This is a genomic window from Cohnella ginsengisoli, from assembly GCF_029525555.1.
Taxonomy (GTDB): Bacteria; Bacillota; Bacilli; order Paenibacillales; family Paenibacillaceae; genus Cohnella; species Cohnella ginsengisoli.
In genome coordinates this window covers 1-56,892 of sequence record NZ_JAPDHZ010000004.1, presented here as the reverse complement: position 1 = coordinate 56,892, position 56,892 = coordinate 1, and the positions used below count along the sequence as shown (strand labels likewise).

General features: G+C 60.6%; 49 protein-coding genes and 11 pseudogenes (1 of these 60 only partly in view). 17 read left to right on the top strand and 43 right to left on the bottom strand.

Annotated features, from left to right (window positions below; genetic code table 11):
* Positions 1–254 carry the final stretch of a transposase gene (locus OMP38_RS21255; RefSeq protein ID WP_277566940.1) on the top strand. 676 nt of this gene lie to the left of the window's left edge, so only the last 254 of its 930 coding nucleotides appear in the window; its start codon lies off the left edge, out of view; its stop codon occupies positions 252–254.
* A 431-nt stretch (positions 255–685) separates the two neighbouring features.
* Here OMP38_RS21255 and hemG read toward each other — a convergent pair whose 3' ends face one another.
* Genes hemG through hemE form a run of 3 tightly spaced genes read right to left on the bottom strand, consistent with a single transcriptional unit; the run spans position 686 to position 4,187 of the window.
* On the bottom strand, positions 686–2,170 hold the full coding sequence (gene hemG / locus OMP38_RS21250; RefSeq protein WP_277566939.1) for a protoporphyrinogen oxidase: 1,485 nt from the start codon (positions 2,168–2,170) through the stop codon (positions 686–688).
* On the bottom strand, positions 2,167–3,141 hold the full coding sequence (hemH, locus tag OMP38_RS21245) for a ferrochelatase (protein WP_277566938.1): 975 nt from the start codon (positions 3,139–3,141) through the stop codon (positions 2,167–2,169). Before hemH ends, hemG begins: the two co-directional genes overlap by 4 nt.
* Positions 3,138–4,187, bottom strand: coding sequence for a uroporphyrinogen decarboxylase (hemE, locus tag OMP38_RS21240; RefSeq protein WP_277566937.1), 1,050 nt, complete (start codon positions 4,185–4,187; stop codon positions 3,138–3,140). The genes hemH and hemE overlap by 4 nt, the downstream gene beginning before the upstream one ends.
* 168 nt (positions 4,188–4,355) lie before the next feature.
* Here hemE and OMP38_RS21235 point away from each other — a divergent pair, with 168 nt between their 5' ends.
* Entirely contained in the window at positions 4,356–5,570 is a 1,215-nt protein-coding gene (locus OMP38_RS21235) for an MFS transporter (protein WP_277566936.1), read from the top strand.
* On the opposite strand, the pseudogene OMP38_RS21230 reads toward OMP38_RS21235, so the two are convergent.
* Positions 5,557–6,216: pseudogene (locus tag OMP38_RS21230) on the bottom strand (O-methyltransferase). The gene OMP38_RS21235 and the pseudogene OMP38_RS21230 overlap by 14 nt on opposite strands.
* 214 nt (positions 6,217–6,430) lie before the next feature.
* On the opposite strand from OMP38_RS21230, the gene OMP38_RS21225 reads away from it, so the two are divergent.
* Together OMP38_RS21225 and OMP38_RS21220 are read left to right on the top strand one after the other, a co-directional pair.
* Positions 6,431–6,742: a hypothetical protein gene (locus tag OMP38_RS21225; protein WP_277566935.1), complete on the top strand. Its 312-nt coding sequence runs from the start codon at positions 6,431–6,433 to the stop codon at positions 6,740–6,742.
* A gap of 40 nt (positions 6,743–6,782) precedes the next feature.
* Positions 6,783–8,465 (top strand): LTA synthase family protein, encoded by a 1,683-nt coding sequence (locus OMP38_RS21220; protein WP_277566934.1) that lies wholly within the window; start codon positions 6,783–6,785, stop codon positions 8,463–8,465.
* A 19-nt stretch (positions 8,466–8,484) separates the two neighbouring features.
* Here OMP38_RS21220 and OMP38_RS21215 read toward each other — a convergent pair whose 3' ends face one another.
* The 10 genes from OMP38_RS21215 to OMP38_RS21170 form a co-directional block, all read right to left on the bottom strand.
* Positions 8,485–8,745 (bottom strand): YuzB family protein, encoded by a 261-nt coding sequence (locus tag OMP38_RS21215; protein WP_277567608.1) that lies wholly within the window; start codon positions 8,743–8,745, stop codon positions 8,485–8,487.
* A 28-nt stretch (positions 8,746–8,773) separates the two neighbouring features.
* Entirely contained in the window at positions 8,774–9,076 is a 303-nt protein-coding gene (locus tag OMP38_RS21210; RefSeq protein WP_277566933.1) for an iron-sulfur cluster assembly accessory protein, read from the bottom strand.
* A gap of 79 nt (positions 9,077–9,155) precedes the next feature.
* Positions 9,156–10,379, bottom strand: a complete 1,224-nt coding sequence (locus OMP38_RS21205; RefSeq protein ID WP_277566932.1) for a M14 family metallopeptidase — start codon at positions 10,377–10,379, stop codon at positions 9,156–9,158.
* Positions 10,380–10,551: 172 nt separating this feature from the next.
* Complete coding sequence (gene racE, locus OMP38_RS21200; protein ID WP_277566931.1) at positions 10,552–11,367, bottom strand: glutamate racemase; 816 nt, start codon at positions 11,365–11,367, stop codon at positions 10,552–10,554.
* A 169-nt stretch (positions 11,368–11,536) separates the two neighbouring features.
* Positions 11,537–11,818 carry a YtxH domain-containing protein gene (locus OMP38_RS21195; protein ID WP_277566930.1) on the bottom strand — a complete coding sequence of 94 codons (282 nt, stop codon included), beginning with the start codon at positions 11,816–11,818 and terminating at the stop codon, positions 11,537–11,539.
* A 76-nt stretch (positions 11,819–11,894) separates the two neighbouring features.
* Positions 11,895–12,311 carry a hypothetical protein gene (locus OMP38_RS21190; protein WP_277566929.1) on the bottom strand — a complete coding sequence of 139 codons (417 nt, stop codon included), beginning with the start codon at positions 12,309–12,311 and terminating at the stop codon, positions 11,895–11,897.
* A 276-nt stretch (positions 12,312–12,587) separates the two neighbouring features.
* Positions 12,588–13,253, bottom strand: coding sequence for a helix-turn-helix transcriptional regulator (locus OMP38_RS21185; RefSeq protein WP_277566928.1), 666 nt, complete (start codon positions 13,251–13,253; stop codon positions 12,588–12,590).
* Positions 13,254–13,355: 102 nt separating this feature from the next.
* Positions 13,356–13,796 (bottom strand): DUF86 domain-containing protein, encoded by a 441-nt coding sequence (locus tag OMP38_RS21180; RefSeq protein ID WP_277566927.1) that lies wholly within the window; start codon positions 13,794–13,796, stop codon positions 13,356–13,358.
* A 10-nt stretch (positions 13,797–13,806) separates the two neighbouring features.
* Positions 13,807–13,944 carry a hypothetical protein gene (locus OMP38_RS21175; RefSeq protein ID WP_277566926.1) on the bottom strand — a complete coding sequence of 46 codons (138 nt, stop codon included), beginning with the start codon at positions 13,942–13,944 and terminating at the stop codon, positions 13,807–13,809.
* A 12-nt stretch (positions 13,945–13,956) separates the two neighbouring features.
* Positions 13,957–14,244, bottom strand: coding sequence for a Dabb family protein (locus OMP38_RS21170; protein WP_277566925.1), 288 nt, complete (start codon positions 14,242–14,244; stop codon positions 13,957–13,959).
* A gap of 118 nt (positions 14,245–14,362) precedes the next feature.
* On the opposite strand from OMP38_RS21170, the gene OMP38_RS21165 reads away from it, so the two are divergent.
* Entirely contained in the window at positions 14,363–14,614 is a 252-nt protein-coding gene (locus OMP38_RS21165) for a hypothetical protein (RefSeq protein ID WP_277566924.1), read from the top strand.
* A 74-nt stretch (positions 14,615–14,688) separates the two neighbouring features.
* Here OMP38_RS21165 and OMP38_RS21160 read toward each other — a convergent pair whose 3' ends face one another.
* Together OMP38_RS21160 and OMP38_RS36110 are read right to left on the bottom strand one after the other, a co-directional pair.
* Complete coding sequence (locus OMP38_RS21160; RefSeq protein ID WP_277566923.1) at positions 14,689–15,084, bottom strand: cupredoxin domain-containing protein; 396 nt, start codon at positions 15,082–15,084, stop codon at positions 14,689–14,691.
* Positions 15,085–15,231: 147 nt separating this feature from the next.
* Positions 15,232–15,640, bottom strand: a pseudogene (locus tag OMP38_RS36110) (phage holin family protein).
* Between the two features lie 236 nt (positions 15,641–15,876).
* On the opposite strand from OMP38_RS36110, the gene OMP38_RS21150 reads away from it, so the two are divergent.
* Positions 15,877–16,737 carry an alpha/beta fold hydrolase gene (locus OMP38_RS21150; RefSeq protein ID WP_277566922.1) on the top strand — a complete coding sequence of 287 codons (861 nt, stop codon included), beginning with the start codon at positions 15,877–15,879 and terminating at the stop codon, positions 16,735–16,737.
* A 76-nt stretch (positions 16,738–16,813) separates the two neighbouring features.
* Here OMP38_RS21150 and OMP38_RS21145 read toward each other — a convergent pair whose 3' ends face one another.
* Positions 16,814–17,620: an alpha/beta hydrolase gene (locus OMP38_RS21145; RefSeq protein ID WP_277566921.1), complete on the bottom strand. Its 807-nt coding sequence runs from the start codon at positions 17,618–17,620 to the stop codon at positions 16,814–16,816.
* Between the two features lie 174 nt (positions 17,621–17,794).
* On the opposite strand from OMP38_RS21145, the pseudogene OMP38_RS21140 reads away from it, so the two are divergent.
* Positions 17,795–19,295: pseudogene (locus tag OMP38_RS21140) on the top strand (IMP dehydrogenase).
* A gap of 702 nt (positions 19,296–19,997) precedes the next feature.
* Here the strand turns inward: OMP38_RS21140 and pstB are convergent.
* The 8 genes and pseudogenes from pstB to OMP38_RS21105 form a co-directional block, all read right to left on the bottom strand.
* Positions 19,998–20,763, bottom strand: a pseudogene (gene pstB / locus OMP38_RS21135) (phosphate ABC transporter ATP-binding protein PstB).
* A 63-nt stretch (positions 20,764–20,826) separates the two neighbouring features.
* Positions 20,827–21,654 carry a phosphate ABC transporter permease PstA gene (gene pstA / locus OMP38_RS21130; RefSeq protein WP_277567607.1) on the bottom strand — a complete coding sequence of 276 codons (828 nt, stop codon included), beginning with the start codon at positions 21,652–21,654 and terminating at the stop codon, positions 20,827–20,829.
* Positions 21,655–21,776: 122 nt separating this feature from the next.
* Positions 21,777–22,730, bottom strand: coding sequence for a phosphate ABC transporter permease subunit PstC (pstC, locus tag OMP38_RS21125; protein WP_420869733.1), 954 nt, complete (start codon positions 22,728–22,730; stop codon positions 21,777–21,779).
* Positions 22,731–22,844: 114 nt separating this feature from the next.
* Positions 22,845–23,699 (bottom strand): phosphate ABC transporter substrate-binding protein, encoded by an 855-nt coding sequence (locus OMP38_RS21120; protein WP_277566919.1) that lies wholly within the window; start codon positions 23,697–23,699, stop codon positions 22,845–22,847.
* Between the two features lie 33 nt (positions 23,700–23,732).
* Positions 23,733–25,151, bottom strand: a complete 1,419-nt coding sequence (locus OMP38_RS21115; RefSeq protein ID WP_277566918.1) for a stalk domain-containing protein — start codon at positions 25,149–25,151, stop codon at positions 23,733–23,735.
* A 258-nt stretch (positions 25,152–25,409) separates the two neighbouring features.
* Complete coding sequence (locus OMP38_RS21110; protein ID WP_277566917.1) at positions 25,410–27,854, bottom strand: beta-mannosidase; 2,445 nt, start codon at positions 27,852–27,854, stop codon at positions 25,410–25,412.
* A gap of 212 nt (positions 27,855–28,066) precedes the next feature.
* Positions 28,067–28,450, bottom strand: coding sequence for an alpha-L-rhamnosidase C-terminal domain-containing protein (locus OMP38_RS36105; RefSeq protein WP_420869715.1), 384 nt, complete (start codon positions 28,448–28,450; stop codon positions 28,067–28,069).
* 19 nt (positions 28,451–28,469) lie between these two features.
* Positions 28,470–30,731: pseudogene (locus OMP38_RS21105) on the bottom strand (family 78 glycoside hydrolase catalytic domain); the annotation flags it as partial.
* Positions 30,732–30,858: 127 nt separating this feature from the next.
* On the opposite strand from OMP38_RS21105, the gene OMP38_RS21100 reads away from it, so the two are divergent.
* The gene (locus OMP38_RS21100) at positions 30,859–31,758 is read left to right on the top strand and encodes an AraC family transcriptional regulator (protein WP_277566916.1); all 900 of its coding nucleotides are present in this window, start codon (positions 30,859–30,861) and stop codon (positions 31,756–31,758) included.
* Between the two features lie 70 nt (positions 31,759–31,828).
* On the opposite strand, the gene OMP38_RS21095 is transcribed toward OMP38_RS21100, so the two are convergent.
* From OMP38_RS21095 to OMP38_RS21065, 7 genes and pseudogenes are all read right to left on the bottom strand, one after another.
* Positions 31,829–32,554 (bottom strand): AraC family transcriptional regulator, encoded by a 726-nt coding sequence (locus tag OMP38_RS21095; RefSeq protein WP_277566915.1) that lies wholly within the window; start codon positions 32,552–32,554, stop codon positions 31,829–31,831.
* A gap of 209 nt (positions 32,555–32,763) precedes the next feature.
* Positions 32,764–33,159, bottom strand: coding sequence for a hypothetical protein (locus OMP38_RS21090; protein WP_277566914.1), 396 nt, complete (start codon positions 33,157–33,159; stop codon positions 32,764–32,766).
* An 80-nt stretch (positions 33,160–33,239) separates the two neighbouring features.
* Positions 33,240–33,864: pseudogene (locus tag OMP38_RS21085) on the bottom strand (hypothetical protein).
* Positions 33,865–34,216: 352 nt separating this feature from the next.
* Entirely contained in the window at positions 34,217–35,176 is a 960-nt protein-coding gene (gene nrdF, locus OMP38_RS21080; protein WP_277566913.1) for a class 1b ribonucleoside-diphosphate reductase subunit beta, read from the bottom strand.
* A gap of 33 nt (positions 35,177–35,209) precedes the next feature.
* Positions 35,210–37,294, bottom strand: a complete 2,085-nt coding sequence (gene nrdE, locus OMP38_RS21075) for a class 1b ribonucleoside-diphosphate reductase subunit alpha (protein ID WP_277566912.1) — start codon at positions 37,292–37,294, stop codon at positions 35,210–35,212.
* Positions 37,281–37,640: a class Ib ribonucleoside-diphosphate reductase assembly flavoprotein NrdI gene (nrdI, locus tag OMP38_RS21070; RefSeq protein WP_090114711.1), complete on the bottom strand. Its 360-nt coding sequence runs from the start codon at positions 37,638–37,640 to the stop codon at positions 37,281–37,283. The genes nrdE and nrdI overlap by 14 nt, the downstream gene beginning before the upstream one ends.
* Positions 37,641–38,110: 470 nt before the next feature.
* Positions 38,111–39,011, bottom strand: a pseudogene (locus OMP38_RS21065) (helix-turn-helix domain-containing protein).
* 156 nt (positions 39,012–39,167) lie between these two features.
* Between OMP38_RS21065 and OMP38_RS21060 the strand changes: the two are divergent.
* The 4 genes from OMP38_RS21060 to OMP38_RS21045 all read left to right on the top strand — a co-directional run bounded on the left by OMP38_RS21060 (position 39,168) and on the right by OMP38_RS21045 (position 42,607).
* The gene (locus tag OMP38_RS21060; protein ID WP_277566911.1) at positions 39,168–39,905 is read left to right on the top strand and encodes a ThuA domain-containing protein; all 738 of its coding nucleotides are present in this window, start codon (positions 39,168–39,170) and stop codon (positions 39,903–39,905) included.
* A gap of 172 nt (positions 39,906–40,077) precedes the next feature.
* Positions 40,078–40,770, top strand: a complete 693-nt coding sequence (locus OMP38_RS21055) for a futalosine hydrolase (protein ID WP_277566910.1) — start codon at positions 40,078–40,080, stop codon at positions 40,768–40,770.
* On the top strand, positions 40,770–41,636 hold the full coding sequence (locus OMP38_RS21050) for a 1,4-dihydroxy-6-naphtoate synthase (protein ID WP_277566909.1): 867 nt from the start codon (positions 40,770–40,772) through the stop codon (positions 41,634–41,636). The genes OMP38_RS21055 and OMP38_RS21050 overlap by 1 nt, the downstream gene beginning before the upstream one ends.
* Positions 41,637–41,788: 152 nt before the next feature.
* Positions 41,789–42,607 carry an AraC family transcriptional regulator gene (locus OMP38_RS21045; protein ID WP_277566908.1) on the top strand — a complete coding sequence of 273 codons (819 nt, stop codon included), beginning with the start codon at positions 41,789–41,791 and terminating at the stop codon, positions 42,605–42,607.
* On the opposite strand, the gene OMP38_RS34880 is transcribed toward OMP38_RS21045, so the two are convergent.
* From OMP38_RS34880 to OMP38_RS21030, 3 genes and pseudogenes are all read right to left on the bottom strand, one after another.
* Positions 42,604–43,008 carry an aminotransferase class I/II-fold pyridoxal phosphate-dependent enzyme gene (locus OMP38_RS34880; protein ID WP_338130596.1) on the bottom strand — a complete coding sequence of 135 codons (405 nt, stop codon included), beginning with the start codon at positions 43,006–43,008 and terminating at the stop codon, positions 42,604–42,606. The two genes, OMP38_RS21045 and OMP38_RS34880, sit on opposite strands and share 4 nt — an antisense overlap.
* A 94-nt stretch (positions 43,009–43,102) precedes the next feature.
* Positions 43,103–43,699 (bottom strand): annotated as a pseudogene (locus OMP38_RS34875) (aminotransferase class I/II-fold pyridoxal phosphate-dependent enzyme); the annotation flags it as partial.
* A gap of 202 nt (positions 43,700–43,901) precedes the next feature.
* Entirely contained in the window at positions 43,902–46,208 is a 2,307-nt protein-coding gene (locus tag OMP38_RS21030; protein WP_277566905.1) for a glycoside hydrolase family 95 protein, read from the bottom strand.
* A gap of 239 nt (positions 46,209–46,447) precedes the next feature.
* Here OMP38_RS21030 and OMP38_RS21025 point away from each other — a divergent pair, with 239 nt between their 5' ends.
* Positions 46,448–47,380 (top strand): MsnO8 family LLM class oxidoreductase, encoded by a 933-nt coding sequence (locus OMP38_RS21025; RefSeq protein WP_277566904.1) that lies wholly within the window; start codon positions 46,448–46,450, stop codon positions 47,378–47,380.
* On the opposite strand, the gene OMP38_RS21020 is transcribed toward OMP38_RS21025, so the two are convergent.
* Genes OMP38_RS21020 through OMP38_RS21010 form a run of 3 tightly spaced genes read right to left on the bottom strand, consistent with a single transcriptional unit; the run spans position 47,377 to position 49,608 of the window.
* Positions 47,377–48,630: a M48 family metalloprotease gene (locus OMP38_RS21020; protein ID WP_277566903.1), complete on the bottom strand. Its 1,254-nt coding sequence runs from the start codon at positions 48,628–48,630 to the stop codon at positions 47,377–47,379. The genes OMP38_RS21025 and OMP38_RS21020 overlap by 4 nt on opposite strands.
* Positions 48,578–49,225: a M48 family metalloprotease gene (locus tag OMP38_RS21015; protein ID WP_277566902.1), complete on the bottom strand. Its 648-nt coding sequence runs from the start codon at positions 49,223–49,225 to the stop codon at positions 48,578–48,580. The genes OMP38_RS21020 and OMP38_RS21015 overlap by 53 nt, the downstream gene beginning before the upstream one ends.
* Positions 49,226–49,236: 11 nt before the next feature.
* Positions 49,237–49,608, bottom strand: a complete 372-nt coding sequence (locus OMP38_RS21010) for a hypothetical protein (RefSeq protein WP_277566901.1) — start codon at positions 49,606–49,608, stop codon at positions 49,237–49,239.
* A 126-nt stretch (positions 49,609–49,734) separates the two neighbouring features.
* Here OMP38_RS21010 and OMP38_RS21005 point away from each other — a divergent pair, with 126 nt between their 5' ends.
* Together OMP38_RS21005 and OMP38_RS21000 are read left to right on the top strand one after the other, a co-directional pair.
* Positions 49,735–49,977 (top strand): polysaccharide deacetylase family protein, encoded by a 243-nt coding sequence (locus OMP38_RS21005; protein WP_277566900.1) that lies wholly within the window; start codon positions 49,735–49,737, stop codon positions 49,975–49,977.
* Between the two features lie 38 nt (positions 49,978–50,015).
* Positions 50,016–50,111 carry a sporulation protein YjcZ gene (locus OMP38_RS21000; protein WP_090114685.1) on the top strand — a complete coding sequence of 32 codons (96 nt, stop codon included), beginning with the start codon at positions 50,016–50,018 and terminating at the stop codon, positions 50,109–50,111.
* 92 nt (positions 50,112–50,203) lie between these two features.
* Here OMP38_RS21000 and OMP38_RS20995 read toward each other — a convergent pair.
* The 4 genes and pseudogenes from OMP38_RS20995 to OMP38_RS20980 form a co-directional block, all read right to left on the bottom strand.
* Positions 50,204–50,777: pseudogene (locus OMP38_RS20995) on the bottom strand (response regulator).
* Positions 50,778–50,855: 78 nt separating this feature from the next.
* Positions 50,856–51,461 (bottom strand): annotated as a pseudogene (locus OMP38_RS20990) (sensor histidine kinase); the annotation flags it as partial.
* A gap of 490 nt (positions 51,462–51,951) precedes the next feature.
* Complete coding sequence (locus tag OMP38_RS20985; protein ID WP_277566899.1) at positions 51,952–52,704, bottom strand: ABC transporter permease; 753 nt, start codon at positions 52,702–52,704, stop codon at positions 51,952–51,954.
* Positions 52,705–52,746: 42 nt separating this feature from the next.
* A pseudogene (locus OMP38_RS20980) lies at positions 52,747–53,638 on the bottom strand (ABC transporter ATP-binding protein).
* Between the two features lie 228 nt (positions 53,639–53,866).
* Here OMP38_RS20980 and fabV point away from each other — a divergent pair.
* Entirely contained in the window at positions 53,867–55,057 is a 1,191-nt protein-coding gene (gene fabV / locus OMP38_RS20975) for an enoyl-ACP reductase FabV (RefSeq protein WP_277566898.1), read from the top strand.
* Positions 55,058–55,098: 41 nt separating this feature from the next.
* Here fabV and OMP38_RS20970 read toward each other — a convergent pair whose 3' ends face one another.
* Complete coding sequence (locus tag OMP38_RS20970; protein WP_277566897.1) at positions 55,099–56,223, bottom strand: SGNH/GDSL hydrolase family protein; 1,125 nt, start codon at positions 56,221–56,223, stop codon at positions 55,099–55,101.
* A gap of 154 nt (positions 56,224–56,377) precedes the next feature.
* On the opposite strand from OMP38_RS20970, the gene OMP38_RS20965 reads away from it, so the two are divergent.
* Positions 56,378–56,536 (top strand): hypothetical protein, encoded by a 159-nt coding sequence (locus OMP38_RS20965; protein ID WP_158543922.1) that lies wholly within the window; start codon positions 56,378–56,380, stop codon positions 56,534–56,536.
* Positions 56,537–56,892: the final 356 nt, after the last annotated feature.

Sequence of the window (56,892 nt, the reverse complement as noted above, 5' to 3'; positions counted from 1 at the left end):
CTTGGCTCAACCTGACCTTCAACGGCATCGGCGCCAAGCATTTGCAAGGATATTTGAATGAATTTACGTTTCGCCTCAATTGCGCTTTTCGCAGCGCTTCGGCCTTTCAATCGACGGTCGAATGGTGCGCGAACTCTCCTGTCGTTACCTATCCGCAACTCACCGCGTTTAAACCAACGCTACAAGTGCCTTGGCTCTATTTCGGAAGCAAAGCCCGTTGGAGAGGCTCTCATTTGTCCCGTTGGGGGGCTTGATGGGATGCTGATTATTTGACCCTTGATGATTTCTGATTTATTGCTTTTTCTTATCTCCCGCTGTTTCTTGTTTTGTGTTGACTCTGCGTTTCCGGCTGTTTCTTGCCCTTGCTGTTGCTTGTCTCACGTTGATTTTTTCATTTGAATCTGCTTTCTGGCTGTTTATTGTCTCTCGCTGATTCTTGTACATTGCCGATTGTTATTCCATGGTGATTCTTGATTCTGGTCTGTTTCTTTTATCGCTTGTTGGTTGTTTCTGGTGTTAGGATGCTTCGAAAAAGCATAGGTACCCCCGTTTCCTGAGTCATGGGGATAGTGGCATGCGGGCGAGAAAAAGAGCATCTGCTCAGTAGGATGGTATTTTATGGAAGGTCAATCGAAAACCGCCGCTTCGCCGTTAATCGGCGGAGCGGCGGTCGATTGTTGCGCGATTAACCGAGCATTTGGACCGCGGCGGTTCGTCCCATTTCAACGCAGTCAGGCAGGCCTACCGCATCGAATGGAGCCCCGGCAGCGTAGACGCCGGGCAGTGACGACGCAAGTTGCGCTCGAAGCGCCGCGATAGCGTCTGTATGTCCGACCGGGTATTGAGGCATCGAGCGGCGAAGCCTGGTGATCTCTACGAATTCAGGCTCTGCGGTCAAACCCATCAGCTCCCTCAAATCATGTCGAACGGCTTCGGCGAGACGGTCGTCGGGAAGTTCCACGCCGGATTCGTCGCCTGCGCGGCCGACGTAGCAGCGGATCAGTCGCTTCCCTGCCGGTGCCGTGTGACGCCATTTGGCTGACGTCCACGTGCTGGCCGTGATCGTCCGCCCTTCCGAGTGAGGAACCAAAAATCCGGAACCGTCCAGCTTATGCCCGAATGGCTTGGCGTCAAAGCCGAGCACAACGTTGGCTACGGATACGTAATCGACCCGCTCCAGCGCCGAAACGTCGATATGCGGATTCAGAAGCCCTGACGCCGCGTATGCCGGCAAAGCGATCAGCACGCGATCGGCTTCATAGGAGGAACCATCGTCCAAATGTAAGTTGTAGGCTCCGGAAGTGAGGCCTGCATGAGGAGAATTATCCATAGAAGCGCGTTCCAGGGAGCGGACTCCGATGCCGATCCGAATGTCGCAGCGATATGCCTGCAGTCTGGCTTTGAGAGCATCGATCAAGGCGCTCAGTCCGTCGCGGAAGGTCAAAAAAGCCGTCGGCGGGATCGGATAGCCGCCGACCGCCTCCGATCTTGCGGCCGCAGCCTTGGCGCCGGCCGCTGGGGCTTTGCGCTTCGCGTCGATCATCCCGCGAATGACGCTGCCGTACTTGCGCTCCATCTCCGCAAACTGCGGAAACGTCGCCCGCAGGCCAAGCTTGTACAAATCGCCCGCGTGTATGCCTGCGAGAAGCGGTTCGGCGATCGCATCGACCATCTCTCTCCCGAGCCTGCGTTCGAGAAAATCGCCCACGGACTCGTCTTCTTCCGACAATCTGGGCGGAATGCGCAGCTCGTCGAGCGCCCGCAGCTTGCCGTGCGGCGATATCAACGAATTTTGCGCGAATGCGCCGAGGTCGTTCGGGATGCCCAGATTAAGTCCTTTGGGCATGGGAAGTAGCTTGCCGCCATGGGCGAGGTACGTTTTAACGGCAGCGGGATTCGTACCGACAATCTCGCCTAACAGACCGAGGTCTTTGGCCAGGTGGAGCATCGGAAGCTTACGTCCCAGAAATGAATCCGGGCCGCGCTCGATAACGAAACTGTCGCGCCGCAGCGTATTGATCTTGCCGCCAAGTCTGTCCGAGGAATCGAATACCGCGACGCTCGCATGGACGCCCGCTTCGTCGGCAAGACGGCAAGCGTAGAAGGCGGCGCTTAATCCGGTCAGTCCTCCGCCGACGATCGCGATCCGCAGCGAACGTTCGCCGCTCATACCCCGGATGCTCCGGCGGCATCGGCTTTCTCGTCATATCGGCCTGCCGCGCCGATTACCGAATCCGCGAGCGCCTGCATGTATTTGGGATCGTCATTGAGCATCTGAATACGATCCAAGGCAAGTCCGAGCTCCGATGCATGGCGTTTCGCCTCGATGTCGATATCGTACAGAACCTCCAGATGATCGGATACGAATCCGACCGGCGTCACGAGCACGAACTTGACATTCTCTTTGGCGAGCCCGTTCAGCGTCTCCACAATGTCCGGTCCGAGCCATGGCTGGCCGGTCTGGCCGGCGCTCTGCCAGGTGAACTGCCAACGGGAGATGCCGGCAGCCTCCGCGACCGCCTTCGACGTCTCGAGCAGCTGATCCTGATACGGATCGTTCATCTCGAGGATGCGGGCGGGCAAACTGTGCGCGCTGAACAATACCAGTCCGTCGTCGGCCGATACGCCTGCTTTGTCCAGTCCGGCAGTGACCCGCTCGGCCAACGCTTCGATCAACACCGGATGAAGATGATATTTCTCTACGCCGGCAAAAGCAACGTTATGTCGTTCCGCCGCTTCCCGCGCTCTCTTCAAATATCCGCCGACGCTCATCGACGAGTATTGAGGCGTCAGGACGATTCCAACGGCCCGTTCGATACCGTCGCGCGACATCGCTTCGATGCCGTCCTCAATGAATGGCGCCGCATGCTTCAACCCTTGATAGCATACGTAACGTCCTTGCCCCGCCAGCTCGTCCAATCGCCGCTGAAGCGCCTCCACCTGACGGTTCGTATTCTCCCGCAGCGGAAAAACGCCGCCCACGATGGCGCGGTATCTGGACGTCAAATCCTCGAGCTGCTCGTCAGTCGGCGGATGCCCCCGCCTGATATGCGTATAATAAGCCTCGACGCCCTCCAAACTCTCCGGCGTACCGTACGACATGACGAGGACGCCGATCGGCGCTTGGTCGGAAACGCTCATAGAGATACCTCCGATGCCAGCATTTGGCGGGTATAATCGTGGACGTAGTCGGTAAGCTCCTTCAACTTCTCGAGCGAAGCTTCAGGGAACAAGCCATGTCCGAGATTGAAGATAAAGCCCGGCTCGCGCATGCCCTCGTCCAAGATGGCGCGCGCTTTGGCGTGGATGACCTCTTGCGGCGCGGTCAACACGTACGGGTCGAGATTGCCTTGAACGGCAAACCGCCCGCCCGTACGCACGCGGCCTTCGGAGATGGATACGCGCCAATCGAGTCCGATCACGTCGGCCCGCAAGCTTTTCATATATGGAAGCAGCTCGCCTGAGCTCACGCCCGGGAAGTAGATCTTCGGGATGGCGATATCCGCGGTTTGCGCGAAGATGCTCTCGACGTGAGGAAGCACGAATTCGGCAAAATCGCGGGGCGCAAGAGCGCCTACCCAGCTGTCGAACAGCTGCACCGCCTGAGCGCCCGAGGCTGCGTGCGCGCGCAAGTAGGCGGCGGCCATATCGGCGAGCTTGCCCATCAGCTTGTGCCAAACGGCCGGCTCGCCGTACATCAACGCCTTGGTTCGAATATAGGACTTGGAAGGCCGGCCCTCCACGATGTAGCTGGCCAGCGTAAACGGTGCGCCCGCAAACGTAATCAGCGGCACGTCGAGCTCCCGGTTCAGAATGCGGATCGTTTCGAGGACATGTCCCAAGTCCCGTTCAGCGTCGAAGGGCTTAAGTCGATCCACATCGGCCTCCGAGCGGACCGGATTGTCGATGACCGGCCCGATATCTTTGACGATATCGAAGTCGATGCCGATCGATGCGACCGGATTCATAATATCGGAGTAAAGAATCGCGGCGTCCACGCCGAGCTTGCGCACGGGCATCATCGTCACTTCGGCCGCAAGCTCCGGCTGCCGGCAAATTTCGAGCAAGCTGTATTTCTCTTTAATTTTACGATAATCGGGGTCGTATCGTCCTGCCTGTCGCATGTACCAGACGGGCACCCGATCTACGGGCTCTCGGCGGCACGCGCGCAAGAAGCGGTCATTCATATTGCAGTATCCCCTTTTTAAGTATAGGATGGGTCCCGAGCACGAAGCGATCATTCGGTTTTATTATGCCCTTTTTGACCGAATGCCACAACCTTCCGCCCTCGGTTCCTTATGACAATTAGTTGACAAACCGTTATATATCCCGTGAACAAGAAGCGAGGTGCACGCTTGGAACGCTGGAAACTCAACTTGGCGGTGCTGTGGCTGGGAAACTTTCTGGTCATGGCCGGCATGACGATGATCACGCCTTTTCTGTCCCTCTATCTGCAGCAAGACCTCGGCGTAATCGGCGAGCATGAGATCGGCGTCTGGGCGGGACTCATCTTCGCGGCGAACTTCGTCACTTCTTTTTTCTTTCAGCCGCTTTGGGGCAAGCTGTCCGACCGCTATGGACGCAAAGTGATGCTGCTGCGATCGGGATTCGGCATGTCGATCGTCATGGTGCTGATGGGCTTTGCGGCGACGCCGCTCCATTTGCTGCTGCTCCGCATGGCCAACGGCATCATCTCCGGCTACTCCCCTGCGGCCGTGTCGCTCGTCTCCGCATCGACGCCTAAAGAAAAGATCGGCTTCGCCATGGGCACGCTGCAATCCGGCGGCACCGCCGGCACGATCCTCGGTCCGTTGATCGGCGGGTTGATGGCGGATACGTTCGGCTTCCGGCCGATCTTCTATATTACAGGCTCGCTCATGTTCGTCGCCTCCGTGCTCTCTTGGCTGCTCGTGCGGGAACGCTTCGACCGGGCCGCCGCCCGCGTCGCGCCGCAAGCCAGCCTGGCATCGGGACTGCGGCAGCTTGCCGCCATTCGACAGCTGCCGGCGCTGTTTTCCGTCACCTTCCTCATCCAGTTCGCGATGCTGAGCCCGATGGCGCTTATCCCGATCTACGTGCAGCATCTGCACGGCACGACCGAGAATCTCGCCTTCTGGGCCGGATTCGTCGGCTCGGTCACGGGCTTCTCCAACATGATCAGCGCGCCGCTGCTCGGCAGGGTGAGCGACCGAAAGGGCGCCACGCGCGTGCTCGTCTATTCGCTGCTCGGCGCCGGACTCCTTTTTATTCCCCAGGCGTTCGTAGCGAACGTGGGCCAGCTCCTCGTCTGTCGGTTTCTGCTGGGCTGCTTCGTCGGCGGGCTCATCCCCACGGTCAACGCGCTCATTCGCAGGCATACCCCAGACGACAAAGTGAGCATGGCGTTCGGCTTCAACAGCAGCGCCGTGGCGCTCGGCAACATGGCCGGCCCCGTCATCGGAGGCGCCTTATCCGGCTACATCGGCATCGAAGGCCTCTTTCTTATTTCCGCGGCCGCGCTTCTCGGCACCTCGCTCTGGGCGCGAAGCTCGCTCGTTAATGGAACGCCTGCCGCGACTAGCGGACCATAAACAGCGCGAGACCGTCGTAGGAAGGCAAATGCGTGCCGAGCAGACGATGGTCGGTCGCGAGACGCCGATTGAAATCCCGAACCGCCTGCACGGCGGGTCCTTGCTTCGCTTCGTTCAACGTACGTCCCCGGAGGAGCGTATTGTCGGCGGCGATCAGCGCTCCGGGAACCGCAAGACCGATCGCGCGTTCGAGATAGTTCGGATAATTTTCTTTGTCGGCATCGATGAAAAAAAAGTCGAAGCGCCTCCCCCGACGCCTGGAGCTTGTCTAACGACGCCAGCGCATCCCCCCACGATCATCTCCGCGCAATCGCCGTAACCCGCTTCCACGATATGGGCCGTCGCTAGCTTGGCATATTCCGGCTTCAGCTCGAGCGACGTGAGCTTGCCCCCCTCCGTCAGGCCGCGTGCCAAGCAAATGCCACTGTATCCGGCCAACGCGCCGATCTCCAGCACCGCCTTGCACCGCGCCGCAGCGACCAGCATCGTCAGCAGCCTGCCGTAACCGGGCGCCACCGAAATATCGGGCATCCCCCCGTTCGCGGATCGCCGCGCTCACGCGGACCAAATCTGCATCTTCGCCGAACAAACCGTCGAAGTACGCTTCGGGACTGGGCGCCCGTTCATCTTCCCTGTTTTCCGCCATCCGCTTCGCCTCCTCCGAAAACTTGTGTCACGCCCTTATCTAAGCGAACAAAATTATATACGTTGTCCGCCTTTCCTGCAAAATACGGCATCATTCGCGCGTGAAAAAAAGATGTCGAAGCGTTATACTGTTTTCTGTATGTAAACGCGCCAGGACAGCGGCGAGCCCGCAAAGGAACTTTCGGTCCAACCGGAAAGCGAGGAATTTTCATTTTATGAATACGCAGCTTCGAACGACAGCCACGAAGGGCGTCAAGCTGGCGGCCGGCGGTCTGGCCTCCTGGCCCTATTGGGGCGCCATGCTGGTCGTTCTCTCGATCGTATACAAGCTGAATTGGCTCGATCACCAGCTGAACGTCGGGGGCATGAACCAATGGAAATGGAAGGTCAACTACGGCGCCATGGTCATCGCGACCTTCTGGGTGGTCTGGCTCAGGGAGGCGGGCTCGCGCGGTATCGCTGGCCCTGCTGGATTTAGTCTTATCCGTTATCTTGTTCGCGGATCTCGTCTACTTCAGATACTTTAAAGATTTTATATCCATTCCCGTACTCCTTCAGGCGAACCAGGTGAGCTCGCTTGAAGACAGCATCTGGAGCCTGGTTCATCGCGGGGATCTGGTGTTGCTGTGCGACATTCCGGTAGCTCTCGCGTATGCCGTATGGGCGTGCTGGTACTGGCGCCCGGCGCGGATTGCCCGCCGCAACGTCGGCATACAAATACGCAGCAGGTCCCGCTCTCGCCTGATGCTGAATACCGCACTGGCAGGTCTCCTGCTCGCGCTGGGCATTTCCATGATCGTAGGACCCGTCAACCAACAAAAAAACGGTTGGGCCAGCGGGCTTTTCGTCGGCAATTGGTGGAACATTCCGATTTATAACGTGACCGGCTTGCTTGGATTCCACGGCTACGATACGTACCGCTATGCCAAAGAGCATTGGTTCAGCGGCGGCGTCAGCGAATCGCAGGTTCAAGAAGCGAAGGACTGGTTCGACGATCGCAAGCTGCTTCAGGAGCAGGCCGAATCGGAGCCGATGTTCGGCGCGGCTAAGGGCAAGAACGTTCTCATGATCCAAGCCGAAGCATTTCAATCGTTCCTCATCGGCCAATCGGTGGGCGGACAGGAGATTACCCCGAACCTGAACGCGCTGATCGGCAAAAGCCTGTATTTCTCCAACTTCTATCATCAGACCGGACAGGGCCGCACGTCGGACGCCGACTTTCTGACTAGCTGCTCACTCCATCCGATGCCTACGGGTTCCGTATTCATCCGGTTCGCGGACCACGACTTCAACTGCCTGCCGGAGATCCTGAATGCCCAGGACTACGACACGACGGTCCATCATGCCTACGACGGCAGCTTCTGGAACCGCAACAATATGTACCATAACATGGAGTACGGCAAGTTCTACAGCATCAAAGACTTCGACGACGACGAGCCGCTCGGTTGGTCGATCGGCGACAAATCGTTCCTGCAGCAGACAGTCGATCAGATCAAAGAACGCGGCGCATCGCCGTTCTACGCATTCGCCATCACGATTTCCGGCCATCATCCTTTTAATCTGCCCGATTACAAAACCGAATTCGAAGTCGGCGACTTCAATGGGACGACTTTCGGCGATTATATCAAAGCTGCGCACTACGTCGACGCGGCGATCGGAGAGCTCGTGGACCGGTTGAAGGATGAAGGACTGTGGGACAATACGGTGCTCATGATGTACGGAGACCACGACAACTCGCTCTACGACAAAAAGCCGTACGAACAGCTGCTTGGAAAATCGCTATCCGACGAAGAGATGGACGCGATCATTCGCAAAGTGCCCTTCTTCATTCACTTCCCGGGCGACGAACATACCGGCGTCAGCGAAAAGGCGGTCGGGCAGCTCGACACGGCCCCGACCATCCTGCAGATGCTCGGCATCCCGATGGGAGAGAACAAGATGATGGGCGTCAGCATGCTGTCCGCCGCTGAAAAGCCCGTCGTCTTCCGGACGGGAGGATTCACGGACGGCAAGGTGTACTATATGCCTTCGAACGGCGGCATGGCCGATGCGGGATCCTGCTACTCGCTCGCGGACGGCACGGCGACGGACCTGGCCGCATGCACGGCAGGCAAGGAAGCGGCCGATCGGGAGCTTCGCGTATCGGATGTCGTCGTCGAGCACGATCTGCTGCCCGAACTTAAAAAAAGAAGACTGACCCATCAATTAGGCGTAAACACGGTCAAAAAAAAGAGCGCTTCGGCTATTTAATCGCCGGGCGCTCTTTGCATTATTTGCGGGCCTTGATAAACGGCTTAATCTTCTCGAGCGCCTCGTCTTCGGTCGGCGCGGCGATGTACCGGCCGTTGATGAAGATAAACGCCCGCTTGGCGCAAGGGCCGCAGTACGACTTGCAGCCGACGCGGATCTCGGCCGCCGGGTCCAGCTTCTGCAGCTTGCTCGTCAGCGTCTTGACCCGGGTATGGTTGCATTTGTCGCAAATACGAATGTCGTTGGGGCTCGGGCCCGCGCTGGGGTCCGCGGCTGGAATAACGCGGACCTCGGGGGGCGCCGCCCGATCAATGATCGCCATGGTTCCCCTTGCTCGGATTCGTAATCACGAAGCCTTCCTGCGGAAAATAGAGATAGTCGATCTTGACGCCGTCAAGCAGGTCGGCGCCCTTGGTCAACAGGACGTCGATACCTTTATCTGTAGAGACGATCTCGTCGTCCGCTGCCGGCTTGGACATGTCCAGGCCGTAGTGGGCGTGATCGCCGTGGCTGTGCGTAATCAGGACGCGAAGATATAATCCTTCGTTCTCCGGCTTGTCCAGCTCGAGCTTCAGGATCTTGGCCGCATTGCGCGTAATCTTGCATTGCATGATTGTATTCACTCCAATCGTCGGCATCCCTCCCTGCGGATGACAGGCTTCGCCGGGGAGATCATGTTCTATTGTATATTCACCCGGGGCTTAAGTCCAGCGCTTCCGTCAGCAGCCGCAAACAATCGTCGTACATCTCCTCGAATGCCGAAAGCGGCAGCGGATTGCGCCCGCAGCCCGCTTCGACGGTAAATCCAGGCCGGCGATACTTCGCGATGAACCAATCCTTAAAACCCGCGTCGCTGCCCGTCAGCGCTATGGGCCGATAGCCCGAAGCAAGTCCGAGACGGTGCGCCCAGATCTTCGACTCGGGCGGCTCGAGACCGCCGTAGTTCCAATAGATCTCCTCCCCTTGCGTGTGGAGCGCGATGACCGCGTCGAAGCTTTGCGCCTCCGTGAACTCGGCAAGCGCCGCCGCCTCCGGCTCGGAGAGCGGCGCGTCGCCGCTATAGTCGCGCGGCGCAGGGCTATGCACGCCCCGACGGCAGCGCTCTTCCTCCCAGCCTGCCGGAAATTGGTCGTTCAAATCGACGCCTCTGGCGTTGGCCTTCCAATTGCGAAAAGAAGCGGAGCCGCGGTTCCAGCGGCCGATCCGCGCGGCGAGCGGATGATCCGGCCGCAGCCCCTCCTGCACGAGCTCGACGCCGTCGGGATTGACCATCGGCACGACCCACAGCGTCGTCCGCCGATACAGCTCGGCCGCGTCGAAGCCGCCGATCTGCGTTTTGCGGCGGCAAGCCCGGCCGTAATCCTCCAGGAAGCGCATCGCGATCAGCGACGTGATCCATTCGTTGGCGTGGAGGGACGCGTTCAAATGCCAGCGGAAAGGGCCGTCCCCGATGCCGGCCGCAAGGATCGGCTTGCCCATGACGCTGCTCCCGATCGTAGCCGTCTTTACGAACGGAAACGCGCTAACCAGTCGCTTCAAGTCTGCAGCCACGCGGTCCGGCCCGTAGGCGGACGAGGGCACGACGATGCGACCTGAAGTCGGCGCAGGCAGCGCGATTCGCGTTCCAGGCGCCGGCTCGTCTCCCGCGGGCAGCAGCGGATTCAGCTCTCTCAGCCGGCGATCCGCGCAGCCGATCCATTCGGCGATCGCCGTCAGCGAATCTCCCGGCTGCACGACATACATGCGCCTATGGGCTGTTCCCGCGGGCACGTACAACAGCTCTCCTGGGCGGAGCGGTTCGTCGGCAGGCCGCTGCGGGTTGGCTTCGGCGAGTTCGCGGATTCCCACCCGGGCCGCGCGGGCGATCGACCTGTACGTATCCCCGCGCGCTGCCACGTATTCTTCCATGCGCATATTACGATCCCTCCCTGCGTCCGCTGCGCGCAGCGCTAGGCTCGCCTTCCCCCTTGCGTCGATGCGGTATATTTTTGTATGCCGCGGCAGGCAGGGATATGACGGCGAAAAATAAAAACGAAGCCTTCCTGCCGTCTGAGCGACGACCGGAAGGCTTCGGTAATTGGCATGCTTATGCGCCGAGATGCGGCACCTGCCAGACGACAGGCGTCAGCCGGATCTGCTCGCCGAGCCAGGTCTGGGCAATCTCGCGGAACTTGACAGGATCCCCGCTGCAAAAAAACTGGTGCAGCGGCGTGCCGTCCGCCTCCGCAAGCTGTCCGGACCGCTCCAAGATCGAGCGGATCTCTCTGGCGGTCTCGTCGGCCGAGCTGATGAGCGCGACGCCCGGTCCCATCGCTTCGGATATCGCGTCGGCAAGGAACGGATAATGGGTACAGCCCAGAATCAGGCTGTCCAAGTGCTTGCCCCGCAGCGGCGCGAGCGACGACTCCACGATCGCCTGCGTGCGCTCGGACCGGAAGTTGCCGTCCTCCACGAGCGGCACGAAGCCCGGACAAGCGCGGCTGACGACTTGGACGCTGCCGCCCGACAGCGTGTTCAGCGCCGCCTCGTAGGCGCCGCTGCGTATCGTGCCCTCCGTCCCGATAACGCCGATGACGCCCGTGCGCGTGCGTCCGAGCGCGGCGCGCGCGCCGGGACCGATGACGCCGACGACGGGCACGGAGACGCGGCTCGTGATATCGTCGAGCGCGACGGCCGTTGCCGTATTGCAGGCGATGACGATCATTTTCGGATTGAATTGGACGAGATAGTCGACAATCTCCCGGGTAAATTCGACCACTTGCTCGGCTGAGCGGGACCCGTAAGGCGTGCGCGCCGTATCGCCGAAATATAAAATCTTCTCTCGGGGTAGCTGACGCATCACTTCTTTGACGACTGTCAGTCCGCCCACGCCGGAGTCCAGGACTGCGATCGCTTGTTGCACGAGAACACCGCTTTCTGCTAAGGAGATGACGAATCTAGATAAATTATGAGATTTTCGCGCAAAAGGTACCTACATATTAGCGCATATTCAGATGCGGTTCAAGGCATGAAGCGGCGCCGCCCGGACGCTCCGGACGGCGCTGACTTGCAGCTTAGATCGCGATCCTGAGTCAGATCGCCTCGGCGTCGCCGGATGCGGATGCGCTCTCCTCCGCGCTCTTCTTGGCGAACTTGGCGCGTACGCCGCCGGCCCAATCCGCGGACTTCTTCGCCGCCGTCTGCGCGGCATTGCCCGCCGCCTTGCCGAGATCGGCCGTCTTCGCGCCGACGAGCTGGGCCGTTTCCGCGATATCCTTGCGAAGCTCCTTGCCGGGCTTCGGCGCGAAGAGCAGCGCCGCTGCCGCGCCGAGCGCGGCGCCGGACAGGGCGCCAAAAAAGGAATGATTTAACAACCTTGCGTTCTGCCATCGTGAATCCCTCCGTTTTTCGAATTCCGTCGTTCCTTGCGTCGGATCCGCGCTTGCGGCGTCAGCCGGTCCTGCCTTCGCCTTCGGAAGGAGAGACTTCGCGGGACGATCCGCCGCCTTGCTCGTCGGCCGAATCTGCGTCGCCCTGCGTCCAGCGGACGAACCGTCCGCGCCAGGCATCCAGGAAGGCCGCCGCAGTCTCGGCGGAGCGGGCAGCGGCTTCGCCGAACGCCCTGCCGCCCTCGGCCAGCCTTGCCGCGGACCTCGCCGCGCCGCGGCACAGCTCCGCGGCCTCCGCAGCGCCTGACGCCAGCCTGCGCATCTGCCGCAGCGATTCGGCGCCCTCCGCCTCCAGCGTCTTGGCCGCCTCCCTGCAGGCGTTCAGCGCGCGCGCCGCCGACATCCCTGCGAGCAGCGCCGCGACCGCCACGGCCGCAAACATGACCGCCGCAGCGTATCCTGCGATCGTCCAAGCCATCGTCTCTCCTCCTTCCGAATCGAACCTTCGCTCGTGAAGCCGGGCATCCGCCCATGCGCTTAACACAGTATAAGAATATCCGGCCCGTCCTGACACATCGGACAAGCTTTATTTTTATCGTGCCGTTCGGTCGCCACTTGGATCTGCTATCAGCGCCGCCGTTAGCGCTCATTCCTCCTCTTGCAAATCGCGAGAATATGCTGCTGCAGCGCAGCAAAAAGCCGGCCGGAAGCTTTACCGCCTCCGCCGGCTACGTCTGTGCCAGTATTCGCGATTTTAAGAAGTCGCAGCCCGTTCCTTCGCCGGACGCCGGATCGCATAAGCGCATTTCGCCCCGCCGTCCGCGATGCATTCGGTCCGCTTGACCTCTGCGCCCAGCAGCGCCTCGAACAGCTGCTGCTCGCAGCGGCACGCCTCGCGGTACTTGCCCGCGACCTGGGCGATCGGGCAGTTGTACTCGTACAGCGTAAACCGTTCGCCCGTCGTCCCGTCCCGCTCCCAATGGGACATATAGCCGCCGGCCTGCTGGATCGCGGCCAGCTCGGCCACCCGCTCCTCGAGCGTCGCGCCGGCCATCGCCGACTTGTGCCTGGCGATGAGCTTGTCGCGGCGTCCCGCGAACATGCGGCCGATGATCGCCTCGCCCGCGGGCTCGTCATCGAGCTCTCCGAGCAGATCCAGCGCGAGCTGCGGATAGTTTTTGGGAAACAGATCGTCCGCGCGCGGCGTCAGTCGGTAGATGGAAACGGGCCTGCCCATCGCTTGCTTAACCGTCTCGGCTTCGACGAGTCCCTCGCGCTCCAGCGCCTGCACGTGGCGGCGGACGCCCATCTCCGTGATCGACAGCGCCTGCGAGAGCGAGGCGATGCTGCCGCCCCCGCCCGTACGGAGCGTCTGAAGCAGCTGCTGGCGTGTTGTCCTTCCGTCTTCGTGCGGCAGCATAGGCCTCTCCTCCCACGTGCGAACGGCGCCAAACCAAAAAAGCCGCCCGCTTATGCTCCTATTGTATAGGAATAAGCGGGCAGCGTAAATTGCCAATCCTCGTCAACGAGGCTGCTCCCAAGGATCGAGCTCGCTGGTCAAGTATTGTTTTACCGATTCGGAAAACGAATCCAACAGCTCCTTAAGCTCGCCCGTAAGCGGATGAAGCTGCTGCCGTTGCCACAGGTCGTAGTCCTGGACGAGCGGCCTGCGAAGCGATACGAGCGCGCGCAGACGCTCGGCCAAGCGTTCGCCGATCACCCCTTCGCCGCCGATGACGCCGACGATATCCTCGTAGCTGCCCGCGTCGCGCATCATGAAGCCGTCGATGAGGAAGCTGCCGACGTCCGTCACGATCTCGAGCGCCAGATGCAGGCATCGCTCTTGCGCCAGCCCCTGCAACAGATCGCCTTGCCATGAAGCCGCGAGTCCGGACGATGCGTCGCCCAAATCCGGCACGCAGCGCAGCCGGCTCGCGATCGCTTCTCTGTTCACGTAGTACATGCCATCACCCTCAATCTTTCTTGCCGCGCTTTTTGCGGCCTTTGCGCCGGAGCCAATAGACCATGATCAACGCGCTGATGATGATCACCAGCAGATAAGTCATCATTTCGTACAGATCGCCGGCGCCGGAGTCGGTCGTCGTATTCAATGCTTCCGCCCCTTAGCTCTCGTAATCGACGACGGCTTGCGCTTCGCGAGCGACCGTCATATGCTCGATGACCTTTTTGTGCTCGGGATGCACCTGGTACGCCTGCATGTCCTCAAGGGAGGCGAACTTCGTCACGAGCGAAACGTCGTAGGAACGCTCGGAATGAACGACGTCCGTGCCGACCTCGATCGACAGCAGCTGTTCGATCTTCCCTTCCATGTTGCGGAGCACCGCCGCCGTCTTGGCGACGCTCTCGGGGCTGCGGTCCTTCAATTTAAACAATACGATATGGGTCAGCATTTTTTTTGTCCCCTTTCTGGATTGTGCGCATGGATCCGTCCGGCTATCCCGCATGTCCGCCCGGCGCGACGCGCATACTATACGCATTCTCGCTGGACGCCGCGGAAGGAGGCAGGTCATGCGGCTCACTTATACGATCGTGTTCACGGTGATCGGACTTGCGCTATGCTTGTTCAACGCGACGGGATACGATCCCCACAACGCCTTTTTGTTCATGTTCAGCGTGCCCATCTGGTTCGTGGAGCTGTTCGGCGACATTCATAAGGTCAGCGTGATGGGTATGTACGCGCTCACCGTGCTCAGCTACGCCGTCATCGGAGCGGTTTGCGACTACTTGATCGCAAAGCTCTACCGGCGAAGAAGCGCCTGACGGTCGCCGCGGGCAAACTGCCTTATGAAAAAAAGGAGCCGGCAACGGCTCCTTTCTCCTTTGCGCAAGGATCGTTATTCGACGACGATCGTGGACTTCATCGTCGAGTGGCCTTGTCCGCACATGATGGTGCAGTGCAGCTCGATCGTCTTGCCCTTGTCGCTCTCGGGGAACGTATAGTCCGCTTCCGGCTTGTCGGCGCTCAGCTCAAGGCCGGCAGCTTCGATACCCGCGCCGTGCACGCCAAGCTTGTTCGAAAATTTGATCTTGTAGTTGGTGCCGGCCTTCACGTGATACTCCGCTTGGTCGAACTTGTACCCTGCCGATGTCGCGGTGATCTTCAGCAATTCCTGGCCTTCGGCCAAACCTGCGTCCTCGCTCTCGGGCTTCGCCGGCAGATCGTTAGCCAAGAGGTACACAGCAAAAAGACAGGCCACGACAAGCAATGCCGGCATGATCCATTTAAACATCGTTGCTCCCCCCTGCTTCCTCGAAATGTCTACCTCTTATATTACCTAAAAGGGGCGCTTCAACTCAACTATTGACGACGTGAAAGCGTCAACTTTTTTTCACTTTTGACAATTTAATGAACGATCCGTTAATAATTTTTGCCATTTTTACGATTTTAAATCATCGTCCTTGCTTTTGCTTTTCAAGATCTGAACAGCCTGCTTCAACCGCTCCGGAAGCGGCAAGCCGAGCCGGCCGCAGTTTTCTATGATGGAGATCAGTTCGTTCGCCAAATAAAAATAAGTCGCGCCTCCCATCACGGCGTTCATGCCCAGCAATTGGTCGATGCGATGGCAAACGAGCAGCACGAGCAGCATCAAGCCTTTTTTTAGCCAATCCCCTGAAGCCCGTCCGACTGTTCAGGCCGGGACCGGACCGGACTGCCGCGTACACGCCCGTCACATAATCGACGCCCATCGCGACGACTAGCAGCGTCAGCGCTTCGCTCCACATGCCGAATGCGAAAGTCAGCACCGAGCCGGCCACGGCAACCGCGCAGTTCAACGTCCAAGACATCCCCTTCCCTCCCCCCCGAGCCGTACGTTCGTCCGGGATCCGCCGGCAGACTCCGTACAGCGTATGCGCGCGGGACAAGACCCGAGGCGGCATCGTCCCTCTTGAACATGTCTTGATCCGCGCTTCAGCGTGAGGTTGCCAAGACGAGGGTAAGGACATTTGAACGGACCGCTGTCAACGGGTCTCGAGCCTCGCCGATTCGCTAGCGGAGTTCAATCAGAGCAGGAGGGATCGCGATGTCGCATTACGTGGAAAGCGAGCAAGGCGTCCGTATTTACGTCGAGGATATCGGAGCTGGCACGCCCGTCATTTTCCTTCACGGCTGGCCGCTCAATCACAAAATGTTCGAATATCAATTCATGGAGCTGCCTAGGCTCGGCTACCGGTGCATCGGCATCGATCTGCGCGGCTTCGGCAAGTCCGACGCGTCCTGGGACGGCTACAATTATTGCAGCCTGGCGGACGACGTCAAAGCCGTTGTCGACCGTCTCGGCATAACCGGCGCGACGCTCGTCGGCTTTTCGCTTGGTGGCGCGGTCGCCGCGCGGTACATGGCCCGCCATTCGGGACACGGCATCTCCAAATTGGTGCTGGCCGGTGCAGCCGCGCCTTCGTTCGTGCAGCGCGAAGACTTCGTCCTCGGCACGCCGCCCGACAAGGTCGACGACATGATCCTTCAGGCGTACGCGGACCGGCCGGCGCTCGCCGCCCAATTCGGCAAAATGCTGACGGCGGCCAAGCCGAGCTCGGGCATGGCCTCATGGCTGCAGTCGCTTGCCTTCGAAGCTTCAGCCGTCGGCACTTACAAGGCGCTCGAGTCGCTGCGCACGGAGGACCTGCGGGAGGATCTTCCTCTCATCCGTGTCCCTACGGCGATTTTCCACGGCGTTCAGGACGAGATCTGTCCCTTCGAGCTTGGCGAAGAGATGCACCGTCTCATTCCGGGCTCGACGCTCCACCGTTTCGAGGACAGCGGGCACGCAATGCTGTTCGACGAGCGCCAGTTGTTCAGCGAGCGGCTGACGGCGTTTCTCGCGGATACGCTCATCGTGCCCGAGCCGATCGAGGTAACGCCGGAGCAGACGCCGATTCTATAACGGCGGATTCGCCGCATAAAGAAGGCTTGGTCCGGATAGGCCGGACCAAGCCTTCTTTTGACGATCGTAACGCCAATTAAAACCCTTGCGTCTTCAGCCAGGCCGCGGCGGCCGACGTCCAGCCGGAGGCGAACGGATGGTCCTCCGCCAGGCCGATGCCATGCACCCCGCTGCTGTAAACGTGCAGGTCGAACGGCACGCCTTTCTCGCGCAGCGCCGCGGCGAACAGGAGGCTGTTCTCGACCGGTACCGCGGCGTCGTCGGACGTGTGCCACAAGAAGGCCGGCGGCGTCTCGGACGTCACGCGGAGCTCCGCGGACATCGCGTCCACGAGCGCCGCTTCAGGCGACTCGCCGAGCAGGTTCTGGCGGCTGCCCGCGTGCGTGTGCGGATCCCGGAGCGTGATCACGGGGTAACAGAGCACGATCAGGTCCGGCCGGTCGGATACGCGATCGGTCTCGTCCGACGCTTCCGGATTCGGCCCCTCCCACTGGGTGCCGGCCGATGCGACCAGATGTCCGCCCGCCGAGAAGCCCAACAGGCCGATGCGCCCCGCGTCGATGCCAAACTCCGAGGCGCGGGCGCGCACCGTACGGACAGCGCGCAGTGCGTCGGTAAGCGGCGCAGGGTGCTTGTACGGCGCGACGCGGTAACGGAGCACGAAGGCGGAGATGCCAAGGCCGTTAAGCCACTTCGCGATCGGCTCTCCTTCGTGGTCGGCCCGCATGCCGTAGCCGCCGCCCGGCGCCACGATGACGACCGGATGGCCGGTCCCATCGAGCAAATAAGGAAACAAAGCGGGCCGGTCCTCCGGCGTGTCGCCTTTGGCGTATGGAGCTCCATCCGGCCAGAGCAGCCGTTCTTCTGGGGTAAGCGCTGACATTTTTCGCACCTCGATTGAAAAAAGAATCGTCTTTCGTCACCCTATATCCTATCACACTGTCCTGCGTTTGCCGATAGATTACCCGCGATTCGCAATCATCCGTTGCCAAGCCCGCGCGCTCGTGCTACTATTGTTAAAATTTATCGAGCGAGAGCTATGGGAGGACGATAGACAGTGGCCAAATATTATACCGAACCTTCGCGCACGTTCAGCGAATATTTGCTGATCCCGAACTTAACGCGGCGCGAATGCACGACCGAACGGGTATCGCTTCGAACGCCAATCGTCAAGCACGGCCGCGGCGAGCAGCCTCGCCTGTCGCTCAACATCCCCTTCTCCTCCGCCGTCATGCAGTCCGTCTCCGACAACGCGATGGCGGTCGCCCTCGCCCGCAGCGGCGGCATCTCGTTCATCTTCGGTTCCCAGCCCGTCACCGAGCAAGCCAGCATGGTCGGCAAAGTCAAATCGTTCAAGGCCGGCTTCGTCGCGAGCCGCTCCAACCTCACGCCGGATCATACGCTCGCCGACGTCAAGGCGCTCAAGGCATCGACGGGACATTCTACCGTCGCGATCACGGACGACGGCACGCCGCGGGGCAAGCTGCTTGGCATCGTCACGAGCCGCGATTACCGCGACAGCCGCGATCCGTCCGACAAACCGATTCGATCTTTTATGACGCCCTACGCTTCGCTCGTCTGCGGACGCTCGGGCATCTCGCTTCCCGAAGCGAACGACCTCATTTGGGAGCACAAGCTCAACGTCCTGCCGGTCGTGGACGAGTCGCAGCGGCTCGAGCACCTCGTTTTCCGCAAAGATTACGACGCCCACAAAGAATATCCCCTTCAACTGCTCGACGCCAACAAGAGCTACGTCGTCGGCGCAGGCATCAACACCCGCGACTATAAAGAGCGCGTGCCCGCCCTCGTAGCGGCCGGCGCGGACATCCTCGTCATCGATGCCTCCGACGGCTACAGCGAATGGCAGCGCGATACGATCGAATATATTAAGTCGAACTTCGACATCCCTGTCGGCGCCGGCAATATCGTCGACCGCGAAGGCTTCAGGTATCTGGTAGAGGCAGGCGCCGACTTCGTTAAAGTCGGGATCGGCGGCGGCTCCATCTGCATCACCCGCGAGCAAAAAAGGCATCGGCCGCGGCCAGGCTTCCGCGCTGATCGAGGTCGCCGAGGAACGCGACCGTTATTATCAGGAGACCGGCATCTACGTCCCCCTCTGTTCCGACGGCGGGATCGTGCACGATTACCACATCACGCTCGCGCTGGCCATGGGCGCCGACTTCGTCATGATGGGCCGTTACTTCGCCAGGTTCGACGAGAGTCCGACGCGCAAGCTGAAGGTCGGCAACAACTTCGTGAAGGAATTCTGGGGCGAAGGCTCGAACCGCGCGCGCAATTGGCAGCGATACGACAGTGGCGGCAAGGAAAACCTGCTGTTCGAGGAAGGCGTCGACTCGTACGTGCCATACGCGGGCGGCCTGCAGGAGAACCTGGACAAGACGCTCGGCAAAATCAAGTCCACCATGTGCAACTGCGGAGCGATCAGCATCCCCGAGCTGCATCGCGAGGCCCGCATCACGCTCGTCTCCGCGACCAGCCTCGTCGAGGGCGGCGCGCACGACGTTATGATCAAGGAAACCGGCTTGTCCGGGGACTGATACGCACGAGATCGGCCCGCACTCCGGCGACGGAGCGCGGGCCCATTTCATTTATAACGAATGAGCCCCGCCATAATCGCCTGCCTTCGCTGCGAACGATGCGGCTTTTTCTAATGCATGCCATTATCCCGTTCGCTCAGGATGAGACTATTTGCTGTTGCATACGCCTTTTGACTTAGGATGATATCCTTTTGCAGAATTGGTTCTTTTTAAGCCGAAAATTCCGGACTAGCTATCGTGCAAAAGTACACGATCGAGATCAACGCTCACAAGCCGTTTCGCCTAACGCGCAAAAGTGCAGGATTCTCAACGGAAAATGCTGGATTTCGCTGAGAAGACGATCTATCATGCACTTTGCACGATAGCTCGCAAATAAACACCCTACCAGCCTTGGACGATTTACATCCTGCAGGATGGCACCAGCGCTATCGTCTGAGCGCACGACCCTCTCACCTAAAGTCCGCACCGATAGATATAACAAATCGAGGAAATGCGCCGCCTGAGTGAACGGGATAATGGCATGAGCGAGCGAAACAAGCGTACTAGCCTGCGGCGAGCATCGGTCCAACGCCCTATGCTTCTTGGCGCTCCGCGCGCTACCGGCCTCGCGTCCGTTCTCTCCCCGTAAGAATAGCTTCTTATAAAAGAAAAACCCAAGGCTCTACTTCGCCTTGAGTTGAAACCGCACGTATGAAGCCGAGATCAGCCGAACCGCCCGCTGATATAGTCCTCCGTCCGCTGGTCGGACGGATCGGAAAAGAGCTTCTCCGTTGCGCTGTACTCCACGACTTCCCCGTTCAAGAAGAAGACGGTCTGGTGGGAAACGCGAGCGGCCTGATGCATGTTGTGGGTAACCATGACGATCGTGTAGCGGTCCTTCAGCTCCTGCGCAAGCTCCTCGATCTTGATCGTGGAGATCGGATCGAGCGCCGACGTCGCTTCATCCATGAGCAGCACGTCGGGTCCGACCGCGAGCGCGCGGGCGATGCACAGGCGCTGCTGCTGACCGCCCGAGAGGCTGAGCGCGGAGCGCTTCAGGTGATCTTTGACCTCGTTCCAGAGCGCCGCGGAGCGCAGGCTGCTCTCGACGATCTCGTCAAGCTCGCGGCGTTTGGTGATGCCGTGCAGACGCGGCCCGTAGGCGACATTGTCGTAGATCGACTTGGGAAACGGGTTCGGCTGCTGGAACACCATGCCGACTTTTTTTGCGCAGTGTCTCCACGTGCACGTCTCCGCCGTAAATATCGGTCCCGCCGATCTCGATGCTGCCCTCCACCCGAGCGCCGGGGATCATGTCGTTCATCCGGTTCAGCGTACGGAGCAGCGTCGACTTGCCGCAGCCCGAAGGGCCGATAAAAGCGGTAATCGCCCGCTGCGGGATTTCCAGGGACACCTGCTTCAGCGCCTGAAAAGCGCCGTAGAATAAATTCAGCTTGTTGATTTCGATAAGCGCCGTTGCTTGCACGATATATTCCTCCTTGACTACGATGACTACGATAAGTCCGATTGGATAATTCCAGCCGAAATAGGGCTAGCCCTTCATCCTGCGCGCCTTTATCCAGAGCGGCACGCGGAATACGAGGTTGATCGCCAATACGATCATGATCAGCACGGCCGTCGCTTTTTGCGCGATGTCGCCGGCGTCCGGGACGATCGCTTCGGATTGGACGTACCACAGATGCACGGCGAGCGTCTCGCCGGGCGACAGCAGGTTGAAGTCCCAAAGCTCGCCCGAAGTGGTGACCCCTGCGGTCAAGATAATGACGGCGCTCTCGCCGAATGCGCGTCCGGCGGTCAGGCAGATGCCGGTAATAATGCCATTCAGGGCGACCGGGATGAGCACGGTGCGGATCGTCTGAAGATGCGTGGAGCCAAGCGCGAACGAGGCGTTCTTCAGCTCCGTAGGTACCGAACGCAGCGACTCTTCGGTCACGCGCGTCAGCATCGGCAGGTTCAAGAAAGCAAGACTGACCGCGCCGCCGAGTATCGTCAGATCGAGCTGGAAAATGTCCACGAACAGCGAGATGCCGAACAGGCCGAAGATGATCGACGGGACCGAGGACAAGCCTTCGACGCAAATGCGGATAAAACCGATGAAGCGGTTATCCGGCGCGAACTCCGCCAGATAGATTCCCGCGGCCATGCCGAGCGGGATCGAGATCGCGAGCGACAGGAACAGGATATAAAACGAGTTGAACAGCGCGGGACCGATCCCTCCGCCTTCTTCGATCTCGCTGGGCAATCCGGTCAGGAAGTCCCAGGTCAAATTCGGCAGTCCCTTGCGCAGCAGCATGAACAGCAGGCCGAGAATAAACAGGATGACGATAATGCCCAACGCCCAGACGAACACGTTGAATATCCGGTCGTTTCTTGCGGCGGAGCTCGACGATCTCGCGAACGCATTCGCACGGAGAACTGCCGCGGTTCCCGTGGTGGAGCCGGGTACCGGCGCGATCGGCGCGCCGTTTTTGGAAGAGTCGCTCACGATGCCTTCGCTCCCTTCTTCTGCAGCAGCCGAACCGCGACGATCAGCAGCAGCGAGATCGCGAGCAGAAGGAAGCCCATCAGGTATAGCGCATAGTTCCAGGTCGAGTCGAATTCGACGCTCGTAATCTGCATGACGATGTTGCTCGTCAGCACGGCGGTCGGCGTGAAGAGGCTGTCGGCGAGCTGCGGCGTGTTGCCGATGACCATGACGACGGCCATCGTCTCGCCGATCGCGCGCGCCATGCCGAGGATGACCGCGTAGACGATGCCGCTGCGCGCGGCGGGCAGCACGACGCGGAAGATCGTCTGGAAGCGCGTCGAGCCTAGCGCGTACGAGGCATCCCTGTATTTTTTCGGAACGGCTGAGATCGCGTCGTCGCTGATGCGGGCGATGGTCGGCAGCACCATGATCGCCAGCACGATCGCGGCGGCGAGCAGTCCGTCTGCCAGATCGCGTCCAGTCAATTCGCGGAGCATCGGGATCAGAATCGTCAGTCCCAGGTAGCCGTAGACGACGGACGGGATGCCCACGAGCAGGTCCATGATGGGGCGCAGCGCCCCGCGCAGCCATACCGGCGTGATCTCCGCCAGGAATACGGCGATCAGGACGGCGACCGGGACGGCAAGCACAAGCGTAAGTGCGGTCAAGGCGAACGTGCCGAATATGAAAAGCAGCGCGCCGAAATGTCCGTTTTCGGGGTCCCAATTGGTCGAGAAGAAAAATTGTTTGAACGAAACCGTTTCGAACGTCATGACGCCCGTCCTGAACATCAAGATCAAAATGCCGAACAGGACGAGGCAAACGAATACGGCCGCGGATACGCAGACGACCTTAAACGTCGAATTGAAAAATCTCAGCCGGGATCTGCGGTCAAGCGGATCGCCGCCGGCTTGGCGCAAGCTGTTGCCCAGCTCCGCCGGCGCGATGACGCGGCTTTGCGCGTTCATCTCAAGCATAGGACGAATCTCCTCTCCCAGGTGAAAACGTAAAGAAAAAGCCGGCCTTAAGCGCTTTGACGCTGCAGCCGGCTTGATGGCGTGATACGATCGGTTTTGCTTTTATTACTTGACGGCTGCCAGCGGAATGAACTTCAGCTTCTTCAGCGAGCCGTTTTGGAACTTCGCACTTTGAATGTACTCGATAAATGCCTTGGTTGCGCCCGTCGGCTGGCCCTTCGTCATGAAGTAGCCGATGCCCCATACCTTATACGTGCCGTTCAACACGTTTTTCTCGGTCGGCGCGGCGCCGTTGATCGACAGAGCCTTCATCTTGTCGGTCACGTAAGGCAAGTCGATGTAACCGATGGCGTTAGGCGTCGTTTCGATCGCGGTCTTCATGTCGCCGCTCGAGCCCGTTTCCTTGTAGTTGTCGCCCTTCGTCATAAAGTCTTGGCCGCCCAGCGCCTTCAGTTGGAAGTTAACGCGGGTACCGGAGCCGAACTTGCGGTTGACGACGACGATGTTAGCGTCCGAGCCGCCGACGTCCTTCCAGTTCGTGACCTTGCCGGAGAAAATGTCTTGCAGTTGCTTGGTCGTCAGATTGCTGACGCTCACGTTTTTGTTAACGACGGCCGCGAATACCGTGACGGCGACCGGGTTGGCCACTTGGCCGTCGAATTTCTTGAAACCTGGCACGTCGACGGATGCATCCCAGTCTACCGCGCCGATGTCGGCGATGCCCTTGCGGACCGATTGGGGACCTGCGATGGAGCTGACCGCGGACGCCGAGATCTTGACCTTCGGGTTCAGCTTCTGGAATTCGCTTTTCGCTTGCAGCGTCAGCGGCAGCAGCGCCGACGAGCCGTTGATGACAATCTTGCCTTTAAGCGAGCTAGCCGCGGACGCGACGGAAGCGCCGCCGGCCGTCAGGGAGACCGCAAGCGCGATCAGCGCGGCGGGTTTGAACCATTTTTTCATGGGAATAAGTGCTCCTCTCGTATTTGGGAAAAATTAGCGGGTGACCGGTTTCCAAGTGCCGTTCGCATTCACGTACAGGCCGTCTTCAAGGGCGATGATGATTTGCGATCCGTTCACGGCAAGTCCGGATGCAGAAGCGGACACGTTGTACAGCAGTTTTTTGGATGCCGTCGCCGGATCGACTTCATAGATCCCGGACTCGGCATCGCTGATTGCGGTCAAGACGTACAGCTTGCCGTCGGACAGGACGAGCTCTTCTACGTCGCCTTCGGCCAACAGGGTAGCCGTCTTCTTGTCCTTGTCGACCGATGCGACCGTGGCGTTTGCGTTTTCGTCCGCCACGCTTACATAGTAAACCGTGCTGCCGTCGGGAGAGACCACGAACAGCTTGTCGTCCTTCGCCGAGGTCAGCGCGACCGCGGCCGGCTTTTCGGCCGTCGTATCGAACAGGTTCACTTGTACCTGTTCGCCGCTCGCGTCGATGGCGACCGTGTCCTTGTCCAGATCCGTGCCGTCGGCGGTCGCCTTCGGCGGCGTCGTGACCAGGTACGCGAACTTCTTGCCGTCGGGCGAGACGGACAGCGCGGACTTATAATCGACCTTGTCCTCTACAACCTTCGAGATCGTGCCCGTTGCGACGTCTACCTTCGCGATGACCGAACCTTTATCGCCTTGGAGGAAGTAGATCGCGGAGCCGTCGGCGGACCATACGAGCTCGGTCTTGATCGACGTGTCGGCCGTGATCTGCTTCGCTTGCTTGCTCGCCAGGTCGATCACGTACACGGCGCCTTCAGCGTCCGTGTAAGCTGCCTTGGCGCCGCCCGGAGCGACGATCAGGTCCGAACCGCCTTCGGAAGAGAGCAGCTCGGCCGATTTGCCGGTCGCCACGTCCACCAGATAGTCCGTGCGCTTCGCGTCCGTCTCTACGGAGACGATCGCTTGGCTTGCGTTCACGAAGCGCGCGTTGTCGCCGCCTGCGAGCAGCTTGATCGTGTTGATCGCGAGCTTGCCGTCCTTCAGCGCCATCGTGCCGCCAAGGGCCTGTACAACCGGCTTGACCGCTACGAATGCCGTTCCGTCCAGCACCTTCGCCGCTTGATTTAAATTGATGATGTTGCCGTCGACCGATGCTTGCTTGACCCCCGTCTTAAAAGCAAAGGTATGCGAATCCAGCGTAAGCGTCGTGTAGCCGTTTACCGCCGACAGCTTAGCGCCGATCGCAGCGCTCAGATCGCGTACCGAGACCAGCGTCTCGCCGTTCGACAACACCGTGCGGATTTGCGCGTCGTTGTAGTTGACGACGAATACGGATTGCTTGACCGTCAGCGCTACGGCTTTTGCCGTTACCGCTTTGGAAGCGGTCGCCGAGCTCGGTTGTGCTGCGCCTGCCGTTCCTGCCGCCGCCGTTCCCAAAGCCGCTGCCAGAATCGTTGCCGCGATTGCTTTCTTCATCACCATGTGCGCCCAGTCACCCTTCTTTTGATTGATCTGTTACTCATTATAGGCAGGTTTTGTAAACCGGGATGGCGGCCTATATTTTGGATATGTAAATTTTTCCGCGCGTTATCAATTCGGGCGAACTCGGGACTTCTGTTGCAAATTCCATACAAAAAAGTCCCGGCGATATCTCCCTTGCGGGAGCATCTCCGGGACTTGACCGGGCCGAATCGGCCTGTTTTCGGTATGCCGCGTTTCAATGGCGCGTTTCGATTAGACGTAGTCGAGCGTCTTCACTTGGTTCAAGCAGGCGGCTTTGACCTTCGCGCCCTCCGGCAGCCCGCCTTTGAGCACGATTTCCCGCTTTTCGCCCGCGCGCAGGTCGAAGTAGTTGTCCGATAGCGTCCCCGGCAGGTCGACCAGTGCGACGTCCTTGGCGAACGCATCGGTCGTCAGCGCGAAGCGCGTATCGCCGTTCGCCAGCGTCTCCTGCGTCACTTGGACGGCAGCCGGCTTCAGCGCGAGCTGATGCGGCTTGCCCAGCAGGTACGTGTTCGCGGCCAAGCGCGTATCGCCTTGATACAAGTTCACGCAGACGACCGTCCGCGCGGGATCGAAGCCCGCCACGGAAAACGTGCCGACCAGCGTCGACCGGTGACCCGTGCCCTTCACCTCGTTCACGACGGACTGTACGACGCTATCCGTGTCCAGATCGTAGAACTCGATGACGATGCGACCATCGAAGTCGCCGTGATCGTGAATCAGGTACAGCTCGGCCTCGTCCTGGCCCGGCGCGATCTTGGCGTACGCATTGGGCGATTGGAAGCTGCGTTTCATATAAAAATAGGATGGCTTGTGAACCTTGGCGTAGTCGACGAGCGCCCAGCTTATGGACGGCCACAGGTCGCTCCACTGCCAGATGAGCGCGCCTGACGTGTCCGGCATCCGGGACACCCAGTGCTCGACGCCGAATCGAAGCGCATTGGCCTGCAAAAGCTGGTTGACGTACACGAAGTCGTCCTTCGACGCAGGCAGCTTGTAATCGCCGACCGTGTAATAGAACAAACGCTGAATGCCGTTCGGGGCCTTCTGCATGGCGTCCAGCTTCGGATCGCGCAGCGTGCAGCTCGGATCGACCATGTTCAGCAGGAGAGTCGAAGGATAGGACTGCATGCCGAACTCGGACAGGAACCGGCCGTTTACCTCGCGGTACTCCTCGTACGGATGCGTCTGTCCCCACACGAACCAGGAGTGCAGGTCGCCGTAGTTGCCTTCCAGCTTCGTGTGGTCGAACGTGAGCGAGTACGGGCTCGATGGCCAGTACGGACGCAGCGTGTCGACCGCGCAGGCGTCGTGCAGCACCTCGAAGTAAAGCTTCTCGCCGTAGCCGTGCAAACGGCGGGCGCGGCTGCGCTCGACGAACACCTGGTTTTCGTTGTTGCCGCACCAGAGCACGATGCTCGGATGGCTGCCGAACTCGGAGATGACATAGTCGGCTTCCTTGCGCACGAGCGCGCTGAACGCGTCGTCGTCCGGATAGTCGCCGCACGCGAACATAAAGTCCTGCCACACCATGACGCCGAGACGGTCGCAGGCGTCGAAGAAGTCGTGGTTCTCGTACGTGCCGCCGCCCCAGACGCGAATCATGTTCATGTTGGCTGCCGCGATTCGCTCGATCTCGACCTCGTATTCTTCCTTGGTATCGAGATTCGGGAACAGCTTGAGCGGGATCCAGTTGATCCCCTTGCACAGAACGGGAATGCCGTTCACCTGGATGATGAATTTGCGCCCTTGCTTGTCGTAAGGCATGTCGATGCGAATCTCGCGCAGGCCGACGGCGCGGGACATCGTCGCGACCGCTTCCCCGCCCTCGTCCAGCACCGAAGCTTCCAGCCTGTATAGCGCCTGCTCGCCGTGCCCGAGCGGGTACCAGCGCTTCGGCTGCGAGATCTCCAGCGCCGCTTCGTACGCGCCGGCGCCCGGGTCCAGGCTGACCCGCTCGGTCCGCTCGGCGACGACCGTCTCGCCTTCGAAGATCCGATAGCGGAGCGCGGCCTCCACAGCTTCCGGGCCGGCTGCGGATAATTTGAACGACGCGTTCACGATCGCCTTGCGATCCGTCAGATGCGTGATCGCATAGCCGAGGCCATCCGTCCGTACGACGTCGTAGGCTTCGATCGACACCGGCTTGTGAATGCCGACCGTCACGACCTTGGCGCCCCAATCCCAGCCGTAGCCGTATTGCGCTTTGCGGCCGAATAGCCGAGCGGGAATGCCGTTCCACAGGTTCAGCGGCTCGCCGAACGCGGCCTCCTTCTCCTTCAGCGTCTTCGTCGGCGAAGCGATGCGGATCGATAGCTTGTTTTGCGCCTGCGCGATGCCTTTGATATCGAAACGGTAAGCGATAAACATATTTTCGGTCGAGCCGAGAACTTGACCGTTAAGCGTCACTTCGGCGTAGGTGTCGACGCCCTCCAGCACCAGCTCGATCGCGTCGCGCGACAATTCGTCTTCCCCTAACGCGAATTCGCGGGCGTAAGTCCAGTCGTCGAATTCGACCCACTCGATTTTCGGCTCGAACAAGGTATCGAATTCATTGGCAAGCACGCCCTGCTCCATCAGATCCTTTTGCACGAATCCAGGCACCGCAGCCTGATAGCGATCGCCGGTGCGCCCGTTCGAGAGCTCCCAGCTTCCGTTCAACAACAACGTGGTCATGTCGATTGCTCCTAATCCCGATAGGTTCGATAATCTTATTCTTGCCCTATTGTACCGTATTCGACCCTTAAAGTTTAGGCTAATTGTTATTGTAATTTGACTATTTAATTCGAAATAGTAGTTTACAAATGGATAGAAACTAGAAAACGCCCCCGGCTGCCGCGCGGGGGGCAAATCGTCATGAACGGTTTAAAGCGTTGGCCGCCCTCTCCTCATGCCGGGCAGGTCAATACGTATCGACCCGAGCCGATTCTCAGTTCCACGAATCCTTCCCCGGCATGCAGGACCGCCGCGTCTTCCGAAGCGGCGGCCGGCTTGCCGTCAACAAGGACGCGATCGACATCCGGGGCCGGCAAACGTACCGTGGCGGAGGTGCCGGCCGGCAGCGTCACGTCGAGCGCGATCTCGCCGTCCATGCGGCGCCATCCCGAATGAATCGTGCCATACGGCGATTCGAGCGTCGCTGCCGCATCGCTCAGTTCCGATCCCCCCGAACAGCGGCGCGATGCGGATGTCCCGGTACGCCGTTCCTCCGTCTCCCGCGTCCAGGCCGGCGACGCGGCGGTACAGCCAGTCGCCGATCGCGCCGTAGGCATAATGGTTGTAGGAGTTCATGTGCTCGCTCCAGAACGTTCCGTCCGGCTTCACGCCGTCCCAATGCTCCCAGATCGTCGTGGCGCCCTGCTTGACCGAATACAGCCAGGACGGATAGCTCTCTTGCATGAGCAGCTTCAATGCCGTATCGTGATAGCCGTTGTCCGACAGCGCAAAGCAAAGATACGGCGTGCCGACGAACCCGGTCGTCAGATGATGGTCGTTCTTCGCGACCAGCTCGTTCAGCTCGCGGGCGACCCGCTTCTTCACCTCGCCTTCGACCAGCCCGAAGACAAGCGCCAGCGCATGAGCGGTCTGCGTAGGCGCCGCGAGCCTGCCGCCTGGCGTGACGAACTCGCGCCGGAACGCCTCACATACGCGATGATAGAGCTCGCCGAAATAACGCACGTCAGAAGCCTTGCCCAGCACGACGGCCGCGTCGCGGACCAAACGTGTCGAATAGGCATAATACGCGGTCGCGATGAAGTCCTTCGGCGTGGCGCCGATGTAGCTGTTCTCCTTGGCGTCCAGCCCCAGCCAATCGCCGAAGTGGAAGCCCGTATTCCACAAATATTCGTCTTCGCCCTGCGCGCGCATGTATTCGATCCATGCCTTCATGCTATCGAACTGCTCTTCGAGGAGTCGCTTGTCTCCGTAGCATTGATAGATCGTCCACGGACAAATGACGGCCGCGTCGCCCCATGCCGCCGAGGAGTGGCCCTGAAGCACGTTCGGAATGACGAACGGCACGCCCCCGTCCGGATGTTGGTCGGCCGCCAGATCGCGGAGCCACTTGGCGAAAAACGGTCCGACCTGATAAAGAAAGGCCGCCGTCCGCACGAAAACTTGCGCGTCGCCCGTCCAGCCGAGCCGCTCGTCGCGCTGCGGACAATCGGTCGGCACGTCGAGGAAGTTGCCCCGCTGTCCCCAGCGAATGTTGAGATTCAGCCGATTGATCAGCTCGTTCGAGCATTCGAATCGGCCCGTCTCCGGCATGTCGGAATGGACGACCTCGGCTTCGAACGCCTCGAAGGGCAGCCCCGCCTCGTCTTGGCCGGGATACCCTTCCACCTGCACGTAGCGGAAGCCGAAAAAGGTAAACGCGGCGGCATACGTTTCGCCCGCTTCGCCAGAAGCCGTATAGACGAGCTCTTGCCGAGCGGCCCTGAGATTGCCGAAATACACGTTGCCGTCGCGATCCAGGATTTCCGCATGCTTGAGCCTGATCGTCGTCCCTGCGGGCACGTTCAGTCGCAGCCGTACGCGGCCGACCAGATTCTGGCCGTAATCCAGCACCGTATCGCCCGCCGGCGTCCGCAGCTGCGCGACGGGGAGGAGCCGCTCCGTCACGCGAACCGGCCAATTTTCCTGCGCCACAAGACGACCTGTCCCCGGCTCGGCCGCCGTCGCCGCATGCCACGACGAATCGTCGAATCCGGCCGTACGCCATTCGGCGGGTTCAAGCCTCGCATCGAATGTTTCCCCGTGGTAAATCTCCGAGAATCGGATGCCGCCCGTCGACGCCTTCCAGGACGGATCGGTGACGACGACGCGTTCGCTCCCGTCCGCGAAGACAACATGCAGCTGCAATAATACCGCCCGTCGGTTGCCGTAATGATTGTTTTTTTTGGCTAATTCGCTCTTGTACCAGCCATTGCCCAAGGCGATGCCGATCGCGTTGACGCCTTGGGAGAGCGAATGCGTCACGTCGTACGTCTGGTACTGCAGGCGCTTGGCGTAACTCGTCCAGCCGGGCGCCATCAGATCCTCGCCGACCCGCTCGCCGTTCACATACAGCTCGTACAAGCCGGCCGCCGTCGCATAGATGCGCGCCGTCGCGATCTCGCCGTCGAGCTCGAACGTTTTGCGCAGCAGCGGCGACGCTTCATCGTCGGGGTCCAGCACGGCGGTGTCCGCCCCGATCCAGTTCGCCCGCCATTCGTCCGCCGACAGCAGCGCCGTCTCCCACCAGGCGGTCTCGCTCCAAGCCGATTCCGTCCCGTCGCGGCCCCACGCCTTTACCCGATAATAATACTTCGTCCGCGAGCGCAGCCCCGGACCGGTATATGCGACCAGCACGGACACCTCGCTCTCTACGCGGCCGGAATCCCACAGCGGTTCGTCAAAATCCGCTTCGCCTGCCGAAACTTGGATCCGGTACCCGGTTTGGACTTCTCCGCGTTTTTCGCTTTCCAGCTTCCAAGACAGCCGCGGGTGCGGCGTGTCTATGCCGAGCGGGCAGCGCTTATATTCGCAAGTCGTTTCCTTGATCAAGAGCGGCATTTTCGAGCTCCTCTCGCTTTTCATGCAACCGCCTTCATCTTATAATGAAAAACAGCGATTGAATCGCGGCGATCCCGACATTCGATCAGGGGAAATCCGACATTCGCTCAAAGGGGAGGCGGCACGCATGGTTGGACGGGACATTCGCATCTTGTACGGGGAAAAGTATTTTGAGGACGACCTGCCGATCTCCATCAATCGCGCGGTCGAAAGCTACGACTTGCACGAGCACCGCCACGACTTTCTCGAGATCAGCTACGTATCCGAGGGCAGCGGCGTTCACCATACCGACCAGCCGCCCGTCGCCGTACAACAAGGGGACGTCGTTCTCATCCCCGTCGGCGTCTCTCATGTGTTCAGGCCCGTCTCGCCTTCCCGATCCCATCCGCTGGTCGTGCGCAATTGCCTCGTTCATACGGAACGGTTCGGCGAGCTGCTCCGCGGCATGCCCGGAGGCGCCCCTTTGACGGCGTTGCTCGAGCAGCCGGACATTCGCTACTTCCGCGACGCGGACGGGGAATGCGAGCGGCTTTTCGGGCGAATGCATCTCGAACACCGGACCCGGCGCTCCGCACGCGTAGCCGCCTTGCACGTACTCCTGCTCGATCTATTGATCCTGCTGCTTCGCCTTGGCGAAGAGCGCGCTCCGGCCGCCGCCGCCGCTCCAACCGGGCTCGAGGAGGCGCTTCGCCTCCTCCATGCGGCTTATGCGACGCCGCTCTCGACATCCGCGCTGGCTGCGGCAGCCGGCATCGGCGAACGGCAATTCCAGCGGCTGTTCGTCCGATATACCGGCATGACGCCGCTGGCCTATCAGCAGTCGCTGCGCATGCGCGAAGCCTGCCGCATTCTGCGCGACACCGACTGGAAGCTCGCGGCCGTCGCCGCCGCCGTAGGCTATCAGGACATGTCCCACTTCGCGGCGCTGTTCAAGCGCGTCGTCGGCTGCGCGCCCGGGCAATATCGCAAGCAAGCCGGGACTACGAATCCGCCTCTAGACATCGGCGGATTCGCCCATCCCGGCTGATCGTTGCCGGCGGCTCTCGCTTTCCGGCGCTTCGGGGATCCAAGCTTCGGATATGCTCACGCTCCGGATCTCAAGCCTGGCCTGCCGTCATCGCTTTCGCCTTCCTCCGCTGCACCCTTAGCGTGCGGACGTATTCCATCGGCTCGACCTTGTATTTATTCTTGAACATTTGCACCAGGTGCCTCGGGCTGATCTTGGACAGTCCCGCGAGCCGTTTGACCGACAAAGGTTCATAGTAGTGCTGCTCGATATAAGTACGCAGATGCTCCAGCGCGATATTGAGCTCGTCGCTGGGCTCGGCCATCCACTCGTTAAACACGCGATGGAGCAGCTCCTGGAACACGAACTGGCCGCGAAAGCGCTCAAGTCCGCTCTGGCCCGTCATACTCCCGTATGCGGCGCGGCTCATCGCAGAGAGCGATACAGGCGGGATACGCAGGGGCTTGCCCGCTTGGGGCATCGGCTGAAGCTCCGCCGGCGAATCGTCGGCCATTTCCCGGCTTCGATCCCGCATGACGTCGAAGGAAAACAGGTAAAACTCTGTCGTCGCTTCGCCATCAGGCAACAGGGTCATCGATGCGCCAGGCTCCGCGACATAAATCGTCCCTTCTTCGACGCCGAACGCTTGACCGTCGGTCAACAATACGCCGCGCCCTTCCGTCACCGCAAGCAGCGTATAGGACCCCCTGCCTTGCGAAACGGAAATGCCGGCTTGCGCATTGCTCTTCGCGATTCGCTTCGCTTTTCTGAGCTTGAACCACAGATGATCGAGATCCTTCCACCCGTCAGCCTGCATGGCTGCTCCCTCCTTCGCGTAGCCGTCCGCCGGCTCTGTCCCAATCGTCTCGATAAACTCGTATTTTACGGCAACTTGGTTATTCGTTTAGCTTTATTTTATTGATAATGATTCTCATTGTCAAACTAAATAAAACCCGCCTTAGCGTCCGCAAGGCGGACGAGCGACGGGGTTAAGGAAAGATTCGCCTATATTAATATAGCTGTCGCTCACGGCTTCTCGTGAACGATCGGCGTATAATATCGTTTCGAGCGGTCGATCTCGAGACGAATCGCCCCCTGCTCCTTCGCCACGAACTCCACGTCGTGCTGGATGATTTCGAGCTTGTTATTGAGATGTCCAAGCATGGCGACGACGTCTTCCGCCTGTGACCGCTCCATGCGGTCCAGCTGATCGCCGATCGCCTGCAGACGTTCCTGGATCGGACCCAGCTCCGCCAGTTGCTCTTTGATCGGACCCAGCTCCGCCAGTTGCTCTTTGATCGGCCCCAGCTCCGCAATCTGCGCCTTGATCGGGCCAAGCTCCCGCTCAAGCTCGCTGCGCAATTCATGCCGAAGCTCTTCTCTGAATACCTGTCTTAGCGCGTTCAACAGCTCCTGATCCATCGGGATTCCCTCCTCGGCAGCGTTCCCTTCATTATACCATCGACGGCGGAGCTCGTCAGGAACCATTCGCTTCCTTCAATTTACGACACGGCCCACTCCATAGAAGGCTCTGCGCCTTCGCAGCCCGTTCCAAGCCGTACGCGATCGAGCAGCGGGTAATCGTACAGCCGACCTTCGTACACCGTTTCCAACCCGGCATGCACTCTAAAATGGTCGGGCGTCACGAGCGACGACGGACGATCCCACAGTCGCAGCCCCGCTCCCCCGAAGCGCCTCCGCCACGAACTGAGAGCAAAAATAAGCCTTGTCGGAGCCCATTTCGCGGTCCAACAGCACGCCGAGCAGGCCGACGAGATTGTAGCGGTATTCGTCCCGCTGCAGCTTGAAACGGCCGACGACGCGACGCGCTTCCTCGTATTGCCGCTGCGTAACCCGCAGGCGCAGAAGCGCGCATTGCGTATTCGGAAAGTGGCTGTAGGTACCTGAATATACATCCTCCTCGACGAATCCGCCCGCGAAGGGATTGGTCGGCTTTTTCCTTCCGAAGCTGTAAACCTCGCTTAAGTCAGCGCCGAAAACGAGCGAAGCATGATTGTAGGGCGCAGCCGTGAACCGTTTGATCATCGAGGTGAACAACGTCCCCGTATCGGTCAATAAAATATAAATGCTTTTCTCCCGATCGTCCTTGCGCTTCCCGTCGTTCATATTCGCCCGCTTCCCGCCACTTATTCTCTATGGCTTTAGCTTATCAAAGCGCGAAAGCTCCGGAATCTGGCGCAGGTGCGGTTTGCGGGACAGACTTTGGTCTTGGAACAAACTGGACTCTGGAGGAAATTTCCTATCCGGTAGCACAGGCGCGGGCTGGAATTTCGAACGGCAAGTACGAACAGCGGACCCATAATCCGTGAATCTGTGGTCCGAAGACACTTAGCGCATCGCTCGGCATCGTCCGGCGTAATCGGCATTCAATAAAAAGACCCCGCATCCGGCAATCCGGCTGCGGGGCAATGCTCTACTGCATCTATAAAGGGTTGTCCAGAAATGATCGGTTATCGATTTAGAATACGAAGTCCTCGTCGCGGAGCTGCTGCACGTTCGTCGTACGTACGTAGCCGTTGCCCTTTTTGGAGAAGAAATCGTGCTGCTTGGTCCGCGTGCTGATGCCGTTCTGGACGATCGGGTTAATGTCCTCGTCATCGAAAAGCGGCTCGAGGCCCATATTCATCATCGCTTTGTTCGCGTTGTAACGGAGGAAGGCTTTCACTTCGCCCGTCAGGCCAAGCGTGCCGTACAGGCTCTCGGTGTACCGCTCCTCGTTGTCGTGCAAATAACGGAGCAGACCCTTCAGCGTCTCGTAGGCGGCCGTCTGCTCGTCTTCGTCCAGCTTCGCGTAGATCTCTTGGGCCAGCAGCCCGACATAGACGCCGTGGATGCTCTCGTCGCGCAGGATCAGGTCGATGATCTCGCCACTGCTCGTCATCTTGCCTTGTCCGGCCAGATAAAGCGGGTAGAAAAAGCCGCTGTAGAACAGGTAGCTCTCGAGTAGCACCGAGGCGCCCATCGCCAGGTACAGATCCTTCGGCGTGTTGATGTTGTTGTAGTATTGCGCGATCGTCTCCGCTTTCGTCTGCAGATGCGGATTGCGCTCGACCCAAGCGAATACTTGGTCGATCTCCTCCGTCGTCGCCAGCGTCGTGAAGATGCTGGAGTAGGACTTGGCGTGGATCTGCTCCATCATCGCCATGAAGCCGAGCACGGCCTTGCGCTGCAGGCCTTCGACGTGCTCCAGGATCTTCGGCATGCCGACGCCGCCCTGCACGGTATCGAGCAGCGTGAGGCCGCCCAGCACTTTCATGTACAGATCGCGCTCGTCGTCGTTCAGCTCCATCCACGACATCTTGTCGTCGGACAGCGGGATCTCCTCGTCCGTCCAGAATTGCATGATGTTCTGATTCCAGAACATCGCGGAGAAATCGTCGTCGGGCCGGTTCCAGTTGACCGCCTTATGCGTTGCCATATTTATGATCTCCTTCGGTACGACCGCGCCGTCTTAGACGGCGCAGGCGATGCATTCTTCTACGGTCAGACGATTCGTCCGCGTATAGTAGAGGGACTTGAGTCCCAGCTTGTCTGCGTAAATGTAATAGCGTGCCAGCTCCCGCGTCGTCACGTTGCTGTTGACGTGCAGCACGGTGGAGATGCCCTGGTCCACGTGGGCCTGAATCTCGGCGATCAGGTCGAGCACCTTGAACTGGTCCATCTGATAGGCCGACTTGTAGTAGAAGAAGTTATCCTGGCGCATGAACGGCATCGGGTAGTACGTCGTCGAATTCGCGTAAGTGCGCGTCTCGATCTGCTCGACGATCGGCATGACGCTGGAAGTCGCGTTTTGCACGTACGAGATGCTCTGCGTCGGCGCGATCGCCAGGCGGTACGCATGGTATAGGCCATGCTTCATGACGTCGGCCTTCAGCTGCGCCCAGTCCTGCTGCGTCGGAATCGCGATGCCGGCGAACAGTTCCTTGACCTTGTCCGTGCGCGGGGTGTAGTCGGTGTCCATATAGCGATCGAAGTACGTGCCCTTCGCGTATTCGGATTTTTCGAAGCCGTCGAACGTGATGCCCGATTTGCGCGCGATATCCATGCTCTTTTCGATCGAGTGGAAGTTGATGCTCATGAAAAACGTGCGGGCGAAATCCTTCGCTTCTTCGCTCTCGTAAGCGATCTTGTTCTTCGCGAGATAGCCGTGCAGGTTCATCGCGCCGAGGCCGATGGAGTGCAGTTCGCGGTTCGCTTTGGCGACGCCCGGCGCGTTGGCGACGGTCGTCATGTCGCTCACGGCGGTCAGGGCCATGACGCCCTCGTGGACGGATTCCTTGATTTTCTTGTGCTCCATGACGTTCGCGATGTTCAGCGAAGCCAGGTTGCAGCTGATATCGCGGCGGATGACGTCGGGCTGCCCGTAGTCGCCGATCTCGCTCGTCTCCTGAAGCTGGAAGATCTCCGTGCACAGGTTCGACATCTTGATCGCGCCGATATCCTTCAGCGCGTGGTTCTTGTTCGCGTTGGAGCGGTTCATGATGTACGGGTAACCGGACTCGAGCTGCGTCGTCGCGATCTTCACGAGCATGTCGCGGGCGGTCATGATCGCCTTCTTCTTCACCCGGTCGTCGGCGAGCAGCGTGTCATACATCTCGTCGAGGTCCATATCGTCGAGGTGCGTGCCGTATGCCTTGAATACCGTATAAGGCGCGAATACGTGCAGCGGCTTATTTTCTTCGGCCAGCTTGTAGAACTTCGACGGCACGATCAGGCCGATCGACAGCGTCTTCAGGCGCGTCTTCTCGTCGGCGTTGATCTTCTTGCTGTCGAGGAACTCCATGACGTCCCAGCCGAAAATATTGTAGTAGCCGGCGCCCGAGCCCTTGCGTTGCCCCATCTGGTCGGCATAGGAGAAGGCGTCCTCCATCAGCTTGAGCACGGGCATGATGCCCTTCGCGGCGCCTTCGACGCCCTTGATGCTCTCGCCGCGCCCGCGCAGCTTGGACAGGTTGACGGCGACGCCGCCGCCGATCTTGGACAGCTGCATGCAAGTGCCGAGCACGTGGTTGATCGAATTAAGCGCGTCGTCCATCTCAAGCAGGAAGCAGGACACCATCTCGCCGCGGCGGCTCTTGCCCGCGTTCAGGAAGGTCGGGGTCGCCGGCTGCACGCGCTGTTCCATCATGGCCTGCGCCAGCAGGTGGGCCGCATTGACGTCGCCGCGTCCCAGGTGCAGCGCGACGATCGCGACGCGGTCCGGGTAGTGCTCCAGGTAGATGCTGCGGTCGTTGCTTTTCACCGCGTAGTCGGTGTAGAACTTGGAAGCCGCCATATAGGAAGGGAATTTGAAGTCGTAGCCATGCGCGATCCGGTACACCTCTTCGACCTCATGCTCCTTGTACTTCGCGAATACGTCCTCGTAGTAGTCGTTCTCGATCATATAATGAACCTTGGACAGATGCCCCGTGAATGACAGGCTGCGCTGCTTCACTTCTTCCATAAACGCATCGACGGCCTCCAGGTCCTTGTCCAATTGAAAGAATCCGTCAGCGTCGCGCTGCATCAGCAGGTTGTTCAATTCAATATGCCGCAACTGCGCTCACCTCCCGCTTGAAATTATCGACGTCGCGCTGCGTGCCCGACAGTTCGAACTTATAAAGTACCGGCACCCCGTACCGCTCGGAGATCGTGTCCGCGCTTTTCGCGAAGCCGTCTCCCCAATTGCGGTTGCCGCTGGCCGATACGCCGATCATCTTGCTCGCGTTGCGTTCCAGGAAGGACGCCACGCTGTCCGGCACCTGCCCGAATCCGGTCGTGTAGGTCACGAGGACGAACGGCTCGTCCAACGTCTCGGTCCCGTCGATCGGCACCGCCGGCAGATTCAGCTTGTTAATGAACCTCCGTACGTTCCCCGTCTTCGATGCGTATGCGATCAGCATGGCGCAATACCTCCTGAAAAATTCAAAATATGTAATATATTTGAAGAATTGGCGCGCAGAAATCCGTTGTTCGGGCATCACGAAAAAGCTTTCGCTTATGCTGCAATGCAGCTGTCGAAAACCCGCCGAATATCCTGTTGTTTGCACCGCCGGCATTGGCTTGCCGGGTCAACCTATCGTCATTTTCCGCTACCGTCTCTTAACCAAGAGCCGCGGAGTTTAAACCGATATGTTGAGGACATTTATAAATTTATATCAATATATTGTGGCTGTCAATCCATGGAGCGGCCTAAAATTTATGAGATGCAGGCAGGAATTCGCAAAACCCGCGCCACGCAAGGGCTCAGGTCGATTGCAGTCGATCCGCAAAAAAACGGCGGGCAGACAATTGCTGGCGTCGGCCCGCTCCTACTACATATAGGGTAACATCCCGTCCGATTTGTCAAGGGATTGTTTTCGGATTTTCGCCGTCAATTGCGCATCCGCTGCCTGAACTCTTTGGGCGAATGCTGATTGTGCCGCTTGAACAATTTGTAGAACTGCGCCATGTTCCAGATACCCACCTCGAAGCTGACCTCCATGATGCTCAAGTCGGTCGTGAGCAGCAGGCGTTCCGCCTTTTTTGATCCGGTTGTAATTGACATAGTCGACGAACGGGATGCCCATGGTCCGCTTGAACGTCTTGATGAAGTGGTGGTAGCTCATGCCCAGCAAGCGGCGCACGTCGTCCACCGCGATCTTCTCCCCGAGACGGCCCTCCACGTAATCCAGCACCGGCCTCATCCGCGCGATGCCGGCTTCTTCGGTGCCTCGCAGCACGCCGCGGTCGTCGCCCCGGAGCAGCAGCAGCAGCAAGCGCTTGATCGAGGCGCTGACGGCGATCTCGTAGCCGGCTCTCCCTCTGTACGTCTCGTCGTAAATCTCCGTGATCAGCGCATGGGCCTCGTTTCTCGCGGTAGGACTCGCTTCAAATATGTAGTTCAGATCCTCGAGCGGACTGGTCAGCTCCGAGAAATGATGCAGATAAGGCAGGATGCTCTGGTCGAAATGCCGCACGAGATCCACCTGGAAAACGAGATAACGCGTAGGCTTGCCGTTCAGGCTCCACGTCCGGTGCGGACGGGACGAGCCGATGACCATGACGTCTCCCGGACCGAGCGTCGTCAACGAAGTCATCGTCTGGACCTCGAGACCGCCCTCGAAGATCGCCAGAAACTCCACTTCTTTATGATAATGCCAATGCCAGGCGTCGGTCGCCCTGCGAACCCGCTCGAAGCCTTCGAGCTCCCATACTTTGAGGAACAGCAGCGGATTCTGGTATACGACTTTTTCGTTCACCGCGTCGACGTGCGTATCGATGGCGTTGGGCATACTCGATCGTTCACCTCTTTAGTAGCTTCATTAAGCAGTATAACACTTTTGAATACAAATGAATTAAGATCAGACATATTCCGGCAAGCACCGATTGTCTATACTGATAACAAGAAAGCATAAACAATAAAACGACGATCGGGAGGCTGCAGCTAAATGGCACAGCGCATTAGAGTCACCGTATGGAACGAACACCGCCACGAAAAAACGCACGAAAAAGTACGCGAGGTGTATCCCGAAGGCATTCATGCAGCGATCGGGCAAGGACTCGGCACGGACGAATTCGAGGTTCGCTACGCGACGCTCGACGACGACGAGGAGCACGGATTGTCCGAGCAAGTGCTCAGCGAGACGGACGTGCTGTTCTGGTGGGGCCATATGGCGCACGGCGACGTCAGGGACGAGATCGTCGATCGCGTTCACGCCCGGGTTCTTCGCGGCATGGGACTCATCGTTCTTCACTCGGGTCACTTCTCCAAGATCTTCAAGAAGCTGATGGGCACGTCCTGTGACCTTAAATGGCGCGAAGCCGACGAGAAGGAACGCATCTGGGTCGTGGCGCCGAACCATCCGATCGCCGAAGGCATCGGCGAATACATCGACATCGAAGCGGAGGAAATGTACGGCGAGCACTTCGACATCCCGGCGCCGGACGAGTTGGTCATGGTGAGCTGGTTCGAAGGCGGCGAAGTGTTCCGCAGCGGCTGCACGTTCCATCGCGGCCAGGGCAAGATCTTTTATTTCCGCCCCGGGCACGAGACGTATCCGACCTACTACAACGAGCAGGTTCGCCGCGTCCTTAGCAATGCCGCCAAGTGGGCAGCGCCTTCGACGCGCGAATATCCGAAGTACGGCAACCATAAGCCGCTCGAAGCGATCAAGCCGAAGTCCTGATCCGTCAATACGCGTTTAGACAGTCCCGCCGGTCCTCGCCGGCGGGGCTGTTTTTTTCGCCTGGCCGGACTGTCCCGTCCGTCCCTTCACTGCCGCTGGCAACTGCGGTAAAATAGAACGATGCCTCCGTGACGGGACATGAACGATATGGGACGAAATGGAGATGAAATGAATGACGGAATTAACGGGAAGCCCCGGTAAGACGGGACTCCCTTCCGAAGCCCGCGTCCTCGTGATGACCGCGGTTGAAGCGGAACGGGACGCGGTGCTCCGCGGCTTGGACGGCGACGGCCGCTTCGACGTGCGCCTGTGCGGCGTCGGGCCCGCGAGCGCGGCCGCACGCACGGCCGCCGCGCTCGCAGGCGGCGAGGCGTGGACGCTCGTCGTCAGCGCCGGCATTGCCGGAGGGTATCCCGAGCTAGCCCCCGTGGGCACGCTCGCGATCGGCACCGCCTCGGTCGCCGCCGACCTCGGCGTTGAGACGGCGGACGGCTTCGCCTCGGTCGACGAGCTCGGCTTCGGCGCTTCGGGCATCGCGGCGGACGCTTCGCTCGCAGAAGCGCTGCTGCAGGCGCTGAACAGGGCCGGGCTGGTCGCGGCCGCCGGTCCGATCGTGACCGCTTCGACGGCCACGGGCACGGCCGCCACCGCGGCGCTGCGCGCGGCGCGCGTGCCCGGCGCGGTGGCGGAGGGCATGGAGGGCTACGGCGTGGCCGTCGCCGCGTCCGATGCGGACAAGCCGTTTATCGAATTGCGCGCGATCTCGAACGCGGTCGGTCCGCGGGATCGCGACGCTTGGCGGATCGGCGACGCGCTATCGGCGCTGTCCGCCGCGTTCGCCATTTTGAAGGAGGTTGAGCTTTAATGAAAATCGCGTATTCCCCTTGTCCTAACGATACGTTCATATTCCATGCCTGGTCGGCAAGCCTGATACCTGGCGCGCCCCGCCTGGACGTGACGTATGCCGATATCGATATCACCAACGGCCTGTCCGAAGGCACGGACGGCCCGGAGGTCATGAAGATCTCCTACGCGGCCCTGCCATGGACGCATCCGGACTATGCGCTCCTGCCTTGCGGCGGCGCGCTCGGCCGCGGCTGCGGACCGCTCGTGCTCACCGCCGGGGGGCCGACGGCCGGACAGTCCGACCCCGCCTTGCTCTCGGGCAAGACGGTGGCCGTGCCGAGCGAACGCTCGACCGCTTACTTGCTGTTCAGGCTCTGGGCAGCGCAGAACGTCCCGGGCGGCGTCGGACGGATCATCGTCATGCCTTTTCATCAGATCATGCCCGCCGTGCAGCGCGGCGAGATCGACGCCGGCCTCGTCATCCACGAAGCCCGCTTCACTTACAAGCAGTACGGCCTCGCGATGCTGCAGGATCTGGGCAGCTGGTGGGAACAGGATACCGGCCTGCCGATTCCGCTCGGCGCCATCGTCGCGAAGCGCTCGCTCGATCTGGAGGCGGTGGCCGGCTGGATCCGCGCTTCCGTCGACTATGCCTGGGATAATCCCGAGGCTTCCCGCGAATATGTCATGTCGCACGCGCAGGAGCTGTCGCCGGAGGTGGCCAAGTCGCATATCGACCTGTACGTGAACGGCTTCACCCGCGATCTGGGCGAGGACGGCTTCGCCGCCGTCGACGCGCTCCTCGGCCGCGCTGCCGCGGAAGGACTCGTGCCAGAAGCGCGCGTCGCGTCGCTTCGTCTGCGGAGCGGCATGAACGTTCGCTAATCTCCGACTAACCCGCGCCAAAACGGCCGCGCCGTCCCTATCGGACGGCGCGGCCGTTTTTTTGCGCGCGACGGCGATTCACATGGCCGTCTGGCGTGTATGTACTAAACAGCGAAGAAGGCTGCGCATCGCAGCAAATGGAGGTTATGCGAGTGGCGTCAAGCAGGTCTCAAGTTCCCTTCGAGGCGGTCAAATCGGCGGTTGCCGGATCGGCCACTTATGCGTCGGGAGGCCGGTTCGGGCCGCGCAGGCAGCGCGATTTTGAGCTTTTGCTGCTGGACGCGGGCGAGATGCGCGTCACCATCGACGGCGCGCCCCGGCAGGTCAAAGCCGGACAAGCCATACTGTTGAAACCGGGACACGTAGAGTCCTTTGATATAACCGGCAACGACGTAACGCGGCACAATTGGGTCGCCGTTCAGATCGACAAGCGCTCGCTCCACGGCGAAGAAGCCGCCGAGCCTCCCGGCGTATGGCCCGTATCGCCGGAAATGAACAAGCTCGTCGAGCTCATCTTGACCGTGCAGAACGAGCTGCCGAGCGACGGCGCGATCATGCGAAGCCTGGGCGCGGCCGTGCTCCGGCTTCAGCCCGACGCGGACGGCATGACTGCGGAAGGAATCGACGCTTCGCCTGCCTCGCCAGCCGTGGAACGGGCGCTGGCCTGGATCCGCTCGCATTACGGCAGGGAGATCAAGCTGAGCGATCTGGCTTGGGAAGCCGGCGTGACGCCCGAGCATCTGGTGCGATTATTCAACAAGTACGAGCAAGAGACGCCGATCCATTACGTGTGGCGATACCGGTCCGAGCGTGCGGTGGAGCTGCTCGAGCATACGGGGCTGCCCGCCGCGGAGATCGCGCGGCAGTGCGGGTTCAAGACGCCCCATCATTTTTCGCGTACGCTCAAGCAGATAACCGGACGCACCCCGTCGGAGATCCGCAGGGCCAGCTGGAACGGCGAAGAGCTCTAGCCTTCGCCTGCTTCCGTATCGCCGCCCTTGGCTCCGCCGGACGATCGGACGCTGCCGAGCGCTTGGGCGATCCGGCTCAGCCCCTCCTCCAAAATCTCGCGACGGGTCGCCAGGTTAATGCGGACGCGTCCTTCTCCCTCGCTCACGAAGGCGCCGCCGCCGCTCACGGCGACGCGCGCTTCCTTGACCAGAAGGTCGCCGAGCTCGGTTTGGCTTAAACCGAACGGGCGCAGGTCGACCCACAGCAGGTAAGTCGCTTCGGGCACGTAGACGATCGCCTCCGGCAGCCGCTCGGCCAAATAAGCGGCCGCGAAAGACGCATTGCCGCGCAAATACGTCAGGCAAGCCTCCAGCCATTCTTCTCCTTCCCGGTAAGCCGCCTCCGCCCCCGCGATCGACAACGGGTTCGGCCCCCCGGTGGCCAAGCGCTTGATCGAGCCCTTTTCTTAACGTCTCGTCGGTCGCCACGGCGAACGACGTATGCAATCCCGCCAGATTAAACGTCTTGCTCGGCGCGATAAACGTAACGGTACGCTCCGCCATGCCCGGCAGCGACGCGATCGGCGTATGAACCCCCGTCAAGATCAGGTCCGAATGGATCTCGTCGGAAGCGACCGTCACGCCGTAGGCGCTGCAGAGCGCCGCGAGCCGGTTCAGCTCCGCCTTTTCCCATACGCGCCCGGTCGGATTGTGCGGACTGCACAGCAGCAGCAGCTTCGCCCCCGTGAGCCGCAGCTTGGCCTCCAGATCTTCAAAATCCATCGTGTATTTTCCTTGTTCGACCTTCAGCGGATTCAGCGCCAGCTCCCGCCCTTGGCCGGTCACCGCCTCGCCGAAAGGCCCGTAGACCGGCGGCTGAACGATCACGCGATCTCCCGGCTGCGTGAAAGCGCGAACGGCTGCCTTCAGCAGCGTGACGACGCCCGGCGCGAACAGCAGGTCGCTCGTATCGACCTTCCAATGGAATCTCCGGTCCAGCCAGCCGGCTACCGCCTCGAACAGCGACGAGGGCAGCTCGGTATAGGTGAGCAGCCCCGCGTCGACCCGGCGGCGGATCGCCTCCAACACGGGCGCCGGCGCCTCGAAGTCCATGTCAGCGACCCACAGCGGCAGCAGATCTTCACCCTTGAACAGGCGATCTACGCCCGACCATTTCAAGGAGTCCGGGAGCCGAAGCTCCACCTTTTTGTCAAATCGGTTCATTTCGATCCTCTCCTGTCCATCTTAACGCCCAAGGGCGGCCTTGTTCAGCTTGAACGCTTGACCTGCGACCGCGAGGAACGTCAAGCGGCCGTCATCCGTCCCAAACGGCACCGCCCGGCCGTCCCCGTCTTCGATCGCGACCGCTTCGCTCCCCCGCGAGCCGCACCGCGCAGTATCCGTCACGCTCGGCCGCGATGCGGATCTCGGTCCAATCGCCGCCGCGCCAATCGATATCGACGCGGTAACCGCCCCGGGCGCGCAGTCCGCGCACGCTGCCTTCCGGCCAAGCCGCGGGCAGCGCAGGCAAAATCCGAAGCTCGCCCGCATGGCTCTGCATCAGCATCTCGGCGATTCCTGCCGCGCCGCCGAAATTGCCGTCGATCTGAAAAGGCGGATGCGCGTCCAGCAGGTTCGGATACGTGGACTTCGCGAGCAACTGCGCGACGTAGCGGTGCGCCTCGTCGCCGTTGCCCAGCCTCGCCCACATATTGACGAGCCAAGCGCAGCTCCAGCCCGTATGTCCGCTGCCGGCCGCGAGGCGAAGCTCAAGGCTGCGACGTACGGCCGCGGCCAGCTCCGGCGTGCGAACGAGGTCGATCTGCTCGGCGGGGTACATGCCGTACAGATGGGAAAAGTGCCGATGGCCGGGAGACTCCTCCTCGAATTCCTCCGACCATTCGAGCAGCTGGCCCTTGTTGCCGATCCGGAACGGTTCGATTCGGTCAAGCGCGTCCTGCAGCTCGGGCCTCCACGCTTCGTCCAGGCCGAGCTCGATGCCGGCGTCGATCACGCTCCGCAGCAGCTCGGACAGAATGGAGAGATCCATCGTCGTACCCGCGGAAAGGGAGCATTTTCGTCCCTGCTCGTCGAGGAACAAATTTTCCGGCGTCGACGCGGGCGAGGTGACGAGCCGTCCGGAGCCGTCCGGCACGAGCCAGTCGAGCGCGAAGCGCGCCGCCTCCCTCATGATCGGGTAGAACCGCTCTGCCAGCTCGGCGCGGTCGCCGCCGTACAGGTATCGCTCCCACAGATGCCTGCACAGCCAGGCGGCGCTCATCGGCCAGAACGACCAGCTGGCGGAGCCGGTCACGGGATTTGCCCTGCGCCAGATGTCCGTGTTGTGATGAGACGTCCAGCCCCGGGCGCCGTAATGGATTCGCGCCGTCTCCTTGCCCTTGACGCTAAGCTCGCCGATCAAATCGTACAGCGGCTCGGCCAATTCGTGGAGATCGAGCGCCTCGGCCGGCCAATAGTTCATTTGCGTGTTGATGTTGATCGTATAATTGCTGCGCCACGGCGGCGTCAGATGATGATTCCAGATGCCTTGAAGATTGGCTGCCTGCGTGCCGGGACGCGAGCTGGAGATGAGCAAATACTTGGCGTAATGAAAGTACAGCTCAGCCAGCCCCGTATCGGCGCCTCCTTGTCCTACGCGCGCCAGCCGCTCGTCGGTCGGCAGCGCCGCCAGCCCCTCCTCGCCTCCGGCAGCAAGCCGCAGGTCGGTGCGGTCAAAGAAGGCGCGGTACGAATCCGTATGCCGTTCGATCAGCGTATCGTACGGCGCCAGCGAGGCGTCCGCGAGGTCCTGCATGCAGCGCGGGACAGGATCCGGTCCCCCGGCGGGATCGCTGTCGTACCCGGCGAAGCTCGTGGCCGCCGTCAGCAGCAGCGTTGCCCGCGACGCGCCGGAGACGCGCACCCGGCCGTCCTCGAGCGTCTCTATCCGGCCGTCCGTATCCACCGCGCGCAGGGCCGCGGCGAACGCGGCCCCCCGACCCGGCGCATAGATTACCGCCGGATCGATGGATACGGGCGCGCGGCCGCTCATGACCAAGGCCCCATCCCATGCCGACGTCTCCGCAGGATGCGGACTCTCAAGCGAAGCCGTGAAGCTCAGCGCGCCGGCCCTGTTCGCCGTCAATCTCACGGCCAGCGCCTGCTCGGCCGCAGACACGAACGCTTCCCGCGTAAAGACGACGCCGTCCTCCTCGTAGGAGACGGTGTGCAACGCGCGCGAGAGATCCAGCTGCCGGACGTATCCCGAAGGCGCTTCGGGGCGGAGCGCCTCCACGTCGACGAGCAGGGTGCCCAGCGGCTGATAGGCTTCCGTATCGACGCTGAGCATATTCGCTTCGGCGAGCTGCTGCGCTTCCCAATACTTCCCTTCGGCGATCAGCTCCCGGCAGCGCGCCAGATGGGGCAACGCGCCGTGATTGTTCGTATCCGCCGGCTCGCCCGACCAGAGCGTGTCTTCGTTCAGCATCATCCGCTCGCGCCGCGGATCCCCGAACACCATCGCGCCGATGCGTCCGTTACCGACGGGAAGCGCTTCGTTCCAATCCAGGGCAGGACGCTCGTACCAAAGCGTGCGCGACCCGTCTATTTTCATGCGTGACATTCGTTCTCCCTCTTTCTGGGTGCAAGCTGTTCCGGCATCCGCCGGACGAATACTTCCATGCTATCAGAAGGGATTCGGAATGTGAACGCCTATTTACAGGCGCTGCGGTATACTAGGAGGATAGATCGGAGGGTTCTGCATGAAGTTAAGCATATTGGACCAGGCGCCCGTCGTCGCCGGCCAAAGCCCGGGCGATGCGCTGCGATCCGCGGCGGCGCTCGCGCAGGCGGGCGAGCGCCTTGGCTATTCGCGCTACTGGCTGGCCGAGCATCACGGACTCGGGGGGGCTCGCTTGCTCGACGCCCGAAGTCATGCTGGGCATGATCGGCGCCATGACCACGCGCATTCGGCTCGGCGCCGGCGCGATTTTGCTGCCTTACTACAAGCCGTACAAGGTCGCGGAGACGTTCCGGCTTCTCGCTTCTTTGTTCCCGGGAAGGATCGACCTCGGCGTCGCCCGGTCGCCCGGCGGTCCTGCGGAGATTTCCATGGCGCTGTCCGACAATTACCTGGAGCGCGCGCTCCGGATGCCGGACGACTTCGCAGCGCTCGTCCGCTACCTGAACGGCGAAAAGCCCGGATCGCAAAATCCGGAGCTCGGGGAAAAGATTGGCGCGAATGCGTGTTCGGCAACCCCGCTGACGAGCGGCTCCGGCGAAGGTCCCGCGCCATGGGTGCTCGGCACGAGCGTCAAAAGCGCGAGCCTGGCCGCCGCGTACGGCACGGGCTATGCTTACGGCTATTTTATGAACCGCGAAAACGCGCGCGAAGCGATCGCCGCCTATCGCGGCGGCTTCGACCGGTCGCGCGGCGAGCGCCCCTATGTCGTCCTGGCCGTGTCGGCCGTATGCGCCGATACGCAGGAACGGGCCGAAGCGATCGCCCGCGGGGTGCGGGCTTGGCGCTTGCTGGCCAGTCAAGGCCGCGGCGAAGCCGGCATTCCCGGCCCGGACGAAGCTGATCGCCTGCTCGGCGAGTCTCGGCCGGCAGGGTCAAGCGAGCCCGGCTCCGAACACGCCATGATCGTCGGCGCACCCGAGCAAGTTCGCGGACGACTGTCCGAACTGCGCGAGACGTTCGGGGCGGACGAGCTCATGATCGTTTCGTACGGTCACGATTTCGCCGACAGGGTTCGCTCGTACGCGCTCATCATGGAAGCCTGCGGCGGCTAGCGCAGCCGTTCGGCCAGCCGCGCCGTCAGCCAAGGCCATACTGCCGCGAGCGTCTCGTCCATGTTGGTCCTGCCGTCGTCCGCGATATAAGGCGGGCGGTCGCGAAAATAATCCGCGTGTCCGCCGGCGATTTGGACGGCGGCGCGAGCGCCGGGCGCATGACGATCGTCTTGCCAGCCCGGCAGCAGTCTGCCCGCATCCTTGCCCCAGCCGCCGAACGATCCGATTCGGCAGATCAGGTCCGCCGCTTTGCCTGCAGCCAGCGCGCTCGGCTGCTCCCATGCCGCCGTCTTCAGCCTGCGTTCCGCATCGCGTGCCGCGCCGCGCGCTTCCCGCTTCCGTTCCGCCTGCACGTAGAGCACCGCGTCCCGCAGCGGCCCGGGGATTCTGCACTTCGGCGACCCGATCATGACGACTGGGCACGGCATCCCGCCTTCGCGCGCGAGCAGCAGCCCCGCCGCGTGAACGGCCGCGACGCCGCCCGCGCTATGGCCGATGAAGAGCGCGAGCCCCTTTCGTCGTACCAGCGGCTTCGATTCCATCGCTACAATCGCTTCCTTCGATTCCATCACTTTCGCACGCCCGATACGATCCTCTACCGCGTTGCGCTGCGCTCGGGGAAAAGCATTCTCGGCGCAGTCGCTTTCCAGCTCGGCCAACACGCGTCTCCCGCCGACGGAACGCTCGTACCTGCGATAAGGCAGCATAATATCATGGCGCGCCTCCCGAATTTGCGGCAGCAACCGTCTGTGCCAATCGTCGTAAGGAAACAGCACCCGGCCCTGCACTTCGCATCCAAGCGCCGTCAGGCGTTCGCACAGCGTTTCCTTCAATCGGTCGAGAAAATGCGGAGCGCTGCGCACGCCGTTAAGCAAATATAGTCTCAACACGGGACCGGCGCCCGCATCGCCCGAAATCGGGAACCCGTGCGTTTCCTTCGCCCCCGTCACGGCGCATTCTCCCCCGTGAGCCGCGGCATACCGTTCGGCCTGCACGATCCGCGCCATATCGCTCGGATGGGTCGACCGCAGCCATTGGACGAGCAGCGGCGGATTCACGTCGCTCAGCGCGGCCACAGCGAGCTTTTGGTGCATCGTCACGGCGCCGTCGGCCGTGCCGAGCATCTCGAGCGCGTACCGGTCTGCGGCTGCCTCGGCATGTCTGGATACCGCGTTCGAGACGGGCAGCGCGACGAAGTTAAAAACGGACAGCAGCAGCAAAATGAGCGGCAGTGCATTGAGGTCGGACACCCGGAGGATTCCCCACTCCCCTGCCTTTCGTCCGCACGACGATGCCGTAGATTCCGCCGCCGATCCAGAGCAACGCGAATGAGCTGCCGATTGCGCCGACCGCGCTCCATTCCAGGTGATGCTTGACGTAGTGTCCCATCTCGTGCGCCATCATCTGCATAATCTCGGGCCGATCCAGCCTGGCGAGCGCCGTATCCCACAGCACGATGCGCAGCGAGCCCCCTATTCCGGATACATAGGCGTTGATTGCGTTCGTTTTGCCGGACATATGCGCTTCGTACACCCGATCCGCCGGGATATCGGCCTTGGCCGCCAAGTCCAAGATCGCGGACTCGAGGACGGGATCGGACAGTTCCTCGAACTTGACGTAGAGCGGATCGATGACGACAGGCTGGACGTACATCATGAACAGCGTAAACGGCACCGAGATGAGCCAAAGCCGAAGCCACCATCGCCCGCCGCGGGACATGATCCATCTGGCTGTGGCGTATACGGCCACCAGCGTGACGTAACCGATAATGAAGTCGAGCCCCCCGGTCCTCCAGCCAGCCCCCCGCCGTCTGCGTCGAAATGCCGTAGCTGCGCGACACCGCATAGCTCGCAATCTTAAGCGGCAAATAAAGCAAGGTAGACGCCGCATACACGAGAAAAACGTAAAAAAGGCAGGCGCACGATCGCCGGCAGCGTGCTTTGTCCGATCCGCTCCTTCCAGGCGCGCGACCAACCGCCGGTCAGCAGATACAAATAGATTGCCCACTGCCAAGGCCAGCTGAAGAAAAAGATGGCGTTCCGGATCGCGTTCAGCGTCGCGCTCTCGCGAAGCTGATCCGCTGAATAGAAGAGCGACGGATCGGCTGCCGTCCCCTTGTAAGCGTCCGGTACCGTAATGGGCGACGTATACCATACGTACAACAGCACGATCGCCGCGCAGCCTGCCAACCACAAGCCGTACCTTCGAAGCCGCGAGACGGTGGACATGTCGACTCTCCTTACCGGTCTTTTTCTTCATCATAAAAGCTGGCCGCCACAATTGCAAAACGCACCCGTTCGCAATATGATCGTATCATCGTCATTTAATCGCCAGATACCCGGAGGTTCCGTCGCATGCAGACCCACCCGCTTCAATTCGTCATTTTCGGCGTTTTAATCGTCATTTTCGGCATCGCCGACCTCCTCTTCCTGAACCCCTACGTCGGCGTCGTCCTTGTCTTCACCGGCATCGCACTGGCCTTCTTCGGCTGGCGGCGGGTGAGGGCGTCAAAAAAAGAAACGGCCGCCAGAGGCGTGAAATCGATCCGTCTAGGCTATAGCATAAGCCGATCTCCGCGATCCACATACACTGTCTGAGCAATGAGCAATTAACCTCGGACACGGTGGTGATAGCGATGGGATATCCGGTTGAAGGCGGAGGCAGCGGTGCAGCGTTCGCGCTCGTTATGTTCGTATTGCTCGTCATCATTCTGCGGGTCGGCTTCTTCTAATCGATCCGGCAAACGGAAAAACGGCCTTGAAGGGCGCCTGTCGCCCTTCGAGGCCGTTTGTGCATTTTCAGCGACGCATGCGGCACGGCCGGCTAGCCCAGCCAGCCGTTGCGCTCCGCGATCAGCGTCGCTTCGATTCGGTTTTTGGCGTCCAGCTTCTGAATCGCTTCGGACAGATAATTGCGCACCGTGCCGTGCGACAGGTACAGCCGGGACGCGATCTCGCCCGCGCCCAGCCCCCGCTCCGGCCAGCTTCAGCACCTCCCGCTCTCTTTCGGTGAGCGGATTTTCGCCTTCCCACAGCTGCATGGCCAGCTCCGGACTGACGGCGCGCCCGCCGCCGTGGACCGAGCGCAGCGCGGCGCCGAGCTCGTCGATCGGCGAGTCCTTCAGCAGGAAGCCTTTGACGCCGGCCCGCATCGCGCGCTGAAAGTAGCCCGATCGCGAAAACGTCGTCAGGATGACGACCTTGCAGCCATGCTTCGCTTCCTTTAGCCGTTCCGCGACGTCAAGCCCGGTGAGCTTCGGCATTTCAATATCCATCACGCACAGATCGGGATCGAGCGTTTCGATCATCCGAAGCGCCTGCTCGCCGTCCGCCGCTTGTCCGACGACCTCGATGTCGTCCTCGAGATCGAGCAGCGCGCTCAACGCGCCCCGCAGCATGCCTTGATCCTCCGCAACGATCACTCTCACGCCCCCCGTCGCCTCCTCAACTCCCGTTTTTTCCACGAGCGGCAGCTTAATGACGAGCTGCGTTCCCGCACCCGCTTGCGAACGCCATTCAAGCTCTCCCTCGATCAGCCGCAGACGCTCCCGCATCCCTCTCAGTCCGGAGCCGCCTGTCGTGTCGGCGCCGCGATCGGACGCGCAGCCGCGGCCGTCGTCGCTCACCGTCATCACGATCCGTGCGTCATGCTTGGCCCATTCGATCCGGCACGACGAAGCTCCGCTGTGCTTGACCGCATTCGTCACCGCCTCCCGCAGGCACATGGCCATAATGTTGTCGACCAGCGGAGGCAGACCTGCAAGATGATCCTCGCCTCTCGCCTGCAGACGGATGCCGGCAGCCTGCAGCAGCTGCGATGCATGCACGGTCTCCTCCCGCGTCGTGGCCGCGTTCATGCCGGATACCAGCTCACGCAGCTGCTTCAGGGCCGCCCGGCTCGTCGTCTGTACGTCCCGGATCTCGATCGCGGCGCGTTCCGGATTTTTGGCGATCAGCCGCTCGGCCAGCTCGCTCTTCAGCGTGATGAGGGACAGCGTATGCCCGAGCGTATCGTGAAGATCGCGCGAGATACGCTGGCGTTCCTCGCTTTTGGAGAGGCGGGCGATCTCGTCGTTAGCCATGGATAGTTTGTTTTTCAGCTCGTTCGAGCGCCTGGTCAGCTGCATGCCGAGCGGCACCGTCAGCATGATCAGCATCGCGGGCAAATATTGAAAGATATCGTTCTCGTTTTCGTACAAGCCGTAATAAGCCGCGACCGTTCCAAGCAGCGCCAGCATGGCGCCTATGCCCGCGATTCGTTTCCACTTTTCTTTGAGCGTTCCGACGATCGGCGACGGATAAAAGGTGAGGAAAACGAAGTTTTCCCCGAACGTCCAACAGAAGACGCCGACCATCGCGAGCAGCAGCAGCGCAGCCGTAAATCGGAAGCGCGGCGCCCTGAAGCTGAACAGATAAGTGCCGACGAACAAGCTGAGCAGCAGCAGGCTGGGCAGCATTTGCGCGATCGGCATTTGCAGGATCGTCTCGAGCGGAAATGCCAGATACACGAGCCAGATAAGGGAAAAATAAAGGGGCGGCCCGTTTCGCGCCTGCCCGCTCCGTTGCTTCATGCTACACCGCTTCCTGCTTTTTCATGATATAGGACGATATTATCACGAAAACGAGCGCATAGGCAGCCAATATTCCGAAGCCGGCCCAATCGGGATGCCCGCCCCCTACCAAATTCCACGCGCCCTGACCGACCCGGTAAGTCGGGAGCCATTTCGCGATATTTTGCATGACCTGCGGAAACGTAGCGGTAGGCACCCACAAGCCTCCCATGACGGACATGCCCAGATATAGAATCATGCTCAGCACCTGAACCGCGTCCGCGTTGCGCATCGAGCCGACGAGCGTAGCGAGCGCCATGAAGGCGAAGCCGCCGAGCCAGATCCACAGCCCGCTCTCCACCCATACCGCCGCGGACAGATCGATGCCTTTGGATAGGCCTGCGACCGCGAAGACGAGCACGATGATCACCAGGTTGATCAGCGCTTGAGCGACGATCTTGGACAGCACATAGGAGCCCGAAGGCAGCGGCGTAATTCGCAGCAGGCGAATCCACCCTTGCGCCCGTTCTTTGGCGATGCGGGGGGCGAACGAGGTGAGGCTCGCGCCGATGACGCCGTACGCCGTCATGGACATTAAATAGTAAGGGATCCAATCCGTGCCGTCGACCGTGGCGTCCGCGTTCATCGTGCCGGTGAAAATAAAGAAAAGGGCGATCGGCATTATGACCGAGAAAATGACGAACCGCTTGTTTCTGGCCGTGCGCAGCATTTCCGATTTGCATTGCGCCCAGGTGGCGCGCGCCGTCTGATTCATAGGAACAGCTCCTTCAATAATGTTGTAAACGGGAGGCCCACTTTATTCAGCCTTGCTTACGAGCGCCTGGAACGCTTCTTCCAGGCCGCCGCTGCCGATCTCGATATCGCGCATATCCGTACGCCTGCCGATCAGCTCGGCGATGAGCCGATCCGTATCCTCGCTCATCAGCTTCACGCGCCTGCCGCTTCGGCTTAGCTCCGTTACGCCCGGAATCGCCCGCAGCTCCTCGTCGCTTGTCCGTTCGCCGGCCGTAAACGAGATGACGCGCCCCGTCGTGCGGGCTTTAATCTCGCTCGGCGAACCGTCCGCGACGATCCGGCCGTCGCTTACCACGACGATCCGGTCCGCGATGCTGTCCGCTTCCTCCAGGTAATGCGTCGTCAGCACGATCGTCTTGCCGCGGTCGGCCATCTTCCGTACCGTGTCCCAGAACAGCTGGCGCGAGGTGACGTCCATGCCGACGGTCGGCTCGTCGAGGAACAGCACCTCGGGATCGCCGGCAAGCGCGAGGGCGAAGCCGAGGCGCCGCTGCTGCCCGCCCGATAGCGCCGAAGCCATCTTCCCCCCGCTCCGCTTCGAGCGCGGAGATCCGGAGCAGATCGGCGAGCGGAAGCGGCTTGTCGTAAAAGCCGCGGAACAGCTCGATCGTCTCGGATACCTTCAAGTTGTCTATGACGCTCACTTCCTGCAGCATCGCTCCGATTCTTTTCCGCACGCCAGCCTCCCGGGGGTCGCCTCCGAGCAGCCTGACCTTCCCTTCCGTCGGCTGCAACAAGCCGAGGATCATCGAGACCGTCGTCGTCTTGCCTGCGCCGTTCGGTCCGAGCAAAGCCAGCACGCTGCCTTTGGATACCGTAAGCGACAGTCCGTCTACCGCGCGTTTGCCTTTATATACTTTGCTGACCCGTTCGAGCTCGATGACTGGGTTCATTCTATCTTCCTCCATTCGTCTGACCGCTAGAATCAGTGTATCTTTTGGAAAAACGTTCATGCATTCACAACCGTAATCTTCCCGGCATGACAACTGTCATATGAAAATCGCGATCGTTTCTCTGTCCCGCATGCCTTCCCTTCCCCCCGTCCGAATTAGGTACAATAGGGAAGTCGGACCAGCTCGACCCGTCCTCCTATTCTATATGGCAAAGGAAAATGCGAACCCATGATCATCCAACCGAAAACCCGCGGCTTTATCTGCACGACCGCGCATCCGGACGGCTGCGCCATCCAGGTTCAGCGTCAAGTGGAATACGTAAAAGGGAAGCCTGCCGTCAAAGGCACGCGCAATGCGCTCGTCATCGGCGCGTCGACGGGCTACGGCCTCGCGTCCCGCATCGTCGCCGCCTTCGGCGCCGGCGCGAACACGATTGGCGTCTACTTCGACAAAGCCGCCGAAGGCGCCCGCACGGCCTCGGCCGGCTGGTACAACTCGGCCGCCTTCGAAGAAGCGGCTTCCGAAGCCGGGCTGAAGTCGTTCAGCATCGTCGGCGACGCCTTCTCCGACGAGATCAAGGACAAGACGATCGCCACCATCCGAGAAGAGCTGGGCCAGGTCGATCTTGTCGTCTACAGCGTCGCATCGCCGCGGCGGACGCATCCGAAGACGGGCGAGACGTTTTCCTCCGTCATCAAGCCGCTGGGCGGCACCTACACGAACAAGACGGTCAACTTCCACACGGGCGAAGTGTCGCTTGCCTCGATCCAGCCCGCCACCGAGGACGAAGTGCGCCAGACGGTCGCCGTCATGGGCGGCGAAGACTGGGAGATGTGGATCGACGCGCTTCGCGATGCGGGCGTGCTGACCGAGGATGCGACGACCGTCGCGTACACGTATATCGGACCTGAGATCACGCATGCCGTGTACCGCGAAGGCACGATCGGACGCGCCAAGGAAGATCTCGAGGCGACCGGCCTTCGCCTGAACGATCGGCTGTCCGCGACCGGCGGACGCGCGTTCGTCTCGGTGAACAAGGCGTTGGTCACCCAATCGAGCTCCGCCATTCCGGTCGTTCCGCTTTATATTTCCGTGCTGTATAAGGTAATGAAGGAAAAAGGACTTCACGAAGGCTGCATCGAGCAAATGTACAGACTGTTCTCGGAGCGGCTGTACGGCGGCGGCGAGACGGCTGTAGACGAGAAAGGCCGCATTCGCATCGACGACTGGGAGATGCGTCCCGAGATTCAAGCCGAAGTCGAGCAGCTGTGGGCGGCGCTTTCGACGGAGAACGTGTACGCGCTGTCCGATCTGGAAGGCTACCGCAAGGAATTTTTCCAGTTGTTCGGCTTCGAGACTGGCGCCGTCGATTACGACGCGGATGCCGAGCCTGACGTAGCCATCGCGAATTTGCGCTAGACGAGAGAGGGAGCCCCGCGTTGGGCTCCCTTTATTTTGCGTTATACGATGACGCCGACAAAGGCAAGATCGAAGCGCGTGCCTCCGCAGTCCGGCTTGTTGCCGTGCACGACCTCAAGCTCGACCTCGTGTCTGCCGCTAGGCAGACTATCGGCGAGCGTCTCCAGCTTCAGCCATCCGGCCGGTCCGCACCAGTCCGGGCGCTCCCTGGACGATACCTGCCATTCCCCGCCATCGATCCGATATCGGCATTCGGCCGACAGCTTGCCGAAGTCGAACGCCAAAGCGAGCCCTCTCCCCTCGAACGAAAAAGCGAGCTTGGCTTCGATCGCCGACGTCGACAGCGCGCGGTCGATCCATTCCAGCGTCACCCAGCGCTTGATCATCCAGGGACCTTCCGTTCGGATCTCCTCGAACGGCACGAAGGAGACCTGCTGCCAATGCCCCGGGTCCAACGGCTCCGGCAAGCGGGAGATAGCGTTGGCGACTCCGCCCGCTGGCGCTTCACTCGTATGCGCAAGCGCCGATCGCAAATAGCCGATGACGCTCTCGCCATAGCTGAAGCTGCCCCGCTCCGTCGGATGAAGACCGTCCGGGAGCCATTCTTCCCAGCGAAGGAACCCGGCCTTTACCTCATTAAACGCATGCAGCCCCATCCATACCGAGCTCAGCGCATAATGCTCCGCCAGCGCCTCGAACTCCTCGATGCTTGGCGGCATTCGCCCCTCCGACATCGGTCCGTACATGTCCTGGCAATAGGTATAAACCAGCACCACATCGATCGTTCCGCTCGCAAGCAGCTGTCTGAGCAAGCCTTCGCGCGTTTTTTGCCGGCGTTCGGTCGCTGTCCCGTTATCGTTCACCGCGAACTCCACGAAAACGAGGTCGCACCCCCGATCGATCAGGTCCCGCTTGGCGCGGAAGCACGCCAGATCGCTCCCCGTCGCTCCGATGCCAGCATTCTCCACGGCAATTCTAGCGTCAGGGCAATTGGCGACCAACCAACGCGAGACCGGCTCCGGCCAATTGTGTGCGCCTCGACCGTCCGTGATCGATCCGCCGATAAAGCCGACCGTAAGCCCGCCTTCCGCCAGTTTCCGCTTCGTATTCGTCAATGCTCCGCGAACGCGAACGACTTCTTGACTGCTTGCTGCTCCCCGCTCCACTTGACCGCTTCCTCTCTTGTGTCCTGCTAGACGTTATTTTAACAGCACTCCGCTTAATGGCAACCGGTATTATTGCGTTTTTTACTTCAATTTTGTTTAATCTCTCGAATTTGGGTAATAGAAGATATCCCCTTACGATATGGAGGTCATCACAATGGTACTCGTACTCGGAATCCTAGCGGTTATCGTAGCCATCGTACTTTGGTTGGCCAAGGCAGCGGTCGAATTCGTCTGGTCCTTCGGCGGCATCGGCCTGATCGTCTTGATCATCGGTCTCGTCCTTCTGTCCCGCGGCCGCAGAAACGCGTTATAACGACTCACACTACTTAGAAGAAGCCGTCGGCGCGCATGCGCCGGCGGCCTTTTCGTAGTGTGGCAATGACACGAGGCGTTCGCGAACACCGCCTACGTTATACCCTTTCATTCCGCCGAATTTTACGCTTCCTCGGATCCAGGGTACGTTATTCGCACATTTGCGGGTGATTTCGAACGACCTCGTCGCAATTAACGGCTCACGAGTCCGCAAACTTGCTCTACTCTACGTATTTTCGCGAAATTCCGCCTTTCCAGTCCGGCGCCATATACCGCCTGCTGCTCCCTTCCCGCCGACACCAGCCCAACAAAAAAACCACCTTCCGAAGAAGGTGGTTCTCTTTTGCTGCGCTTTAG

Bases quoted from the DNA above. Each gene is read 5' to 3' on its own strand.
- hemG (WP_277566939.1), bottom strand. From the start codon at position 2,170: ATGAGCGGCGAACGTTCGCTGCGGATCGCGATCGTCGGCGGAGGACTG.
- hemH (WP_277566938.1), bottom strand. From the start codon at position 3,141: ATGAGCGTTTCCGACCAAGCGCCGATCGGCGTCCTCGTCATGTCGTAC.
- hemE (WP_277566937.1), bottom strand. From the start codon at position 4,187: ATGAATGACCGCTTCTTGCGCGCGTGCCGCCGAGAGCCCGTAGATCGG.
- OMP38_RS21225 (WP_277566935.1), top strand. From the start codon at position 6,431: ATGAATACGCAGCTTCGAACGACAGCCACGAAGGGCGTCAAGCTGGCG.
- OMP38_RS21210 (WP_277566933.1), bottom strand. From the start codon at position 9,076: ATGCAATGCAAGATTACGCGCAATGCGGCCAAGATCCTGAAGCTCGAG.
- OMP38_RS21205 (WP_277566932.1), bottom strand. From the start codon at position 10,379: ATGCGCATGGAAGAATACGTGGCAGCGCGCGGGGATACGTACAGGTCG.
- OMP38_RS21190 (WP_277566929.1), bottom strand. From the start codon at position 12,311: ATGGCTTGGACGATCGCAGGATACGCTGCGGCGGTCATGTTTGCGGCC.
- OMP38_RS21185 (WP_277566928.1), bottom strand. From the start codon at position 13,253: ATGCTGCCGCACGAAGACGGAAGGACAACACGCCAGCAGCTGCTTCAG.
- OMP38_RS21180 (WP_277566927.1), bottom strand. From the start codon at position 13,796: ATGTACTACGTGAACAGAGAAGCGATCGCGAGCCGGCTGCGCTGCGTG.
- OMP38_RS21170 (WP_277566925.1), bottom strand. From the start codon at position 14,244: ATGCTGACCCATATCGTATTGTTTAAATTGAAGGACCGCAGCCCCGAG.
- OMP38_RS21165 (WP_277566924.1), top strand. From the start codon at position 14,363: ATGCGGCTCACTTATACGATCGTGTTCACGGTGATCGGACTTGCGCTA.
- OMP38_RS21160 (WP_277566923.1), bottom strand. From the start codon at position 15,084: ATGTTTAAATGGATCATGCCGGCATTGCTTGTCGTGGCCTGTCTTTTT.
- OMP38_RS21150 (WP_277566922.1), top strand. From the start codon at position 15,877: ATGTCGCATTACGTGGAAAGCGAGCAAGGCGTCCGTATTTACGTCGAG.
- OMP38_RS21145 (WP_277566921.1), bottom strand. From the start codon at position 17,620: ATGTCAGCGCTTACCCCAGAAGAACGGCTGCTCTGGCCGGATGGAGCT.
- pstC (WP_420869733.1), bottom strand. From the start codon at position 22,730: ATGAACGCGCAAAGCCGCGTCATCGCGCCGGCGGAGCTGGGCAACAGC.
- OMP38_RS21120 (WP_277566919.1), bottom strand. From the start codon at position 23,699: ATGAAAAAATGGTTCAAACCCGCCGCGCTGATCGCGCTTGCGGTCTCC.
- OMP38_RS21115 (WP_277566918.1), bottom strand. From the start codon at position 25,151: ATGAAGAAAGCAATCGCGGCAACGATTCTGGCAGCGGCTTTGGGAACG.
- OMP38_RS21110 (WP_277566917.1), bottom strand. From the start codon at position 27,854: ATGACCACGTTGTTGTTGAACGGAAGCTGGGAGCTCTCGAACGGGCGC.
- OMP38_RS36105 (WP_420869715.1), bottom strand. From the start codon at position 28,450: ATGCCTACGGCGCGATCGGCGACTGGCTGTACCGCCGCGTCGCCGGCC.
- OMP38_RS21100 (WP_277566916.1), top strand. From the start codon at position 30,859: ATGGTTGGACGGGACATTCGCATCTTGTACGGGGAAAAGTATTTTGAG.
- OMP38_RS21095 (WP_277566915.1), bottom strand. From the start codon at position 32,554: ATGCAGGCTGACGGGTGGAAGGATCTCGATCATCTGTGGTTCAAGCTC.
- OMP38_RS21090 (WP_277566914.1), bottom strand. From the start codon at position 33,159: ATGGATCAGGAGCTGTTGAACGCGCTAAGACAGGTATTCAGAGAAGAG.
- nrdF (WP_277566913.1), bottom strand. From the start codon at position 35,176: ATGGCAACGCATAAGGCGGTCAACTGGAACCGGCCCGACGACGATTTC.
- nrdI (WP_090114711.1), bottom strand. From the start codon at position 37,640: ATGCTGATCGCATACGCATCGAAGACGGGGAACGTACGGAGGTTCATT.
- OMP38_RS21060 (WP_277566911.1), top strand. From the start codon at position 39,168: ATGGCACAGCGCATTAGAGTCACCGTATGGAACGAACACCGCCACGAA.
- OMP38_RS21055 (WP_277566910.1), top strand. From the start codon at position 40,078: ATGACGGAATTAACGGGAAGCCCCGGTAAGACGGGACTCCCTTCCGAA.
- OMP38_RS21050 (WP_277566909.1), top strand. From the start codon at position 40,770: ATGAAAATCGCGTATTCCCCTTGTCCTAACGATACGTTCATATTCCAT.
- OMP38_RS21030 (WP_277566905.1), bottom strand. From the start codon at position 46,208: ATGTCACGCATGAAAATAGACGGGTCGCGCACGCTTTGGTACGAGCGT.
- OMP38_RS21015 (WP_277566902.1), bottom strand. From the start codon at position 49,225: ATGCGGTGTCGCGCAGCTACGGCATTTCGACGCAGACGGCGGGGGGCT.
- OMP38_RS21010 (WP_277566901.1), bottom strand. From the start codon at position 49,608: ATGTCCACCGTCTCGCGGCTTCGAAGGTACGGCTTGTGGTTGGCAGGC.
- OMP38_RS21005 (WP_277566900.1), top strand. From the start codon at position 49,735: ATGCAGACCCACCCGCTTCAATTCGTCATTTTCGGCGTTTTAATCGTC.
- OMP38_RS21000 (WP_090114685.1), top strand. From the start codon at position 50,016: ATGGGATATCCGGTTGAAGGCGGAGGCAGCGGTGCAGCGTTCGCGCTC.
- OMP38_RS20985 (WP_277566899.1), bottom strand. From the start codon at position 52,704: ATGAATCAGACGGCGCGCGCCACCTGGGCGCAATGCAAATCGGAAATG.
- fabV (WP_277566898.1), top strand. From the start codon at position 53,867: ATGATCATCCAACCGAAAACCCGCGGCTTTATCTGCACGACCGCGCAT.
- OMP38_RS20965 (WP_158543922.1), top strand. From the start codon at position 56,378: ATGGTACTCGTACTCGGAATCCTAGCGGTTATCGTAGCCATCGTACTT.